Origin of the sequence: Paenibacillus sp. y28 (genome assembly GCF_037137075.1) — a bacterium.
Classification (GTDB): Bacteria; Bacillota; Bacilli; order Paenibacillales; family NBRC-103111; genus JBBBNV01.
This window is the reverse complement of the sequence record NZ_JBBBNV010000013.1, coordinates 78,745-134,935: the sequence shown is the minus strand read 5'-3', so window position 1 is coordinate 134,935 and position 56,191 is coordinate 78,745. Positions and strand designations below refer to the sequence as shown.

Sequence of the window (56,191 nt, the reverse complement as noted above, 5' to 3'; positions counted from 1 at the left end):
GCCCCCCGCTTCATTCTCTGAATCTAGCATACACCATAATTCGCCATTTTCAGAGCCCCAAGGGTGCGGAATGTGAGTTGATCGCTTCCAATACCTGCATTTTTTGGCCCATGGCACTGACAATAATAACCTTGGCTTCAGGATAAACCTTAATCAAATTTTTTAAAGCTTCAATTCCGTCCATCATCGGCATGCTAATATCCAGTGTGATGATATCCGGGGTATAGTAAATATAGTTTTGCAGGACCTCCCGCCCGTCGGCGGCTTCAGCCACGATTTCATGTCCGGCCCGTTCCAGAATGCTGCGGATGTTTTTTCTCATAACTCCCGAATCGTCAACGATCATAATTTTGGCCATCTGCATGTTTTCCTCCACCTGTTATTCGGCTTGCATCATCACAACACGGGCCAGCTCCGTCTTATCCATCATCGGGATGAAGAAGCAGCGGAACAAGCCCTGATCGGCTGTATATGTCTGTACTTCGTAGACGGCAGCCCGAATGCCCATGCTGCGGGATAAAATCATCAACGGATTGCCCAGAAATACGGTTTGATCCTCTCCCGCGTTCAGCGCATTGCCGGCGATGACATTGGAAACCTCTGCAACGACCTCCACCGCATATTGGGCGGCCTCCAAGTCACAGATGGGATCGACCATGAACCGTTTGGCCAACAGCCGGGCAAAAGCAGGATCAGCCGTAAACAGAAAGCCGCCCTGAACGCTGCCGCTGATTTGAATGAAGACGGTCACGTCCTCGAGCAGGAGAGCGTCGACGCCTGTCCGCTGGCTGGGAACAGAAACAAGCTGGTTAAAGCCTAGCTGGTGCAAATAACGCTCGGCCGTTTCCAGAATGGCAGCAAACAATGGCGTTCTCGCCGGATTGGATTCCATTATGCCGGTTCTCCTTTCATGGGGCGGCAGGCAGTGTAAATACGAAGGAGGTGCCTGTCCCCACCTGACTGCGAATTTCAATCGTTCCGCCGAGCTGTTCAACCTCGTCCTTCACGACCGACAGGCCGACGCCACGTCCGCCGATTTCCGTGACCTGCTGCGCGGTAGAGAGCCGATCCTGGAAAATAAGCAGCAGGGTCTCTTCATCCGTGAGATGCTCCGGGAGCCCCTGCTGGCCCGCTTTCCTGCGCAGCACCACAGGATCGATGCCCCGCCCGTCGTCGCCAAGGGTAATGCGAAGCGCATCACCGGTTTGCTCAATCCTAAAGGAGACCTGACCGTATTCATCCTTGCCGCTGGCAATTCGCTCATCAGGCGGTTCGATGCCGTGCACAATGACATTGCGTACGACATGAACGAAGGAGCGGGCGAATCCGTACAGCCGTTCCGGATCAACGGAAATGTCTCCGCCCTGAAGCTCCACCGGATGAAGCAGAATCCCGCTGCGGTCGGCCAGCTCGGACAAGTATTGCAGGTAAGGCTGGAACAGAGTGTATACCGGCCGATACCGCCAAGTACGGAATTCCTTCAGCCAGCCGAGCTCCTCGGGAGCCGTTGCTATCCGCTCCAGCTTGTGCTCAATGGCAAGCCATTGCTCCCGGCTCAGGCGAATGTCCTGATTTTGCAGCAGCTCGTCGCAGGCAGTGCCCAACACGGCACGGAGCAGGGCGGTGTCTTCCTCCAGCCATTGCCCGATTCGCTCTTCCTGCAGCAGGGCGGCGAGCCGGGCTGCGGTCAAGTCCGCCTCAGCCTCCAGCAGCCGCTGCAGCTTCGTTTCCAGCTCATGGAGCCGGGGGACAACGTGCACGAATTGCAGCAAGCCGAAGCTCCCCTTAAAGGTGTGAATCATGCGGCAAAGGATGACGGCCTTCTCCAGAGCAGAATGACCGGCGGCGAGAATCTCTCGGATCTCGGTTTGATGGAACGTTTCGAAATCCTTCGTAATCCGCATATATTCCTCAGGGTGCGTAATGGTTTGTACTACCATTTGCAGCATTCGTTGTTCTTCCTGCATGCGATGCTCCAGCCGGCGGGTCTCGGTATAATCGGTCAGCATTATCATGATTCGATCAGCTTGCTCTTCCGAAGGCTGGCCCGTCCAAGGAATACATTGATATTCCGCCTTAATAATACGGCCATGAAGGTGGAGTTCCTCCGGCAGCAGGGAGAACATCAATTCCTTTCTCATGGCGTCGCTTTCTTCATAGTAGCTTGTCAGGATAGAAAGCAGCAGCAGCTGGCCTTCCTCGTCCTCCGGGTACAAAAGCGGTCCAACCGGCAAGCCGCCAGGCTCGCAGCCGAGAAGCCGGACACATTCCACACTGTATTCTCCGCGGACAGTTAAATCAGGCCCGATGGACATGAAGCCTTGCCGGGCATGATCCAGCAGGTTCCGGATTTCTGCGGTGCGGCGTTCCACGGTTTGCTCCAGAGCCTGATTCCAGTGCATGATTTGCTGAATGGCATGGACGATTTCGGCTTCGGCCTGCAGCACATGCTTCGGTACCGTCTCTACGGTTTCCCCTGCAGCGACCCGTTGAAGCGAGGCGGTAAAATGGCGAAGCGGCATAATGATGCGCAGCCGGAGCAAATAAATGACCAGCAGCAGCAAGAATGCCATAATAACGGAAACGACGATAGTTAATTGGCTTAGATTGCTGGCGGCTTGGGTTGCCGACAATGAAGCGATCCGGGTGTGCATCAAGCCAATGACCTGGCCGTTCATATCCCGAAGCGGCGCGTCGACCTGGGAGAAGTAGACCTCGTTTTTGCGTTCCAGCACGAATTTTCCTGGCCCGTCTGCTTCCGGCGGCTTCAGGTCTTGGCCTATCCAATCGTCCTGCAGGCTGTCGCCGGATGCGAGAAGCTGTCCCGAATAAAGCTGCAGGGCAATGTCTGTTTGCAGGGTGTCCCGGATTTTCTGAACAATTTCTGCAGTCAGGAGTCTGCCCGTAATAAGCAGTCCGGCAGAGGGCTGCTGGCCCATCTCGTCGGTAACCTGGGAGACGGCGATTACGGCGAGGCCCCGGGACGTGTTCAGCAATCCTGTAAAAACACGCTCGTCCTTGGCCCGCTCAAGCAGGAGGGGGTAGCCGATTTGTCCGGTAAGCTCCGCCACATCGCCGGCCTGCACGATAACGTTGCCCGCCAGGTCCGTCTCGGCGGCGAAATCGATGTTAGGCACGATGCTGGGCATGTCCCCGATATTACTGCCCAGCCAGTCCATATCCCGGCTGATCAGGGCTTGACGATTCTGCTCCCAGTAACCGTTGGTTACCGTTACTCCCTGGATCGTGTCGCCCAGGTTCTCAATGGATTTATGTACGGCATGGCTGCTCAGCAGCGCCTTTTCCTTTTCAATCTCCTGTACGCTGGAGAAGCTGCTGATATTGATGTAAGCCAGCAAAGCGGCTAAGGGAAGTACGACAAGCAGCAGAATCCAAAGCAGCAGCTCCGAGGTGAAGCTGCGGTGTTTGCGGACACCAAGCATAGGGGCCCTCCGTCCAGATAAGTTCAAGAAGAGTTTAGTTCCATTATGTATGATTTGTATGCCGGTGTCACCCCATTTTGACGTGATTTTCGCCAAGGATCGACAAGCTCCAGTAAGGTCGGGACGGGCTTCAGGGGAAATCATCGAAAAGCAGGGGAAATACAATTGACAATAAATTCAACTCCCTGCTACAATACACTAAAACCTAGTATTCCGCTTGGATATAAAAAGGCGAGGCATTTGGAGACACAGCGACTGACACTTTTGGGGAGCAGCTGTGTTTTTCTGTATTTATTACACATGCAAAGTAGGGGGAGCCACATGGCAAAAGGCTATGATGTGATTGTTGCGGGGGGCGGCTCGTTTGGGATGAGCGCGGCATATTATTTGGCGAAGCAAGGGGCGAATGTTCTTGTTCTGGACGCTCACGATCCGCCGCACGACAAAGGCAGCCATCACGGACATACCCGGATTTTCCGCATGGCGTACACAATGGGTCCGGATTATGTCTCGCTGGCGATTCGATCCAGGCAGCTATGGGAGCAGCTGGAGCAGGAAGCGGGAGGCTTGGGGGAGCTTGTTGCGGATCAAGGGAAACGTCCGAGCCAGCCGGGCGCGGATAGAACGATATTCCGGCAAACCGGCGTCGTTAGTGTCGGGCCCGGCGGCTCGCGTTTTTTGCGATCGAAGGAGGAGAGCTGCCGTACCTTCGGTATACCGTATGAGCGATTGACTCCGTTCCAGCTCCGTCTGCGCTGGCCGGGATGGACCGTTCCCGAGGGCATGGAAGGGCTGTATGAGCCGGAAGCGGGCATCTTGTTCTCCGAGGCGGTTATCCGCGCTTACCGGTTGCTGGCACTGAAGCACGGGGCCGAGCTGCTCGTGAATACCCCGGTTCACGGCCTGCAGTACGGGCCGGATTCGGTGACGGTTCATACGTCCGGGTCCAGCTATACGGCGAGCCGGGTCCTGCTTAGTCCGGGCGTGCGCCTTCCTCAGCTGGTGCCGGAGCTGAATCTGCCAATCCGGACGCTGCGCAAGGCTATCGGCTGGTTCGAGGCCCCGGCTGAGCGTTATGAGGCGGGGGTATTCCCGGCTTTTATCGTGAATGAAGGCCATGATGTGGAGTATTACGGGATTCCCGCTGTGGACGGGCGCGGATTGAAGGTCGGCAGGCATGATCAAGGGCAGGTGCTGCTGCCGGATCAGACGGCGCTGCCGTTCGGGGTCTATCAGGAGGATGAGGCCCATTTGAAGGCCTTCCTGAGCACGTATATGCCGCAGGCAAAGGGCATTGTATCAGCCGGGGTTTGCAAATATGAGATGACGCCGGATGAAGGGTTCTTCATCGGGCGTCATCCTCATCAGCCGAAGGTATGGATCGCCGGCGGCGGTTCAGGGCACGGCTTTAAATTTGCCAGCGCGATTGGCGAAGCGTTGAGTCAGGCAATGCTGTTCGGCCGAAGCGAGAAATCCTTGGCAGCATTTTCAATTCCAAAGAGATAAGGACGTGCGGATTAGCCTGATTGACAAGCAGGTGAAGATAGCTGACAACATGCCGCTTCAAGCTGTATGGCAGGCGGAGCTTTTGGCAGCCGCAGAATAGAATCGGGAAGCACCGCGCGCTGCGCCACGGCACACGGTGCTTCGCTGCATGACGGCGTTTATTCGAACGCAGGAGTCACAGGAGGGATACGGGGATAGAAGGGGCGAAGAGCATGTCAGCATTCAACAGAAGCTTTGTTAAAACAGAGCTGCAGGAGAACCGGTATGAGCAGCTCAGCCGGGCGGCGGACCGGATTGCCGGTTATGCGGAGGAAGCCGACCGGCTGAGCCGCTTCTCCCATGCATCAATCGAAGTGCTGAGGGAGATTGGTTATCCGGCGTTCACCCTCCCCTGCGAGTACGAAGGGAAGGGAATCTCTCTCTATGAGTTTGTGCTCTATCAAGAACGGCTGGCCCAAGGGGATGCTTCCATTGCGCTTGGCATGGGCTGGCATTTGGGTATTTTGTTTGACCTGGCGCATAAGCGTCCTTGGCCGGAAACGAAATTCGCGGAGGTATGCCTGCAGTCGGCCAGAAACGGGGCGCTTCTGAACCGGGCTGCCTCGGAAAGTGCAACGGGAAGTCCTTCCCGTGGAGGAATGCCGCAGACGGTGGCGGTACAAGACGGCGGCGGCTATCGAATTCGCGGGCGAAAAACGTTTACGACGCTTGCGCCGGTGTTGGACTATTTTATTGTGACGGCGGTTCTGGAGGAAACAGGGGAGCACGCCGAGCTGCTTGTGGAACGGGAGACGGCAGGGGTAAGCATTGATCCAACCTGGAATATGGCGGGCATGCGCGGTACAGCAAGCCATGATTTGGTGCTGGACGATGCTTGGGTGCCTGCGGATAGTATCGTTGAAGTTCATACGGCGGAGAAGGGCAGACAAGCCAGTCCGTATCTGCTTCATATTCCGGCCTGCTACCTGGGGATAGGGCTGGCCGCAAGGCGTGAAGCGCTGCATTTTGCCGCCCGTTATCAGCCCAGTACGCTGGATAAGCCGATTTTGCATACTGAACAGGTGAAGCGGCTGTTGGGCCTGATAGAGCTGGAGCTCTGTGCAGCCCGTCATTTTATGTACTCGGTCGCGGAGCGCTGGGATCAGGGTGTAACCCGTCCGGAGAGCTTGGCGGCCGATCTCGCCGCGGTGAAATATGCGGCGGTGCGGGCAGCGGTATCGGCTGTAGATCAGGCGATGCAAATTGTGGGGGTCCACAGTCTGGCGATGTCGCATCCGCTGCAGCGTATGTACCGTGACGTCCGGTTCGGACTGCATAACCCGCCGATGAATGATACTACGCTGCGGCTGCTGGCGGACCGCGCTGCTGCGGAGGCGGAAGCGGAGGGGCCGGGAGAGGGGGCAAGGCTTCACCTCTCATGATTGTGCATGCGTGAAAGAGCTGCTTCTGTTCTGACGCTTGGCTGGACACTGGAGCCGGGCAAAGACGCGGCAAGCATATTTTGTTGCCGGCTGGGGCATGTTATTCGGGGTTGTATATGCCCGATAAACCATTAGGAGGAATCCCCATGATGCAGCCGATGACAGCCAAGGAGCTGGAGTACATCGCCGACTCTATGTCCAATGAGGATTTGCTGGTGAAGCAGTGCGCTGTTGCCGCCCAAACAAGCCAACATCCGATGATCCGCAACGCCTGCATGGACATGATGAACATCCATCAGCAGCACTATCAGCAGCTGATGCAGTGCCTGCACCAGCACGTCCCGGCAGCGCCGCAAATGCCCGGTGCTTCATCTTAGAGGAGAGGTGATGAATACAATGCAATCCATGTCCATGCAGCAAAACAGTATGCCAATGCAGCAGCCGAGTGCGCAGCTGGAGGAGCAAGATATTTTGTATACGGTTTTGTGCGATCTGAAACGCACGGCCCGCGAATACACCACCGCAGCCACGGAATCCAATTGTTCTGTGGTCCGTCAGGTGTTTCACCAGCTGCTGAACAGCACGCTGAACATGCAGGAGCATGTGTACCAGCTGATGAAGCAGCATCAGATGTATAACACGTCTTCTCCTGCACTCCGGCAGGAGCTGGATAAGCAGCTGCAGCACTACCGGCAAACAGAGCAGCAAACGATGCAGCTCCTGCAGAATAAGCTTCAGCTGGGCGGAAGCGGCGCAAGGGGCTTCCAGGGAACGGGAATGGGAATGCAGCAGCAGCCAAGTCCGGGCCAATCGATTTACGGACAGGTTCAACTGCCGATGCAGCCGATCATGCCGAACTATCCGCCGTCCGCATCCTTATCCCAAGGACAAGGACAGCGCGCAGGCGCACCGTCTCACATCTATATGTAAACCGGCGTTCAGGCAAGCTGCCGGACATCACAACACCCGCCATAATCTTAACGGTCAAACCGTTGAGAGTGACGGGTGTTTTTTACTTTTAGAGCGTGCGGGTAAAGTCTAGAATTACTTGTGCCAGCTCCTGCGGGGCTTCCATCATCCCCATGTGACCGGCACTTTCCAGGATGCTCTCCTTAATGTGGCCGCCCGAAACGGAGAATGCCTTCTCGACACTGACAATTTGATCGTGCCGCCCTGCCACAATCAGCACCGGCAGTGCCGTCTCACGAAGCACATGGCGCCGGTCCGGTCTTGCCCGCATGGCGTCCAGCGTATGAATCGCCGCCTGCGGGCTCGTGACATAACCGATTTCGTTCGCCGCGGCGACCTGCTCGGGCATGGTGTCCAGGTGCTGCGGAGCAAACAGCTTTCTGGTCAAATTGTTCACAAAAGGGACGATGCCGTCCTGACGTATAGCCTCCATCGATTTCAGCCGGTTTTGCTTGCCGGTCTCATCATCAGGCAGCGCTGTCGAATGCACCAGGCCGAAAGCCAGCAGCCGCTCGGGATACTGCTCGGCAAAGGCAAGCGCGATATAGCCTCCCAGTGAATGGCCGAGCAGCACCGCCTTGTCCACGCCAAGCTGATCCAGCAGGGAACGGATGTCCCCCGCCATCTTTTCGACCGAGCAGGGCTCCTCCGGTGTGCCGGAATGTCCATGTCCCCGCAGATCGGGAGCGATTACGCGGACGTTCTCCCCGAGCTGCGGAAGAACCTGCTCCCAGTATCCGCTGCTTCCGCAAAAGCCGTGCAGCAGCACGACGGGCAAGCCTTGTCCGTATTCCCGATAGGCCATGGTGAAGCCGTCTAAGGAGGCGTGGCGGATTTGCTGCGGGTTGCGATTTGCTTCATTCATAAGTTATCGGCCCCTTCTGATTTTAAAATCCATCCTAGTTTACGGTTATTGTACCACATTCAGTACGATTCAACCGTCCCAAAACTGCCGTTTTTTGCTGTTGAAATGGAAGCAGGACGGGGTCAATAGAACTTTGTTTCCATCTTTATCGATAAATCGATATTATGTTACAACCTAAACGGCCGGGCTTTTTGGGGGTTAAGGGCGCGACAGCATCCGGACCGATTGCCTCCTGATTCCCGGTTTCCGGCCAGCAGAGGAGAATCCGGTTTGGTTCGCAAGGGCTTTGTGATAAAATCAGGGTATGGGAACAGAACGGAGGCGTGGCGCTTGGTTGTGCGAAAGCTGGAATGGCTGGAGTTGGAGGATGGGAAGCGGGCTGCGGTCCACGTTTGGCTGCCTGGGCCGCAGCAGTCTGTGCATGCTGCGGTTCATATTTGCCACGGAATGGCGGAGCACGCGGGGCGCTATGAGCGTCTTGCCGTGGAGCTGGTCTCTCATGGCTGCGCCGTTGCCGCACAGGATCACCGGGGGCATGGACAAACCGCAGGTTCCCTGGACCAGCGGGGTGTTTTGCCGAGCCGGGGCGGCTGGGAGCAGCTGGTGCGGGATGCGCAGGCAGCTGCGGTCTGGACGGCGGGACTGGCTCCCGGCAAGCCTTTGTTTCTGCTGGGGCACAGCATGGGATCGTTTTTGGCCCGCCGTGTTGCGCAGGTTGGCCTGCCGCAGCCGGGGCTCCGGTTATCCGGTCTGATTGCAAGCGGCACAGCCGGGAACCCGGGCCCGATGGCTGCAATCGGACGCCTTCTGGCTCGTTCGGCGGCTTCACTTCATCGTCCGGATACGCCGAGTCCGCTAATGGACCGGCTAATTTTCGGCGGCTACAACCGCCGTTTCCGTCCGGTCCGCACAAGCTATGACTGGCTGAGCAGGGATACACAGGAGGTTGGCCGCTATTTGGCCGATCCCTGGTGCGGAGGGATTTTCCCGGCGCGGTTTTATGCGGAGCTGCTGTACGGCATCCGGCAGGTGAACCGCCCGGCGGAGCTGCGCCGCACGCCTCCGGAATTGCCGGTGCTGCTCCTGTCCGGCAGCGAGGACCCGCTGGCCCGGCTCGGACGAGGCATTGCTGCTGTCCAGCGCGCCTATGCCGGGGCGGGTGCTGCCGATGTGCAGCTGAAGCTGTATCCTGGCGGGCGGCATGAGCCTCTGAACGAAGTGAACCGGGATGAGGTTGTACGGGATATCCTTGTATGGCTGGAGCAGCATGGACTTCCAAGGTCTGAATGTTACCACTAAAAAATAAAAATCCCATTTTTTAGTCATTTCTGAGATTGACTATGATTTGTTTTCATGGTTATAATTATTTTGAATTCAAACTAAAATGCGGTGAATCTATTATTCAGTAGCGAGGTAGTTGCATATGGATCAGCTTCCGAACCATCATTGGAGCCAAGAACAAGAACTGACCATGAAACTGTTTATCGTCTTGTCCCGGGCGTATAAGGCCCTGATGGAGCATTCCCAGCGCGATGTCCAGCGGCATGGCCTGAACGACACCGAGTTCGCTGTTTTGGAGCTTTTGTATCATAAAGGCCCGCATCCGCTGCAGCAAATCGGCGACAAGATTTTACTGGCAAGCGGCAGCGTAACCTATGTCATCGATCAGCTGTCCAAAAAAGGATTTTTGCGCCGCAGGCCCTGCGAGAAAGACCGTCGCGTCATTTATGCCGAGCTGGAAGAGAAGGGGCGGCTTTTGCTGGACGATATTTTTCCGGCTCACGTGGAAGCGCTGTTATCTGCAACGGCGTCCCTGACCATAGAAGAAAAGGCCCAAGCCGCCGAGCTGATGAAAAAGCTCGGACTTGGCGCACGAAGCCGGCTGAACGCTTAAGCCAGGCGCTTGAATGCCGAACTTCCCCGTTACAAGGAGCTATGGCCTGCAACGCGGAAGTGCTGGATGCCTTTGCTCATGAACCATTTAACTGGAGGAGAATATCTGATGGCGTTTCTTCCTGCTGAATTACAAGGACAGCCTTCATCTATGCCTGAAGCTGAAACGGAAGGGATGCGGGGAGCATCCGGTGCTCGGCAGGGGACTGTCGGTGACCTGATCTGCCATCCGGTTAAAGCTATGCGCGGCCAGGCTGTCCAGGCCTCTTATATCGGCCCGCACGGGCTGTATGGGGACCGCAGCCACTGGCTGACGGATGATACCCGGCCGGGTGAGCCGCTTTCGGCTGACATCTTTCCGGGCATCCTTGGCTACCAGGCTCACTTTGACTGGGAGCGCACGAATTCGGCGGCCGGTCATGCCCTGTCGGAAGCGGAGGCCTTTCCTCCGCTGGCCGTGACTGCGCCGGACGGAGCCTGTTTTGCCTGGGGAGAACCGGAGCTGGCCGGGCATATCGGGCAGGCATCGGGGCGCGCGGTTACTCCGGCTTCAGCCGCTCCTCAAGAGCCCGGCAACAACTGGGAGGATCATCTGCTAATCACCACAGCGTCCTCCTTGCAGGCGCTGGCCGGTATGCTCGGCTGGCCTTCGCTTGATCACCGGCGATTCCGGGCCAATGTGGTGCTGGCTAATGAGGAGGCGGAGCCTTTTATCGAAGAAGCCTGGATTGGCCGCATACTTCAGCTTGGAGACGCTTTGGTGCGTATCAATAAGCCCTGTGGACGATGCATGTACGTGAACATCGACCCGGACCGGCTTACTCTGCATCCTGAGGTCCTGAAAGCGGTTGTCCGCCAGTGCCGTAACAACTTCGGTGTTTACGCTTCGGTTATTCGCCCGGGTGCTGTCCGCGTGGGAGACCCGGTTATTTTGTACGGCGCTGGTGATTCCGCAGAAGCTTCGTGTTGAAATATAACGGTCATGTGCAACAAGATAACCCGTTCGCGGTTCTTCATACCGCGGCGCCAGACAGAACAAAGCGGCCGAAACCGGCCGCTTTGTTCTGTCAATCGGGTCCGTTGCTGGCTGATCCTGTGGCGATCACCGTCATGTGAGGCCATACTGCGCGCCGGAAGCTGCGCGTGGTTTCGAATTGGCTAACCTTTCACAAGAACCAGGCGGCCGGAAGCTGTAAACTCTGCGCTTCCCGCCTGCACACAGCTCCCGTCCCGCGGTGGGGAGAAGGCATGATGGCGTCAACCACATGCCACAGCCGTTCCCTAATCGTTTTGGGTCCCGCTGTCCGGGCTAGTTTGCTTCCCGCCGCTGCTCGTATAATGTCCCCAGGTTTCCAGCAGCCCGTCATCCAGGGTGTAGGCCGGCTCCCACAGGAGGTCGCGTCCTGCGGCCCGGTTATCCAGACAGCAGTGAATAATATCGCCGGGCCGTGCCGGCTCGTGAACCGGATTGTACGGCTTCCCTGTCAGCTCGCACATGGTGCGCAGCAGCGAGAGAATGCTCACCGGCTGTCCGCAGCCTACATTGTAGATGCCGCGGCTGCCGCGCTCCAGTGCAGCCATATTGGCGCTCACCACATCCTTCACATAGATGAAATCCCGGGTGTTCCGCCCATCGCCATAAATGACCGGCGGCTGCCCGCGGAGCAGCCTGGCCAAAAAAATCGACACCACGCCCCCCTCGCTTTTGGCATCCTGACGAATCCCATACACATTCGCATAACGCAAGATGGTATAGTCCAGCCCATACAAGGACGAGAACGCTTCCAAATAATGCTCCGGCGTATGCTTGGAAATTCCATAGAAGGAAAGAGGCTGAACGGAGTGCGCCTCACTCAGCAGCAGCTGTTCCGACATGCCGTATACGGCGGCGGAGGATGCATATACAATCTTTCGTACGCCATGCTTGCGGCAGAGCTCGAATAGCGAAAGAGAGCCAAGAATGTTCACCTGTGCATCCCATAGCGGTCGCTGCAGCGAGGTCTGCACATCGATTTGGGCCGCATGATGGATGACGATCTCCGGCTGGAACGCAGCAAACAGCTCGGTTAAATGTGTGTCCAGTATGTCCATATGCCAAAATAAAGCCTGCGGATGCAGGAACGCGCGGTTTCCGGTTGACAAATTATCGACGACGGCTACGCGATGGCCTTCCCCGATTAAACGGTCAACGATATGGGAACAAATAAAACCGGCCCCCCCGGTAACCAGGATGTTCATTTCAGGATTCCTCCAGACGTGATGAGGGATTTTGGGAGCGCTGTCCGGCCGCTCGGAATGATGCTTTTATTGTATCAAAGTTTGACCTGCGGAGAAATGGAATTAAAGCGTTTTCTGGGAAATCAATACAGAAATGGGGTGGGTGTTGTTGCGTGGAGAGCAACTCGGCATCTGCGAGCTGTGCGGAAGGGATTCGGTCACAACGACGGAGCACCATCTGGTCCCCCGGGAAAAAGGAGGCGCACAGGCCCCGACCGCGAGGCTGTGCGTTGCATGCCATAAGCAAATTCATGCGTTGTTTACCAATGATCAGCTGGTTGCCGGGCTGTACACCCTCGAGCTGCTGAAGGCGAACCCTGCGGTGGCCAGGTATTTGAAATGGATTCGCAAGCAGCCGCCGAGCGTTGTCCCGCGATTGCGCAAGTCTCGGGAAGTGCGGGGATGGACGTAGAAGCCGTTAAGGAAATGAAATAACTGAAATCGAAGCTTTGTACAATGGGAAAGCGGCATGAGCGTTAGGATGTCGCTACTTGCCAAGCCTGAGCAGCCACACATACACGACGTGTATCCAGTAAAGCTGATGGTTCTGCATATTTATTCAAAAGGACTGAATATAGCTTGTGTCATAGGCTGTGAAAAAATGGCCGCGGCATCCAGCGCTCGGAATGCTGGCGAACGGTGCTCCAGTAACGGCGGGACGGTGTGCCGGCTCGATCGGCCTCTACCAGCCGCCCTTTTTTTATTAATCCGTTATCATCCATCCTCTGAAAAAAAGCCCCCTCGAAAGGCGGCGCCTGAACACGGCTTCATTGCCGCCCGGCTGCCCTGGCTAATGCCAAGCGAATGCTTCCAACGGCGATCGTAATGCTTCCCTGTAGAAGCGGGAAAAGCCGGGCCGCTTCAAAGCGGGGCCGGATGTGCCGGTCAGAGCAGGGTGAGCCACAGTCCGAGCAGCGTAACGAGCAGGGTTGGCACCGTTAGCAGTATACCGGCCCTGCAGTAAGCGCCCCAGGTGATGCGGACCCCTTTGCGGGAAAGCACGTGCAGCCAGATGAGGGTCGCCAGGGAGCCGATAGGCGTCATCTTCGGGCCGAGGTCGCAGCCGATGACATGGGCGTAGATAAGCGCCTCCCGCAGGCTGCCGTTTAGCCCGGTGCTGTCAATGGCAAGGGCTCCGATGAGAACGGAGGGCAGATTGTTCATGACGGACGACAGCAGCGCCGACAGCAGGCCCATGCCGAAGACGGCGGCGGGCAGGCCGTGCGCGGCCAAGGCTTGAATCCAGCCGCCGAGCAGCTCCGTCAAGCCGGCGTTGCGCAGCCCGTAGACGACGACATACATACCAATGGAGAAAATAATGATGGTCCAGGGCGCCTCCCGGACAGCCTTGCCGGCATCGATAGCTTTGCTGCGGTATGCGGCGGTCAGGAACAGCAGGGCGGCGCAGCCCGCAATCAGACTGACCGGCATGTCCAGCCATTCGCCCAGGGCGTACCCGAGCACAAGCAGCAGCAGAATGCCCCACGCCAGCTGAAAAAGCCCGGGATGCTTAATGGCTTCCGCCGGTTTTTTGAGCCGGCTCACATCGTAACCGCCGCGCACAGCCTTGCGGTACAGCACATAAAGCATCCCCATGCTGGCGGCCAGCGAGAACAAATAGGGCACCAGCATGCGCGCCGCATATTCCCCGAATCCGATGCCGAAGAAATCGGCGGTTACAATATTGACGAGGTTGCTGATAATGAACGGGATTGACGCGGTATCGGCAATAAATCCGCTGGCGATGACATAAGCAAGCACCGCCCGATCCGAAAAATGCAAGGCCCGTACCTGAGCAAGCACAATCGGGGTGAGGATGAGCGCTGCCCCGTCGTTGTTGAATAGCGCGCTGACGACAGCGCCGAGGGCAATGGACCAGAGAAACAGCCGTTTCCCGCTGCCTCCGGCGAGACGGGCCATGTGCAGCGCCGCCCATTCGAAAAAGCCGATCTCATCGAGCAGCAGCGAAATTATGACCGCCGCGATAAAAGCGAGAGTCGCGTTCCACACCATGCCGGTGACCGTGCCGACATCCTGCAGGGACACCACGCCGCAGCCAAGCGCAGCAAGCGCGCCTCCGGCGGCAAACCAGCCGATTCCGAGTCCTTTCGGTCGCCAAATAACAAGGGACAGCGTACAAATAAATAAAACCGCAGATAACAAAATCATATCCTGCCTGCTTTCCAGATAATGACCAATGATCATCCATATAGGAATAAGATAAACTATAAGTACTATATAATCTCAGGCAATTTTCTGTAAAGTCAAACATGTATAAAAATGCAAATAAACATTCGATAAGTCCATTTTATTGGTGGAATGGCACATGCTATTATGATTAATTATATCGATAGATACAAGGGTGCCATTCGACATCGAAATTGTATTAACGGATGATGTTAAATTTGTTAAATGTGGAGGAAATCTCATGGGTAGCACTACAGGGTTTATGGAATTTAAGCGTCAACTGCCGACAGACCGTCATCCGCTCGAACGGATCAAGGACTGGAAGGAGTTCCACCTTCACTTAACGGAAGAACAATTGAAAACACAAGGCTCCCGCTGCATGGATTGCGGAATTCCTTATTGTAATTCAGGTGTAATGCTGAGCGGCTCCACTTCCGGCTGTCCGATTCACAACCTGATTCCGGAATGGAACGATCTGGTGTATCGCGGCCTTTGGAAGGAAGCGCTGCAGCGCTTGCTCAAGACAAACAATTTCCCTGAGTTCACGGGCCGTATTTGTCCTGCGCCTTGTGAAGGAGCCTGTACGGTAGGGATTAGCGACGAGCCGGTGGCGATTAAAACAATCGAGCAGGCTATCGTCGATAAAGGCTTTGAAGAAGGCTGGATTGTTCCGGAAGCGCCGAAGCATCGAACCGGCAAGAAGGTAGCCGTTATCGGCTCCGGTCCGGCCGGTATGGCAGCAGCGGCTCAATTGAACAAAGCGGGCCATCTGGTTACTGTGTTCGAGCGCGCAGACCGGATCGGCGGCTTGCTGACATATGGGATTCCTTCCATGAAGCTGGAGAAGAACGTGGTGGAGCGCCGCGTGAAGCTGATGGAGCAGGAAGGCATTACCTTCGTAACCAACACCGAGATCGGGAAAAATTACGAATCCGAGCGCCTGCTGAAAGAATTCGATGCCGTCGTGCTGTGCACGGGATCGACTCGCCCGCGCGAAGTAGGGATTCCGGGAAGCGACCTCAAGGGCATCCATTTTGCAATGGATTACTTGACTGGCACGATCAAAAGCCAGCTCGATTCCAACTTTGCAGACGGCAATTTCATTGACACCGCAGGCAAAGATGTAATCGTCGTCGGCGGTGGCGACACGGGGACGGACTGCGTAGCAACGGCCCTCCGCCAAAGCTGCAACAGTGTCACGCAGTTCCATACGCACCCGAAAGGTCCGGATGCGCGGGAGTGGAACGACAATCCATGGCCGGAGTTCCCGAAGGTATACCAGCTTGACTACGCTCAAGAAGAAGCAAAAGCGCTGTACGGCAACGATCCGCGCCAGTTTGCCTGCCTGACGAAGAAGTTCGTTGGTGATGAGAACGGCAACGTCAAAGAGCTGCATACCATTGACATGCAGTGGGTACGCGACGAGAATGGCTCGATTGTCCGTCAGCCGATTGAGGGCAGCGAGCGGGTATGGAAAGCGGATGCTGTATTTGTCGCTATCGGCTTTACTGGTCCGGAGCAGGGCTTGCTGCAGCAGCTTGGCGTCGAGACGGATAAACGCTCTAACGTCAAAGCCGAATACGGCAAATATGCAACGAATGTTCCGGGTATTTTTGCAGCGGGCGATAACCGCCGCGGACAAAGCCTGGTGGTATGGGCCATCAATGAAGGCCGCGAGGCTGCGCGTGAAGTGGACCGTTACCTGATGGGTACCAGCAATCTGCCTTGATTGTAGGCAATTGAATATATCAGCTTCAACCCCGGTTATCCTTTGAGATGGCCGGGATTTTTGTGCAGAACGCGGTCCTACGCTGCCGGACCTCCTTTTTTTCAGGAATTTTTCAGCGTATAATAAGGTTCTATTCAGCATGCATTCACATGAATTTCAGCTTTGTTCAGTAAAATGAGCTTCATAGAACAAGTCAAGAGGTAAATATCGACATTCCAGGAGGGACTCCCGGTCAGCCGGGCTTGGCTTAGATGAGGGAATAATTCGAGTAGAATGGGGGCGGTATAATGAGGTTGACGATTGGGAAAAAGCTGAGTGCGGGGTTTGTATCCGTATTGATTATGCTGGTGGCGATGGGTGTGGTTTCTGTCTACAAGATGACGGAGATGGGGGAGCAGGCCCAAAAGGTACAGACCGTATGGATGCCGCGGGCGATGCTGCTCGGTGATATCAAAGCCGGCCTGATTAATATCGAACGCCTTGCACTCAAGGCGGCCGTGACATCCAATGTGCAGGAGAAGGAAACGATTGAAACGGCAATTAATACAGCTATTGAGGAATTGAAAGCAAAACAGGAGCAATTCGCCGAGCTCATTACCGAAGAGGAAGAGCAGCAGCAGTACGCCCAACTGCTGGAGCTGGAAGGCCAGCTGGCTGCCGGGACGGATCAGCTTCTGGCGGTGGATCAGAACGCAGATTTGAAAAGCATCAGCACGATTGCTCAGAAGGTTCAAGCGCCAACGGCCAGTGCCCTGGAAATATTGAACGGCCTGCATGAAGCAAGCGGAATACACATGGGAACGGCAATGGACATCACGATGCAGCTGTACGAATCGGGTAAAAGCTTTATCAATCGCATTACGGTGGCTGCGGCTGTCATTGCACTGTCCGTCGCTTTTATTATTGCCCGAATTATTTCCCGGCCGATCGCGCTGATGGACAAGGCGGCCAGGCAAATTGCAGGCGGGGATTTAACGGTGAAGGAAATTCAGATTGGCAATAAGGATGAGATTGGCAGCTTGGCGGCCTCCTTTAATGAAATGACCCAACGTCTTCGCAGTCTTATTCGTCAGGTCGATGCAAGCGCGGAGCATGTTGCGGCTTCGGCGGAGGAATTGACAGCGGGGACGGAGCAGGTGAGCCGCGCGTCGGAACAGATTGCGATGACGATCGAGCAGGTGGCCTCCGGGGCCGAGCTGCAAGCCCGGACCATGACCGACAATGCCATCGCGCTGAATCAAATATCCATCGGCGGCCAGCAGATTGCTTCTAATGTGGAAAGTGTCGCGCTTGCTGTCAGCCATGCGTCCACAGCAGCGGCGGAAGGCAATGATACGATTCAGGCGACCGTGCGGCAGATGAATGCCATGAATGAGACGGTGAACGGACTCGCCCAGGCTGTACAGGGGCTTGGCGAACGCTCCAGGGGCATCGGGCAAATTGTCGATGTCATTACAGGCATTGCTTCCCAAACGAAGCTGCTTGCCTTGAACGCCTCCATCGAAGCCGCTAGGGTCGGCGAGCATGGCGCCGGATTCGTCGTTGTCGCGACGGAGGTGCGCAAGCTGGCGGAGCAGTCCTCGCAATCGGCGGAGCAAATCGCGCAGCTGATCGCCGCAATTCAGGCGGAGACGACTCAAACGGTACAGCTGATGAGGGCCGGAACGAAGGAGGTGGCCGAAGGCATCCGTTCGGTCCATCAGGCGGGAGAGGCCTTTGGGCGTATACGGGAGTCTGTTGGCGAAGTAGTGGCCCAAATCCAGGAGGTGTCTGCGGCTTCGCAGCAAATGGGGGCCAGCACCGAACAGATGGCGCATTCCATGAATACCGTCTCGGCTACGGCAAGAAGCGCCTCGGCAGGCATGCAGAATGTGTCAACATCCGTGGAGGAGCAGCTGGCATCCATGCAGGAAATTTCCGCATCCGCCGCGACACTGTCCAAGATGTCCGAGGATTTGCGGTCGGTGATCGGAGCCTTCAAGCTGTAGAAGGAAAGTAACGCAGAAGCCAGTACATATCGGAATACATAGGAAGCGTATAAAGGTACCGGCGCTCCTGCATACTCAAACAAAGCCAAAGAGGCTTCCTCAACCATAGTCACGGGTTGGGAAGCTTTTTTGCTTTGATGTACGGGAACATTGCACGTGAGGCCCAATATATGTCAAACTATAGTAGTTGTACCGGTCGCCCGATTCAATTTTCTTGCAGCTGGGGCCGGTTCAGGAGACGGCTTATCCATCGCGATGGGCCGTGATTTATACCATGATTTTACTCATCGCCGCGTTCGAACAGCATTAAACGGTCGTTTTCGCACACACGCCGCTTCTCGGAAATGGGCGGCAAGGCTGTTATGCTGTGAAGAAGCTGCGGCATCAGTCGTATCGGGGGTCAGGAACCAAATGAATACGTATCAACTGGCTTACTTGGGGATGAAGGCGATATCTGTGTATCTGGCCATTCAAGCCCTGGACAAGGCGGGCCGTCTGCTGGAGCTATTCTCCTATTCCGCCCAGTACGGGGGATTTTATTGGAATTCGCTCTGCAGGACGGTTCTGACGTCAATCGGGCCCTTTCTTATTTTTACCGCGGCCGGGCTTCTGATCTGGGTGTACACAGACCGGATTGCCAAGCGCATTGCGCCGAAGGAGGCCGACGCTTCCTGGCAGATCAAGGGGCAAGATTTGCTGCGTACAGGCATCGCACTCCTCGGACTTTGCTCGCTGGTATATGCGGTTAACACGTTATTTTGGGTTGGCCGTGATTGGATTGGATATGGGCTTGGCTTTTCCGCCTCCAACCGGGAGCTGATTGGCATTGCTCTCGATGCCTTATTTGCCGGCGGGCGTATGGTGCTCAGTTTTCTGCTGGTGATCAAAGCGGGCTGGATTACAAGCCGGATATACCGTGCGTGGAAATTATAATGCGGCTGCAGCTGTTCCCAAATGTTCTCGGCAAACGGCAGCGGGCGTGTCCCGGACCAGCCGGACAGCTCCCTTACGGCAATATGTCCAGCTTTTTCATCCGATACACAACAATAGGGTACAAAACGTCTTAAAACCGAACCTCTATCAGGAAGGTGAAGATAGCTCTTTTTGGTTCCGGGGTGGCGGCAGGCTCTTCGGGAGCCTTTATCGAGGTGTTCTATACGCTGCGGGGCATTGAAATGAACGGGAAGCTGCAGGAGTTTCCTGAGAAGCCCTTCATTTATAACGGCACGGTGTTTGTGCCTGTTCGAGCGGTGGCGGAGCTGCTGGAGAAGAAGGTGGTTTGGGACGAAAACTACCGGACCATTACGATCCAATGCGGGGACAACATCCAGCCGTATATCCAAAGCCGGGAGATTTGCCTCATGAACCGCAATGTCATCCTGCCGGAAGATGTGACGGTTCAGGGGGAGTATGTCGGACCCGGGCCATCAGGCTTGCTGCTCGAACGGGGAAAGGAACGGATTTTAATCCATCAGCGGTCAGGGCTGGTCCTCAATAAGACAGAGCACGCGGACCAAGCGTTTTCTTTTCTGCTCTCTTATATTATTGAAGATGTTCCCGAATAATGAAATGGCGAAGCTGCCAAGCCCGGGATACCCGGGGGAGGCGGCTTTTTGTATTTTTGTGTTTTTCACTGCTTCGTGGTACACCGAACGCGCTTGAGAGATTTTTGAGAGAAGCTGCTGTTACAATAAGTACAGCTTGAGCGGCTGCGGGCGGCGTTTGATGATCCCTCGTATTTCTGAAAAAAGACCGATAAATACTAAGGGGCCTGCGATGGGGAGATGGCGGCTGCTGTCCGGTCCAGCTTTCATCGCAAGCCGAGATTGAGCTTACAAGACGGTCTGTAAGCTTAGGGTTGTTACTGCCTCCATCTATGACTCCGCTTCTTTGTATTGCAAGTTTATTGGCCTGCCGGCTGCATGATCCCGCTCCCGCTCTGTCCGAGATGAGTCCGAGTGAATTGCAGCTGGCGCATAAAAGAAGGGCCGCACATAAAATGATTGTCCCCGGTACGTAAGCCGAGCTGCCGCTCCCCCGTAAAGTCGTGTGCTTTACGGTTTTTTTTTACCCGAAATGCACGGATATGGAATAATTCAGTAAGCTTCCGAGGGATGGCAGACCCGTTTCAATGAGAAAATGGTGCAGAACCCGAGGATTTGATCATATGTTAAGACTTTTTCAGAACGGAGGTGATACAATGTCGGTAGAACTTCTCTTGGAGAGGGGACGCGCGATTTTGTCAGCTATAAAGCCCCGAGCATTCATTTTGGTCGGAATGATTATCGTGATCCTGTTGACCGTATTTGTCGTTACGTATGCCCAGACGATTCCGAACCGGACGGCGCCGCTGGCCAGACAAGGATTGCTTGATTTAACGAATTGGGATTTTTCCAAGCATGGGGTAGTGCCCTTGGACGGGGAGTGGGAATTCTATGCGGGCCGTCTTCTGGAGCCGGACGATTTCAAGCTTCCGTCCGCTCCGAAGCCTGCTTTTTTGGCGGTGCCGGGATTGTGGAAGGGGCCAGCGCAAAGCGGTATGTCCAACCAGGGCGTTGGGACATACCGGCTTCGGGTGAAGCTCCCTTTCTCGGACGAGGTGCTGGGCATGAAGGTCAAGAGCATCCGGATGTCCCACTTGATTTATATCAACGGAAAAGTAACGGGCTCCAGCGGCCGGCCAGCGGCTGTGAAGGCTGATCATGAGCCGGGGAATACCCCCTACAGCACTTATTTTCATACAGCGGGCCAGGAAGTGGAGATTATACTGCAGACCGCCAATTATGTCTACCCTAGCGGCGGCGTGGTTAACTCGATCCTGTTTGGCAAGCAGCGTGACATCACGAAGCTGAACAGCATTCAGATGGGCTCTGATATTGCAATTGCGTTCATCGTAGCCATGTTTGGGGTCTACCACCTGAGCTTCTATTTCCTCGGGCGCAGAGACAAGACGTATATTTACAGCGGCCTGTACCTTCTGACCATTATGGTCAGGCAGCTCTTATACGGAGAGAAGCTGATGATGCAGCTGCCGGGGATGCCTTTTGAGGTCAGCTACAAGCTGCTGGATTTGAGCGATTTCATAGGTGCTGCGTTTATCTTTTTGCTTGTGTGCTCGATTGACACGCGTCTCATCACCAAGCGTAATCTGATCTTGCTCATGGTGCCGATTGTGCTCTATGTTGCAGCGGTAATCGTACTTCCTTACCTGCTGCACAGCGAGCTCAAGCCGTTCTTTCTTGTCTATATTCAATTGGTTTCGCTCTATTTGCTGGGGAAAATGCTGGTGCTGTACAGCCGTAATGAGTCCGGGTCTGCGAACCGCAAGGAACTGATTGTGTTTATAGGCGGCGTGATTTCGCTGACGGTGTTTTTCGTCAATGAAGTGCTCTATGTCATGAATGCGGTGCCGACCGATTTAGCAGGGAAGCTCGGGATTGTCGGTTTTATTTTGTGCGTTAATATGCTTCTTGCCGTCAGATTTGCCCATGCTTTCGAGAAGACGGAGGATTTGTCGCACCAGCTGCAGCGATCCAATCAGCTGAAGGATGAGTTTCTCAGCTATACGTCTCATGAGCTTAAAACCCCGCTGCATGGCATCATGAATATTACATCCGATTTGCTGGATAACGAGGAGCGTAATTTGACGGCGAGGCAGGAGCAGAATCTGTGGCTGATTAAGGACACCTCCATGAAGCTGTCGATGCTGATTCACGACTTGATTGACGTTACCCGGCTGAAGCACGGGGAGCTTCGGTTGAAGCCGGGCCTGGTGGATGTGCGCGTCGCCGTGCAGATTGTATTTGATGTGCTGCAATTTGAGCTGCTCGGCAAAAATCTGCGGCTTGAGAACCGCATTGAATCCGGTGTGTGGGTCAGCGCTGATGAGAACCGGCTGAGACAGGTGCTCTACAACCTCATTCACAATGCGATCAAGCATACACATGCAGGGAAAATTACAGTCAGCTTGCGAGAGACGGACGGGATGGCGGAAATTTTCGTCGAGGATACGGGAACGGGCATACCCTCGAATAAGCATGAGGCCATTTTTAATTATTTTGAGCAGGCTCATGATATACTGCCGCAGGAAGGCTACACCGGAATGGGCATCGGGCTGTACCTCAGCCGCAAGCTGATTGAGCAGATGGGCGGAATCATCTTGGTAGACTGGTCGGAGACCGGGCGGGGGACCCGGATGAAGTTCACCCTGCCGGTTGTCCGCCAGCCTCTGGCGTTCGGCGAAGCGGCGGCCGCATCCGCAGAGAATCAGCGTGGAGCATCCGGGTCTGCCGAACTGCAGGATATATTGGATAATCAGGGAAGCGCGATTCTCATCGTGGACGATGAGGCCTCCAATATCCATGTGCTGCTGCACATTTTGAAACGGCACCAGTATAACGTTATTACGGCCTTTTCCGCCCATGAGGCGATGGACAAGCTGAGAAGCTACCCGCAGATCGATCTCGTTATTCTGGATGTGATGATGCCGGTCACCTCTGGGCTTGATTTGTGCCGGAAGCTGCGGGAGCGCTATTCCATTCTGGATTTGCCGGTTTTGTTTGCGACGGCCAAGGATACGCCGCAGGATATTGCGGCCGGCTTCCGGGCGGGGGCCAATGATTATGTAACCAAGCCGTTCGACGCCGACACCTTAGTGGCGAGAATCCAGACGCTCATTGCGATGAAGACATCGATTCAAGAGGCAATTCGCAATGAACAGGCATTTTACCAGGCACAAATTAAACCCCATTTTTTGTATAACGCATTAAGCAGCGTCATTGCCTTTTGCTATAAGGACGGGAAAAAGGCGGCCTATTTGCTCGGTATGCTCAGCCAGTATTTGCGCTATATTCTGGATATGGATCGATCGAGGCTTTCGGTGCCCTTGTCCCGTGAGTTAGAGCTTATCGAGGCTTATGTAGAAATCGAGAAGGCGCGCTATGGCGGCCGGTTCCGGTTCGAATGCCATATGGAGGGCATGCTTCGCCATTGGAACATCCCGACGCTGTGTATCCAGCCGTTTGTGGAGAATGCCATCCGGCACGGGCTGTTTGAGAAGGAAGAGGGGGGGGTTGTAAGGCTGAGCTTGATCCAGAAGGACAAGCAGCTTGAAGTCATCGTGGAGGATAATGGCACCGGTATTTCGGCGGAACGCCTGTCCCGCTTGTCTTCCGGGGAAGGGCTGGACGGAGGAATCGGCATTCGCAACATCCGCCAGCGTCTGGATTCTATCCCCGGCTCCACCTTCAAGATACAATCGGAAATTGGCGCTGGGGTCAAAGTTACGATGATGTTGCCGGCCCTGAATGAATCGGGGGCCGGCCGGCGCGGGCAAAGCTGGAACTAGTAAGGGGGAGCAGAATGTTTGGTGCTGTTATTGTTGAGGATGAGCCGCTTGTCCTGGAATTAATGCAATTCGTTATTGAGGAGGACCCGCATTTTACATGCTTGGGCGCCTTCACAAATCCGCACGAGGCGCTTACGAAGCTGCCCGGTCTGAAGCCGGATGTGGTGTTTGTCGATATCGAGATGCCGAAGATGAACGGCCTGGAGCTGGCTCGGCAATTAAATGAACAGCTGGACGAAATCAAGATTGTATTTACGACGGCCTACAAGCAGTATGCGCTGGAGGCGTTTGAGGTCTATGCGTTTGATTACATCTTGAAGCCGGTCACGCCGATGGTGATTGACCGGATTGCGAAGCGGCTGATGAAGGGGCGGCTGCCTGCCCTGCCCGAGCCTGAGCTGCCGGCCTCCATACAATGCTTTGGCGGCTTTGAGGTGCGGGATGGGTCGGGACAGCTGGTACGGTGGCCGACACGCAAAACAGAAGAGCTGTTTGCCTATCTCCTGTGCAACCCCGGTCAGGAAATCGGCAAATGGCACCTCATCGATTTCATGTGGCCCAACAGCAGGGATGATCGGGCTGTCCACAATTTGCACAATACGATATACCGGCTGAAAAAAATATTGAAAGCCCATGAAATCGGAATGGATATACATAAAATCAACGAAGGCTACCTGCTGGATACAGGACAGCTGCAATATGATGTTTTGGCTTTTCAGCGACTCGGACTTCCCCCCGGCGGGATGGAGCCCGTTCCGGAGCAAGGGGAGCGGCTCTGTGCCATGTACAAGGGTCCCCTGCTGGAAGGAAGGGACTATACCTGGAAGACTGCGCTGGAGGAATGGTACGCCAAGCAATATGCATTGCTTGTACGCAGCCTGGCCGATCGGGATATGGCGGAGATGGCATGGGAGAGGGCGGAGCGGCGTCTGGATGAATTTCTTTCTATTTATCCGCTGCATGAGGAAGTGAATCAGCTGCTGATGGATATTTACGCCCGGCGCGGCTTGTTGGAGAAGCTGAGGCTGCATTTTGAACGCTTTGAGGCCGCTTATCGCAAGGATCTTGGGCTGGAACTGCCGGAGAAGCTGCGCGAGCGCATGCTGTGGGCTTTGGACAGCCGATAAACCGGAGCGCACGGCGGACACAGGAAAAAACCTACTGGAAAACCGGACAACAGCGGGCGCTGCTCTGCTGTTGTTTCTTGTTGTCGGAACCCCGTTCCGTCGGACGGTAAAAGGCGTCACCCTTCGACGGAATTCGATAGCATCTGTCCCTGTTTACTTGTAAAATAGAGGAAAGTCGGCGGCAGGAAAGGATGGATCGCGGTGGAGAAGCTCCATATCGCCGAGAAGAAGGCGCTTTATTACGGCTGTATCGGATTATGTTTGATTTATACCCTGATCATGATGAAATTGCTCTTTTTCCGGGGGAGCGGCTACAGGTGGGAGACCTATAACTACAATCTCATCCCGTTCAAAACCATCCTGAATGACATCCGGCACATGCATGCGGGTCAGATTGAAATGGGGTTCAAAAATTTGGCCGGCAACCTTGTGCTGTTCCTTCCGATGGGGGTGTTTGCGCCCTTATTAGGACGAAGATGGCGGCGGTTCGGGCCGTTTGCCGGCTTTTCTCTGGCTGTTCTGGTCAGTATTGAGCTGATCCAGCTCTGCACCCGCGTTGGAACTCTGGATGTCGACGATGTCATGTTGAATTTTATAGGAGCTTTGCTTGGTTTTGTGACCTTACCGCGTTTGATACGTATAAAGAATAGAGGGGGTTGACGAGGCAGGATACTTATTTTACTCAAAGGATGCATAGGCCTTGAGTGCAGCTGGCCGAAGGCTGTACAGCCGGAAGCTAACCTGCTGCATGGCTACAAAGCTGCATTGCAGAGCTGGGGTGCCGGATGGATACAATAACACATACGCTGTTTGGATTAACGCTTTATGGGGCGTGCAACAAGACCGGGATGACCGCCCGGGAGAAGAGAGCCCTGCTGCTGACAACCGTTGCCGGATCGCAAATTCCGGACATGGATGTCATCTCGCAATGGTGGGACACGATGGGGCGCTATCAGATGTGGCATCGCGGACTGACACATTCTGTGTTTCTGGTCCCGGTCTGGGCGGCCCTGCTTGCGCTGCTGACCCGCGTGCTGTATGGGGTCCGCGGCTGGAAATGGTTCTGGATACCGTGTCTTGCGGTATTCATTCATGACACGAGCGATTTGTTTAACGCCTGGGGGACGGGCTATTTCGAGCCGTTCTCGTCGAAGCGGGTTGCCTTTGGCACGATTCCGATTGTGGACGTCGTGTTCTGGGTTCTGATGCTGGGCGGCTTTCTGCTGGCGAGATTCAGGCCGAACACCTGGCAGCCGCACCGGATATACCGCGGGGTGTGGATTGCAATGCTGCTCCACGTGTCGGTTCAGTCCGGACAGGGATACCTTCTCTATGAACAGGCGAGCGAGCATTACGATCAAGTAGCGCTGTCGGCGGGATTCGTCCCCGGGCAATTTAGCGTGATTGGCAAAAAGGACGGCGTCGTTACGATAAGCGAATCGGTCCTGCTTCGCGAGCCGAGGCTTGTGGTAGAAGTGGAATCCCAGGAGGGCGCTGATATGGATCGGCTGTTCGCGCTGAATCCGAAGGCGCAAACCTTGTATGAATGGTCCCCGTTCGTGGTCAAGGTCGACGAGACGGAACGGCTCGGGATATATGATCCGAGACTGTACCGCAACGGGCAGTTCTTTTTATCGGAATATGCGAATAAATAGTCCGTCTGGAATCGAAGGGGAATCCTGATGAAAAAGTGGGGCGCAATCGTTCTGACGCTGCTTACTGTGGCGGTGCTTGTTATTGTTGTATGCCCGCTGCAGTATACGCAGAGCAAGCCGGTGTTTTACGGGATTACGGGACTTGCTCTGCTGCTGGGCGGATTGTCCATCGTGCTTGTCGTGCGGTACTGCAGGCGGAAGGTCAGGAGCTTTATCGTCGCGGCGCTGCTGGGGGTCGGGATGGTCCTCGCAGTGAAAGAGGCGGCCGATCAGCAGCAGGCTTATGCACTGCAAGCGGCGCTGCAGCCGTACCTGCCGGGCGCCCCGATTGAGATTACAGGTCAGGGGCGCAATTTGAATGGGGCGAAGCCGGTTCAGCCTGCCGGGCCCGACGGGAATCCGGACAATCGGGAGCCCCTGCAGGGGGTGTTTGTGCCTCCGCTTCCTCACTATTACTCAGAGGCCGTGCTTATACAGCCGCATCCCGGGGCAGGGGAGACGATCAGCTACCGCTTCCGGTTCAGGGGAAGCTATATGCTGGACGGTCATGACGTTTCCGAGAAATGGTGCGCCCTTCCGGGATTGTGCGATTATTTGTATCACGGAGCGGCAGAGGTGGATGCCGTCACAGGTGAAGTGGTGGGGTTAGCGATTGTATATCGTGCAGGGAAATAAGCACGACGATGTGTGCTGACCTTCACTTCCGAGTCATATCTCGGGCCGGCGGCTGCAGGCTGGAGGGCGGCAGTAAGCTTCTGGCAGTCGGAGCAAGGCCGCATCATTTTATTGGCAAGGTCAGGGGGAGCTGCAGTGGAGCGGATTTGGGAGATGGGCAGCGTGATGAACGTTGGTTCTCCGTATGCCTTCTGCCGGGCAGTTCTTCAGGCAGTATAGGATGAATTCGGCCGGCAGTACAGGGCCAAAGACATACAACACAACGTAAAGGAGGAGCAATGAAACAGATACAAGCTTGCGTGCTGGCGATGGTCATGGTGCTGCTGCTCAGCGCTTGCGACGGCCGTGGCGATTACTACCGTCACAGTCTGACGCAAACGGTGGACAGCATCAAGCAGCAGGACATTGCGGTTCAGGAAATGAAAAAAGGGTTGTTTTACAGTGAGTATGCGAAGGAACAAGCGGCTTACGAGGTAAAGGACAGCCAGAATATCATTGTCATCTATACCTTTGACAAGAGGCGAGGCCAGCAAAAGGACTCGGGACTTATTCATAATTATTATAATGAGCATTACGGATCATCGGCCATGTCGTATCATAAAGAGAACATAATCGTCGTATTTGTAAAAAAGGATACGCAGTTATTTGAGGTTGAGAACCGGCTGTCACGGGCGATTGGAGAGCTGTAAAAGCACGCCGATTGCAAAAAAAATAGGAAAAGAGGGATTCGTTATGCAGGCAGGATTCGGAATCAGGCTAGGCGCTGCTTTGCTCGATGGGATTATTGTGGGGGTTCCGCTGACGATCATCGCGCTAATCATAACGGGAATCTCTGGAGAGCAGGAATACTTCACTAATTTTTTATCGTTGTTGTATTCCTTGCTGCTGCCGGTAATTTGGAATGGGTACACATGCGGGAAACGGATTTGTAAAATACGTATTGTCAAGCTGGACGGGACGCCGCCGAGTTTGGTAACGATGCTGATGCGCACGATCGTGTCGGGGCTTGTTTACGGCCTTACGCTCGGCATTGCAGTTATTGTCAGCGGCATCATGGTTATCGTTCGGGAAGACAAACGATCGCTGCATGACCTCATCGCCGGGACACAGGTCGTTTACGCTTCCTGACGTGAATAGTTCGCTCCGTTAAAATTTCACGTTACCCGCTTGACCAAATTGACCACAAAAACCGGATTCCCTCCGCAGACGCAGCGGGAATCCGGTTTTTGTATGGAACGGCTACTGCGCTGCTCGGCTCCCGGCTTGCAGGGGTCTATAGTGACAGCGGCCTGCCGAGGGGCGGCTAGGATTGCGGTTGCGCTAAGAGTAACTCCTGAATCGTACTGCGCGCGGTGTTTGGCTGCATGACGGCGGTCGGTCGACCACATGCGCGATATGAAGACCGTCAACGGGAAGCTACCAGCCGACGGCCGCCCCGTCGCCGCGGGGATCGACCCCGCCCTTCAGGAAGCCTTCGTCATCGATTTGAATGGCCTGGGCGTGCCCCATAGCATCATCGAAATCCTGAACGACCCGGACGAGATGGCCCGCTTCGGCAAGCTGCTCGGCAACGGCGGAGTCTATGCGACCCTCCAGCTTCAGCTCCAGGCTTTCATCGCCCCAGGTGCGGCCCCACACCCAGCGCGGCAGGCTGATAGATGCCTGCGGGTCCATACCGTAGTCAATCATGCGGGTTAGAATCGCAGTCTGGGTCTGCGGCTGGCCCTCTCCGCCCTGGGTGCCGTACAGAATGCGCGGCCGGCCATCCTTGCAGGCTAAAGCCGGCATCAAGGTGTGGAAGGTCCGTTTGTTCGGCTTAAGACAATTCACATGCTTCGGATCGAGGGAGAAGAACGATCCCCGATTTTGCAGCAAAATTCCGGTATCGCCGGCCACGACGGCTGAGCCGAACTCGAAATACAGGCTTTGAATGAAGGATACGCTGTTTCCTTCTTCATCTACGACGGCCGCATAAGCGGTATCGCTTCCGACGGAGGGGCTGTTCAGCGGCTTGGCCTGCTTCATATCGATTTCCTGCATCAGTTGAATGGCGTAAGGCTTGCTGAGCAGCCGGTCCAGCGGAATCGGGGAGAAGGCCGGATCGGTTAAATATTGATTCCGGTCACGGAAGCCAAGCTTCAGCGACTCGATCAGCAGATGATAATATTCGTAGGAGCCATGCGGAATGCGGCTTACATCGAATTGCTCCAAAATATTCAGCGTCATGAGTGCTGTGAAGCCTTGAGAATTCGGCGGAGCCTGATAAACCGTATAACCCCGATAGGTTGTTGAGATCGGCTCCACCCAGTCTCCGCGATGCTCCGCAAAATCCTCTTCCGTCAAAATGCCGCCGTTTTCCTGTAAAAAGGAAACGATACTTTGGGCGATGCGGCCGTTGTAAAATCCGTCCCGGCCCTCCTCGGCCAAGTCCTGCAGCGTTGCGGCAAGCTGCTTCTGATAAAACCGTTCGCCTGTTCGGGGGGCGGACCCGCCGGGCGCGTAAATAGCCGCCGTTACGGGCAGGCTGCGGAGAACGTCCAACGTTTTCACCGTGTTCTCATGCTGATCCCGTGTGACCGGATACCCGTGCAGCGCATAGGAGATAGCGGGTTGAAGCACCTCCTTGAAGGTGAGACGCCCATACTCGTTCAGCATAGCCGCCCAGCCGTCCACCATGCCGGGCACGGTAATCGCGCTGCGGAAGCCCCGGTAAGGGATGGCCGCTTCTCCTGCATACAGCTCGCGGCGGGCATGGCGGGAGGACCGTCCGCTTCCGTTATAAGCGCGGACCCGGCGGTCGCCGGAGCTGTAGGTCAGCCAGAATGAGTCGCCGCCAAGGCTGGTCATGTGGGGATAAACGACAGCCAGGCAGGCGCTCACCGCAACGGCCGCATCAAAGGCGTTGCCGCCCTGCTGCAACATTTGGCTGCCGGCCATCGAGGCCAAATGGTGTGGGCTGACGACCATCGTTTTTGTACCGATGACGGATTTAAGCATAGGAATACCTCCCCCGAAATGATGCAGGCTCTCACTTTTTACAGGTAGAATAAGGAATTTGAAGTAATGTAATATAACATAAAATACGAATTTATGACCTGAAATACGATTTTGTTCATTAATTTTATTTCTATTTGTCAATTAAACTTACATAAATAAGTTATCATGCTTCGATCGGAAACGTCAATAGAAGATAATCAAAACGAAAATAAAAAGGGTGTTTCATATTTCGAAACGAACAAATAGATGTGTTTTTTGTTTACAAAAATAAGAATTTATTATAATCTAATTTTAAATGATGCGGCTATTGTTGTGGAATAATTTATGTTAGATTTTTTGTCATCGGCAGGAGGAGGGGGAAGGATGGCGGCATATAAGGAGCTGGTCATCGGCATGGTACGGACAGGGATTCTGGGTTACGGAGGAGGGCCGTCCGTTATTCCTCTTATCCGGTATGAGGCGGTTACCAGATACAAGTGGATTGATGATGAGGAGTTCGGGGAAATTTTGGCCATCGCCAATGCGCTTCCCGGTCCGATTGCCACCAAGATGGCGGCTTATCTCGGCTACCGCCTGCGGGGCTGGCTGGGGGCTGCGGTCGGCGTGTTTGCCCATATTTTACCGACAAGCCTGGCGGTGGTGGGGCTGCTGGGGGTTTTGTATTCACTCCAAAATTCCATCTACATCCAGGGGATGATTGCCGGTGTCCGCCCGGTTATCGTTGTGATGCTCGGCATGATGGCATATGAGTTTGCTCTGAAAGCGTGGAAAGGGCTGGGGAAGGGCTTTGCAGCAGCCTGTGGCCTGATTGCATTTCTGCTACTGTCTGTTGTTGAGCTTCACGCCGGGATTGTCGTCGCTCTGTTTCTTGCTTACGGCGCGTTTCATTTGAAATGGTTTAAGTCATCGGGAGGGCAGGCGAAAGGGACAGGAGTGCAGCGCAGCCAAGAAGGACGGAAAGAGGTGGCGCAATGAGCTGGCTCCAGATGCTATGGGGATTTTTCGTCGCCAATGTGCTTGGCTATGGCGGGGGGCCAGCCTCCATTCCGCTTATGCAGGAGGAGGTCGTCAACCATTACAGCTGGCTGACCAATGAGCAGTTCGCGGATTTGCTGGCGGTCAGCAATGCTTTGCCGGGTCCTATCGCTACCAAAATCGCCGCTTTTGTCGGTTACCAGCAGCTCGGCTGGGCCGGATTTGTGCTGGCTACCTTGGCAACGATCGTGCCCTCGGCGGTCGCTTTGATCTGGCTGCTGAAGCTGATGAACCGGTACCGGCACTCCCCGGTCGTTAAGGGGATGACGCTGCTGGTCCAGCCTGTAATTGCAGTGATGATGATTGTATTGACCTTGAACATGTCACAGGTGTCCTTTGCGGGGATCGGTGTGTGGCAGTCCATTGGCATTGCTGCTGCTGCTCTGCTGCTGATGACGAAGCTGAAAATCCACCCGGCGATTGTTATTGTGCTTGCCTTTGTATACGGCGGGGTGGTGCTGTCGCATACCTCGATATAAGGGATACCTGCCGGAGGCGATGTCGTTAAGAAGCGAACGGGAGGCTTAGTCCGCGATTCCGCTGGCTGATTTCCCGGCGCATGGAAGCTCTTGCTTTGAAGCTCATATCGGTAAAAAAATAAAACCTCCGGCTCCACGGAAGTGGAATCGTGCTCTCCGATGCTGCAATATGGGACGTATGCCCTTATTGACCGGAGAGTAACAAGCCGGAGGTTTTTTTCGCATTCATCGGCGGTTGGCTTCATCGGCCCCTGATTCGGAATAGTTGATAGCGGCCGGCTGCCCGTGGAGCCTGCTATTCTTCGTTTGCGGCAGCGGTTAGGCCGCTTTTTTGCGCAGATGAAGAAGGGTATTGACTGCAACCACAACGAGCACCACGAGCTGGGGAATGGTTGTTTCCCAGCTCGGATAAATGCCGAGTGACGGTGCGCTCGGAAGCTGGTCCGCATTGTGCGCGGGCAGCTGTCCGGTGACCTGCAGGGCGTGAATGCTGACGCCGACGAACTTGAACGCCATGTAGTAGAGCAGCAGACCGGCCACAAGGAACAATGGCCGCACCGGGATACGCGAGCTGAGCTTCATCATGGCGATGCCGATAACGGCAAGGACCACGCTTGCTCCGGCGATACCAAGCAGTAAGTCGGACGGCTTGATCGTGGCAGCCATCCCGAAATAAAACATAATCGTCTCCGCGCCTTCGCGGATGACAGCCAAAAATGCGGTAAAGCCAAGGGACCACAGCGTGCCTTTGGCCAGGGACGCGCCGATTGTCTGCTGGACGTAACGGTTCCAGGACTGCAGATTCGATTTGCTGTGCAGCCAGGCTCCAATCGTAATCATGAATAGAACGGCAATTAATCCCGTCATTCCCTCAATCGTCTCACGCGAGCTGCCGGTAGACAGATTGGACAGCACCATGCTGAGGATAACGGCAAGGATAGCGGAAGCGGCGAGACCGGCCCCGGCGCCCGACCAGATCCATTTTCGTTTGTCCGCATTGCCCGAACGGCTCAGGAAAGCGAGAAGAGAAACGATAATGAGGATGGCCTCCAGTCCTTCGCGGAATAAGATGAGCCCCGCATCCCAGGCAGTATAGGCCGATGCCTCGGCATAAGGCTCCAGCTCGGCCAGCATCTGATCAAGAAGGACGGCCGCTTTGTCCCAATCGGGCGGTGTAGACAGGATGAGCGTCGGAATGGACACCATCTTGGTCTCAATGCTGCTGTACGTATTCGGCGAGCGGGTTGCTACGGCACCCTCAACCGCAGGCCAGGCGGCGATGAAGGTATCCATCTTCCCGGCCGCTGCGACGGCCTGCTTGCTGCGGATGTCCGCCTGCACGTCAGCCAGAAGCTGCAGCAGGGAAGCGATGGAGGCCTCGCTGGAAGCGGCGCCTGTTCCTGCGGCGTCCGTCTCTGCCTTGCCGGAGACATAATCTTCAACGGCTTGAATCAGCTCGTTCAGCTTGGCCTTGCTTTTGACGGCATCCGGCGGTTCCGTATTCAGGGCGATTCGCGCCCCGCTAATCTTGACTTCCATAGTTCCGTAAATTTGGGCGTTCTCCGCCCGGATGAGATTCTCGGCTTTATACCAGCCGTTTACGAAGCTGTTGTAGGCCTGCCTGGCCTGGAGCGGATCTCCTGAGTCTACGGCCGCCAGGCTTTTGTTCAAGAGAGGGAGCAGCGCTTCGATTTGCTTGTGCGCTTTTTCTTTCGGCTCGCCTTTGTCCTCTTTGGCCGTCACGTAGCGATCTGCGGCTTTGGCTAATCGCGAGATGGCTGCTTTGGCCGAATCGGGAGCGCCGGGCGCATTTCGCAGGGCCGAATCGGCATCGGATAGCGCTGCGCTCAGAGCTGCAGCTTCGGCGGAGCTTTCACTATTGGAGCCCCATACCTCCTTCATGCTGCTTAGCGCCAGCGCGGCCTCCTCCCAGTTCCCGCCGCCGCTGCTGATGAGGGCATCGCTGGAGAGAGCGATGAGCTGCTTCAGCTGCTCGGGCTGCAGCTCTGCGGCATAGGCCCGCAGCGAACCCGAGCAGGTCACCAGCAGCAGGCACAGGCTGAAGATGAGCATTGTACGTTTCAAGCTGTTCCCTCCACCCTTCGTCTAAAATAACGTGTCCCCGATGTAGCCGCCTTCCCTTGCTCCGGGCAGACAGGCATATAAGCCGCTGCCCACGTGGGTAATGTATTCGTTCAGCCGATCCGCTGCCGCCAGCTTCTGCTGCATCGGGACAAACTGCTTGCGCGGGTCGCGGTTAAAGCAAATAAACAGCAGTCCGGCATCCAGCTGTCCGGTTTTCATATCCATGCCGCTGGAATAGGAATAGCCCCGGCGCAAAATTTTAACCTTGCCGTCCAGATGCGCCAGCGCCACATGGGAATTGGCCGCAATGACGGGATTGCCCTTCCCGTCCGTCCGGTTCAGATCCAGCTCCTCGAATTCGCCGGCCTTGCCAATCGGCGCGCCGGAATGCCGCTGCCGTCCGAAGGTGACTTCCTGCTCGTCAAGAGAGGAGCGGTCCCACACTTCAATCCGCATCCGGATTCGGCGCATGATCATATAGCTGCCGCCCGCCATCCAGGCCGGACCGTCGGCGGATTGAGCCCACACAATCTCATCGGCCGCCTCCGGGGCGCTGACATTCGGATTGCCGGTGCCGTCCTTAAAGCCCATCAGATTGCGCGGCGTGGAGCCGGACGGATCGGCTGCTCCGGTGCGCTGGAAGCCGTCCTGCAGCCAGCGCAGCACGGCCTTGCCGCGGGCGATTCGGGCCAGATTGCGGAGCGCGTGGAAGGCGACCTGCGGATCGTTGGCGCATACCTGAACGACGACATCCCCGCCTGACCATTCCTTGCGGATTTCATCGCTGTTAAATCGGGGCAGCTCGATCAGCGCCTCCGGCCGTTTGCTCGCCAGGCCGTAGCGTTCGTCAAAAAAGGAAGCGCCCAGGCCGAACGTAATTGTCGTCTTCATGGGCGCGAGGCCCGCGCTTTCCCCGGTATCGGCCGGAGGAAGGTGCGGATTCGGGATCTCCTCATCCACGCCACGGCCCTGGCATAACCGTGCTGCAGCGGAGGTCCAGCTTTGAAACAGCTTCCGCACATCCTCCAGCGAAGCCGAAGTTAAATCAAAAGCACCCATGCAGATGAAATCCTGCATAGGTGTGATAATCCCCGATTGGTGCTTGCCGTAGAACGGAATGACGCCGTCTGCGGGCGAAGCTGCAGTCTGTATCTCGGCAGCGGTGCTGTTATGGACGAGCCTGTTCAACCCGCTTGCGCCGCTGACGCCAAGGAGCAGGCCGATGCCGCCTGCACCCGCCAGCTTCAGGGCGTCACGCCGTGTTATTTTTTTAGAGGCGGTGTCTCCGGGACGTTTTGTTTCCATGTGGCTACCCCCCGATGACGGTTCCCATTTTGGACAGCGGCTCGGCCAGAGCGTCAAGCGCCTGACTCAGCTTCTTCGTCTGCGCTTCCTTCAGCTCGGTGTACAGCACATATTCCTTGTCTTTGCGGTACGGAGCGAGAGCTTGATCCAGATCGCTGAAGCGGGTCTCGATTTCCTTGGCCAGCGCAGCGTCTTTTTTCTGGACGGAGGCTTTCAATACTTTGAAGATTTCATTTGCGCCCTCTACGTTCGCCGCGAAATCATACAGATCCGTGTGAGAATAACGTTCTTCTTCTCCGGTCACTTTGCTGGTCGACACTTCATTCAGCAGCTCAACCGCCCCGGTGACCAGCAGCTTGGCATCGATTTCTACGCTCTCGACCTTCACGCGCAGCTGCTTCACGTCCTGGAGCAGCTGGTCGGCCACCTGCTCTTGGCCGGTCACGGATTTGGTTTCCCACAGTGCTTTCTCCAGCTTGTGGTAGCCGCGCCATTCGTTGTCCGGCACATCGCCTTCGCGGGCGTCAATCCAAGGGTCGAAATCGCCCAGTGACTCGGCGATCGGTTCAATGCGCTCAAAATAAGCGCGGGCCGGAGCATACTGCTTTTTGGCGGATTCAATGTCCCCGGCTTTGACCGCCTTGGTAAAGCTTTCCGTCGCCTTGACCAGCTCATCGGTTTGTCCGATGACCCATTTGCGGTATTGGTCGATGGAAGCCTGCAGATTTGGCTCGGCAGGAGCCGAACCGGCAGCGGCGGCTGGCGATGCGACCGGCGACGCGGCGGGAGAAGTCTCCGTTTTTTTCTCTTGCTGGCCGGCGGCCGGGTTTTGGCTTGTCCCGGAATTGCCGCAAGCCGCCAGCAGCAGGGAGGAGCCAAGAACGACAGTAGTCAGGGGCGTGCCCCATTTTTTCAACATGATATGCATCTCCTTGAGTAGGTAATGACACCTGATATGATAATTGATAATAAATCTCATTATCGATAGACATTAATTTACGCCTTTCCAAGGGGACTTGCAATACCTCCTGTGCAAAAAAATAAGCTGGAAACGGATGGCCGTCTGCAAAAAGACATATAACTTTCATAAATTAGTAAGCCTATGAAGACACTGAAATCCTTTTTAGAAGGAGGTCTGACAGGCCTCTCACGGCTTTCGGCTATCGTACGAGAGAGATGCAGGACGGCTCATGTTCATACGGGTGGAACGGAAAGGAAGAGAGGGGGAGCGGAGGGGAGAGAAACGAAGGGGAACGAAGATAAACAAAGATAAAATAAGATAAACGAAGATGAACGAAGATGAACGAAGAGAGGGGGACGCGCGGATACAAGGGGAACTCGGGAGACGGCCCTCCCTCGAAATCAATAAAAGCCCGGCAGAGGACGGACGCGGCTGTACTGCCAACGCCCATACTGCTGCCAGGCCAATTATGATAGCGTATACATTTCGAGGGAGTCCGCCTCTAACCTGCGGCAAAGCCCAGAGCTAGTGCAGGGCCTCCAGGCCGTGCCGGTCATAGAACTGGGGCCCTTTGGCCCAGACGCAGGCCAGATGCATCAGCAGCTCGGCTGTCATACGTTCCCGGATGGCGGCATGCCGATCATCCTCGTACACATTGTGCCACTCCTTCGGGTCTTCCTTGAGAAAATACAGCTCACCGCGCAGCTGATCCACACGCCCAATGGCGTCCCCGATCGCGCCTGGAATGTATAGAATCAGCTTCCAGTCCTTCTTCCTCCACATGAGCGCGGGGGCCGAATGGGCGATGCCGCCTTTGCCGTGGAATTCGCAGAAGGTTCCCAGCCGCTGCGGCTCCCCGAGCAAGTCCAATCCAGGAAGCTGCGGATTTCGCGGCAGCCCGGCCGCTTCAGACAGCGTGGGCACCAGGTCGACCAGCTCTGCAGGACGGTCGTCGGTTGAACCGCGCTTTGATTCAGGGATGTACGAGCCGGAGAGAATCATTGGCACCCGAACACTGCTGTCGTACAGGCAGTATTTGCTGAAGCGGTAACGCCGCTCGCCAAGCATCTCCCCGTGGTCGGACACAAATACAATCAGCGTATTGTCCAGACGTCCCTGCGTCTCTAGCTTGTCCAGCACCCGGCCGAAGTAATGATCCAGCCACGAGCAATTGGCCCAGTATCGCAGGGTGGTTCGTCTCCGCTCCAGCGGAGTCATCTGCTCCCATACCTCGCGTTTGTCCAAATACGCTTTCCGGCTGTAGTCGTTGATTTCGTCCGAGGCCGACAAATGAGTGTTTGTTTCATCGGTCCACGGCGGCTCCGGGAAATCCGGAATAGCGTTGATATCGTACCAATCCTCGAACTCCTGCGGCACATTGAAGCCGGCATGAGGCTTCAGGAAGGACAAATACAGGAACAGCGGCCTGTCGGGATCAATTCCATCGTCAACGAATTTCAGGCACTGCTCCGCAACCCAGCCGTCACGGTGATGCTGCATCGGCACCTGACTGGTGCAGCCGATGTAGCCGTCGGCGTTTTCTTCCCCGCTGCCGAAATGCCGGGTCTCCTCCGAATAGGCGCGAAGCCCTTCAGGCTCTACATCGCCCATCATGACAGCGTTCTGCTCATAATGCCCGCTGTCCCGGGCGAGACCGACGGCCCGGACCTCAAAGCCGCGTGTCGGCGGGTCCTGGTTCATAAAGCCGTGGTTCCAGTGTGTCTTGCCGAATCCGGCGGTTTGATAACCGGCCTTGCGCATCAGCTCCGGCAGCGGATCGGCGGGCAGCCGGCTCTCATCGTACAGGCCGCCGTGGTTGGTGCGTACGCCGAGCTGAGACGGATAGTACCCGAGCATCATCGAGCTGCGGCTCGGCACGCACATCGGAGCCTGGCAAACGGCCTGGCTGTATACAATGCCTTGATCAGCGAGCCTGTCCAGCGTCGGCGTTTTAATGTGCGAATTATAACGGCCGATACAATCCCAGCGCTGCTGGTCCGTCATGAAAAAAATAATATTCGGTTTGTTTTCGGTGCTCATCTGCTTCAAATCAGCTCCTTTCTTCCTTCTCATCATATCCCGTTTTACCCTTTAATGGAACCGACCATAGCCCCCTTGGCAAAATGCTTCTGGAGAAACGGGTACACGATGAGAATCGGAACGGTGGCGATCATCACGGCGGCCATTTTCAGCATTTCCGTCGGCGGGGGCTGCGCATAGTCGCCTGAAGCCTCCAAGTCGGTGCTTGCAGCGTTGATGAGCATGCTTTGCAGCAGCACCTGAATCGGCCATTTCGAGGAATCGTTCAAATACAGCAGCGCGTTGAAAAACTGATTCCAAAAGCCCACCGCATAGAACAGCCCGAACGCCGCCAGCGCCGGCAGCGACAGAGGGAGGACGATTTGGAACCAGGTCCGGATGTCGTTGCTGCCGTCCATCGCCGCCGACTCATCCAGCTCGGCCGGGATGCTGTCGAAGAAGCCCTTCATCAGGATGACGATCCAGCCGCTGGCCAGCGCCGGAATAATCAAGGCCCAGATGCTTCCGATGAGGCCGATTTGCCGTACCAGCATATAGTGCGGGATAATACCCGGGCTGAACAAAATCGTCAGCAGGATCATCAGCATCAGCACTCGCCGCCCCAGCAGCCGCCGGCGGGAGAGCGCATAGGCGAGCGATGCCGATACGGTCAGGCTGCAGGCGGTGCCTACCACAGCGAGGAAGACACTGTTCCCGATCGAGCGCATGAAGGCCTTGGTGGACAGCAAATAGTCGTAAGAGGCCCAGCTCCACTGCTTCGGGAACAGCACCCATTTATTTTGGAGATACTCGGCCGGGTCGGTGAAGGAGACGACCAGCACATAGTAAACCGGAAAGCAGGTGACGACGGCCATCAGGCCGAGCAGCGTATAGTTTAAGGCTTGAAATAAGCGGTCGCCCGCACTTCGGTTTTTCATTTGGTGTTCACCCCGGATGTCCTAAAATCCATGTCCTGAAAAAAGCATTCGGTCAAAATACGCCCTCCTGGCCGAATTTCTTCGCCAGCCGGTTGGCCAGCACAACTAAAATGAGGCCGATCATCGACTTGAACAGGCCGACAGCTGTGCTGTAGCTGAACTGGCCTTGCTGAATGCCTGTGCGGTACCATACGTGTCGAACACTTCGGCCACCTGGGACACCGCCCCGTTGTACATCAGGAAAATTTGCTCAAAGCCGACATCCATGATGTCCCCTAGCCGCAAAATCAGCAAAATCACGATGACGCTGCGGATGGAGGGGAGCGTGACGTGCCACATTTGGCGGAAGCGTCCGGCCCCGTCCATGCGCGCCGCCTCATAAATTTGCGTGTCCACCCCGGCGATGGCCGCCAGGAAGACGATGGTCCCCCAGCCGGCCTCCTTCCAGACCGACTGCAGGGTCACCAGAATCCAGAAAACGTCCGGATTGGTCAAGAAATCAAACCGCGGCCGGCCGGCCGCCTCCAGCAAATGGTTGATGAGGCCTTCCCCTTTGGCAAGCAGCATAAACGTTAGTCCCGCAATGATGACCCAGGATAAGAAATGGGGCATATAAATGACGGACTGAATGAACCGCTTGTAGAACACATGCTGCACCTCGTTGAGCAGCAGGGACACGAGAATCGGCAGCGGGAAAAAGAAAGCCAGATTCAGTACATTAATCGCCAGTGTGTTGCGGAACAGCAGCCAGAAATCGGAGGTCGAGAAAAATCGCGTGAAGTGGTCCAGCCCGACCCAGGGACTATTCGTGATGCCGCCGAACGGGGAATAGTTTTGAAAGGCGATGACTACGCCCCACATCGGCACATATTTGAAAAGAATAAAGTATACAACGCCGGGTAAAGCGAGCAAGTACAAGTATTTATCCCTTCGGAGCTGAAGGGCGGCCTTCCGAAGCAGGGGCCGGCCCTTCCTATATTTCACCGGCTGCTCATGCTGGAGCCGAAGGGGGCTGATCTGTTCCATGGACAAGCTCCTTTCTTATTTGCCGGCCCGTTTCAAGTACGCCTGTGTCATTTCTTCCTGCATCTTGATGACATCGGGGTCTGTTTGCGTTTTGGCAACGAATTCATCCCAAGCCGTAACCGGCTCGCGGCCGATAATAATTTTGGATTTCAAATCCTGAATTTTTTTCTCCAGATCCGGCAATATTTTTTGCGCCGTTGGCGAGCTGAGGCCGACCGCAATGTCCGGCACGTTGATTTTGGCCCGTTCGGCATCGATTTTTTTGCGCTGCTCGCCGGCCTCCTTGAGCTCCGCTGTAGCCGGCGCCGGATCGAGAGCCGGATCGATGGAATTGACAATCTGATTAAAGTCGGAGCTGTTGTCGGCGTTCAGCTTCTCCGGGAGGGTGACTTTGACGCCGTCTACGACTTGATGATGCACACCCTCGAAGCCGAAGCGCTGGATGGCGGATACCTCCGGCTTCAGCCACGTGTCGATCAGCTGCAAAATTTGTTTCATTTTTGCCTCCGGCACGCTTTTCGGAATGGCCAGCAGCCCGTTGAACCCGGATGCCTTTGGCACATAGCCGTTGATGGAGACGAGCGGATAGAAGTCCGATTCCTTGGCGGTCGGGACGATCTTTTTCAAATCGGTCATATAGACGCGGCTGCCGGTGCCCGTTTTGTCGACGATGATTCCGGCCTTGTTGTTTTTGAATAGATCACGGACCTGGGTCAGCTTCAAGGAGAGCACGTCTTCCGGCATCAGCTTTTCCTTATAGGCTCTGGCGTTAAATTCCAGCGCTTTGCGGACCTCCGGCAGAAAGGCGGTATAGACGAGCTTGTTGCCCTCCAGCTTCCAGGAGCCGTTTACGCCGGTGAAGCTGCTTTCAATCGTGCCGAGCAGCGGGCCGACCCCGCCCCAGCCCGTCTCTCCGCCCGGAATGTAGGCGGCCAGGGCCGTGGTATCGTTTTTGCCGTTGCCGTCAGGGTCCCGATCCGTGAAGGCCTTCATGACCTCGTACAGCTCATCGGTCGTGGTCGGCACCTTCAAGCCGAGGTTATCGAGCCAATCCTTACGGATAATAAAGAACGCTTCATCGTTCTCGTCCCGTCCGCGCGGAATGCCGTAATTGCGGCCGTCCTCCATTTTGGTCAGCTCCCAGGCGATGTTGGGGATGCCGTTTTGCAGATTCGGATAATCCTTCACATACGGGGTGATATCCCAGAAGGCGCCCTGTGCGACCATCGAGCGGAACGTGCTCGTGAACGGGTTGTTAATCATCGTCAAATCCGGGATTTGCCCGGAGGCGAGAGTAATATTGAGCTTTTCATTGTAAGCGTTGTTGGACACCCACTGAATTTTCATTTTGGAATTCGTCGCTTTTTCAATGGCGGCTTTAATGGGATTATCGTCGGTGGCGGGCGTTGCCGCCGGGGTGACGGTCATAATGCTGAGCTCCAGCGGTGCATGGTCCGCTGCTGTGGCGCCGGCGTTCCCGGCTGCCTGCTCCGCTGTTTTGCCGCCGCAAGCGGACAGCAGAACGGCCAGGGTCAGCAGGGCGGCTCCGGTTTGGGTCCAGGTCCGGCGGCTGCGCGCGGCCCGGGTGTGGAATGGTTTCGTCATGGTTACTCTCCTTCTCTCTCCATTGAATCTCTTTTTAAATTTCTTTATGAAATGCGGCGGGATCTTCTCAGCTTGCGGAAGCCCCCCGGCGTCATACCGGTTAAACGGGAAAACAAACGGGTGAAAAAAGACGGATCGCTGAAGCCGACGGCAGCAGCAATCGATTCAATGCTGCGGTCCGATTCGCCGAGCAGGTGCTTAGCCCGTTCGATTCGAATGTGGTGCAGCTTGGCGGTAATGCTTGTGCCGGTTTCCTGCTTGAATACCCGGTGTAGATGGCGGGGGCTGATATTGAACTGCTGGGTTAGACCGTCCGCTGTAATTTTCTGCTGAAAATTGGTTTCCAGATACAGGCATATTCTCCGGACCAAAAGCTCGTGGTTGCCGGGGGATATGCCGGGGGCCCGCAAAGGCGGATCAGGCTGCAGCGCGTAGCGGGAAAATAGGACGAGCAGTTCCATCAAACGCTGGCCGGTCACCATGTTGAAGCCCGGCGCCCTATTTTTCACCTCATATATCATGTTCTCCAGAATTGACAGCACCGCTGTGGACTGCTGTGACCCCAGCGGCAGCTTGCGGGGCAAGAGCGGCAGCGATTCGTAGAAGGGGGCCACATAAGGCAGCGACAGCAGGCCGTCCGGATATTCGGGCAGCAGCTGGCGGACAAATTCCGGCAAAAACAAGCAGTTAATAATTTCCAGATCGGCGGATTTCATGTCCGGATACGAATGGCGCTCTCCTGGGAGAATGAAGTAAACATCACCCGCGCCGATTTGATAGACCTCGTTATTAATCGTATGGCGGCCTTCCCCGTGGACCACATAAACCAGCTCGATGTAATCATGCTCATGCTCTGGAATGTAGTTATGCTGGCCGTGTGACGAACGCTGTACCCAAATCGAGTACCCTTCTTTGCGATAATGTGCAAATGTTTTCAAGACCACGTTGAAGACACCTCCTTATGCGGTTCCATCCGAATGAATATTGCAGTATTCCATACCCGCTCATTCAGATGGAATGCGCTATTTAAATAATACCAAGTATAACGCTAGAAATTGTTTGATATAATACTAAATCATTTTATGGCGAAATGGCATGTTCGATTATGCCAAATACATGACGGATAGCGACATGATTTCCCGCTGGAAATCGTGGTGCGCAAGAGAAGTGATTTCCCCTGTTCGACAACTTTCACAACATGCTTGGGGTAAACTGGTACCATAAGGACAGGAGGGATGCCGCTTGTTTTTATTACGTGATCGATGATGAGCTTCGTCTGGAGCTGCTGGAGCTGAAGCACGTCCAGCCGCTTTATGAGCTGGTTGATACGAACCGCAAGCACCTGCGCGCCTGGCTGCCGTGGGTGGATGAAACGACGCGCCCGGAGCATACGAAGGCCTTCGTGCGGCAATCTCTGGCCCGGTTTGGAGATAACAACGGGTTCGATTGCGCCATTGTGGAGCGGGGCCGGCTTGTCGGGTGTATCGGGCTGCATGAGGTGGATTGGCCGCCATATGGAACAGCGAGCGGGGGGCTTGTCAGATGGCCGCAGGTCCTGGAGCGCCTGCGGCACCGCATGTTATCGCGGCCCTGCATACCGCTGCGCGAGTGAGGTTGACCTTCACGCTGCGTTAAGGCTTATGATAAGGCCATCCCAAGTCTGAGAAAGAGAGGATGAAGTGTATGCCTAATCATGAGACCATCTATGCCGAGCATGCGGCCGAGTATGATTTGTTGATTTCGAAGCAGCCGAAGCTGGGAGAGGTGATTGCCTCCATTCGCCCGTGGGAAGGGCTGGATGTCGTGGATCTTGGCGCAGGAACGGGAAGACTGTCTGCGATGCTTGCGGCCAAGGCCCGATCGCTGGTGGCGCTGGACGCATCGCCGGCCATGCTGGAGGTATTGAAAAGCAGAGTGGCACAGGAGCTGTCTTCCGGCCCGAACGCCTCCGGGCTTAAGAACTGGCGGACGGAGCTGTCCGGCCATCTCCGGCTGCCTCTGCCTGACAGCTCGGCGGATTTGATCGTGAGCGGCTGGAGCCTGTGCTACAGCTGCGGCGCTCAGGTGCCGGACTGGGAGAATAATCTGGCGCAGGCGATGACGGAGCTGGAGCGGGCGCTTCGCCCTGGCGGAACCGTCATTTTATTCGAAAATATGGGCAGCGGCAGTGAAACTCCGGCTCCCCCTGATTTTTTGCTTCCGTACTTTGCGCTGCTGGAGGAGCGATACGGATTTTCCCGCCGCATCATTCGGACCGATTACCGGTTTGACTCTGTGGAGGAGGCGGAGGTGCTGACCGCTTTTTTCTTCGGCAGGTGGCTTGCAGAACGGGTACGGGCTAACAACTGGTCCGTTGTTCCCGAATGCGCCGGCGTGTGGTGGCGTACGCGGCCGGTATAGGTAGAGAAGACCGAATAATCCGAGCATGTAACAGAAGCAGGACAGACAAAACAGACAAACAGAATGGCGGTCGCACCCAACACTTGCCGTCAAAGACAAGCATAATTCGTCAAATAATGGATTTAATTGTAAAATAAAACTCATTATGTGTGATTTTGATCATATTCTGAAGTGATGATTATTGTTGTTATTGATGGCGGGACGTAACATGAATAGCGTATTCAAGCGGAGGAGGTCGTTGAATAACGGGCTCTTTTTTGCTGGATGGAACTATCCTGATCGCGGCTTATGATTTGATATTCCGGCCTGCCGGCGGAGGCTCGCCTCAGTAGAGTGGCGGGGCTGTTGAATGACCGGAGGAGCAGCCGTAATCGGCTGGCCCCGCAAGCCGCACAGCGGCAGTTCGGCGGACACGATCGGAGGAGGGATGCGGGCAAGAATCGACTTTGATGCGATAAGTATGTGTTCAATCCACAATGAATGAATAACACAATAACCGGGAGGGAAATCGATGAAACGCTGGAAAGCAGGAAGAACGGCCGTATGGTTTACCATGCTGGCTGTCATGATGTGTATCGCCATGGTTTGGAGCACGGCCAGCGCGGCGACTTTGTTAAATGATGATTTCAATGATGGCAATGCCGACGGCTGGACTGCAACAAGCGGCACGTGGTCTGTCGTTCAGGACAGCGGCTCCTATGTGTATTATCAGTCCGGAACAAGTGAAGGGCGCACTTCCGCCGGCAGCCAATCGTGGACGAACTACAGTGTCGAGGCCAAGGTCAAGGTTGACGACTGGAACGGCTCGAACCGGGCTTATGTGGCGGGGAGATACCAGGACGGCAATAACTTCTACGCCGCCTCGCTCTATAACAGCAGTGGCGGGACGCTGGAAATCCGCAAGAAAGTAGGCGGCTCGACGACGACGCTGGCAAGCAAAACGAACGTTGGATTAGCCGCGGGCACCTGGTATACGGTGAAGCTGGAGCTGTCCGGTTCGACAATTAACATGTATGTCAACGGCAATCTGGAGCTGACGGCGACCGACAACAGCCTGAGCTCCGGCGCAGTGGGGCTGATTGCATTCAAAACGGTGGCCAAATTCGACGATATTGTCGTGTCGGACACAGCCGCTGCGACGCCAACACCAACACCGACCGCCACGCCAACGGCAACACCAACGGCAACGCCAACGGCAACACCAACGGCAACACCAACGGCAACACCAACGGCAACACCGACCAGCACGCCGTCCGGTTCTTTGGCCGAGTACAATTTGGCTGGCTTTGCCTATGGCAACACCGGCGGGGGAATTGTGTCTGAAACGAACACTACGCTGTATAAAAAGGTGTACAACGCAACCGAGCTCGGTCTCGCGCTCAAAAAAGGCTCAGGGATCAAAGTCATTGAAATTATGAATGACTTGAATCTGGGCTGGAACGAGATTCCGGCCGCGGCCCAGGTATCGCCGTTTGCCGCTCATAATGCGGCGCTTACGCACCCGGTGCTCAAGACGACGGGAGTAAGTAAAATTACGATCGACGGCTTCGACGGCTTGACGATTTTCTCAGCCAACGGCTCGACCATTAAGCATGCGGCGTTTACCTTCAAGCGGAGCAGCAACATCATTATCCGCAATCTGAAGTTCGATGAGCTGTGGGAGTGGGATGAATCGACCAAGGGCGACTATGACAAAAACGACTGGGATTACATCACCCTGGAGCAAAGCAACAAGGTTTGGATTGATCACTGCACCTTCGGCAAAGCGTATGACGGGCTGGTCGATTCCAAGAAAGGCACCACGGGCGTGACGATTTCCTGGTCCACCTTCAAAGGGGACGACGGCAGCTCCAATAGCTGGGTTACCCAGCAGATCAATGCAATGGAGGCCGATCTGTCGGCTTACCCGATGTACGCTTACCTGCGCAGCAGCGCCGTTGGACTGAGCAAGGCGGACATTATTGCGATTGCCGGCGCCCAGAAAAAAGGCCACTTGGTCGGGGCCACGGAGTTTGCCTCCGATAATGCGGACCTGGAGGTGACGCTGCACCATAACTACTACTACAACATTCAGGATCGGCTTCCTCGCCTGAGGGGCGGCAATGCGCACGTGTATAATATTGTCATGGATAGTGCAGGCGCGTGGGCGGCCAAGAAAAAAATTACAACCGCGATGGCCTCCGCAATTTCATCCAAGGGTTATCATTTTGATATTACGAGCAACGGGGCAATCTCCACTGAGGGCGGCGCCGTGCTGCTGGAGAAGTCCGATTTGATTGATGTATACTATCCGCTCCGCAACAATCAGGCGAATGCAAGCAATGCCAGCTATACGGGCAAAATCCGGGCGTTCGACACGATGTACTCGCTGGACGGCTCCTCCTTCCGCGGAAGCAGCGATACATCGGGCAGTCCGCTGGCCCCTGTACCGGCATCGGTTATCGCCTTCTCCTGGAATGGCTTTACTACACTGCCTTACAGCTACACGGCAGATGACCCGTCCGGGCTGAAGGCGCGGCTGACCGCCTCAAACGGCGCGGGCGCGGGAACCCTGAACTGGAGCAAGGATAACTGGCTGAAAACGAGCTATTAATTTCAAAAGCCGCGCACACGCCGCTTTCTTGCTTCGGTGTGCGAGTCGGCGATGCTTACGGGCGGTCGGCAGCGGCCGCTTGGCACGCCCAACGGGCGCAGCGCTTCACGTCTTTCTGGACGGAAGCGCTGCGCCCGTTTTTTCGTGGATAATAAAGCTTTTGCTCCATTTCCATTGAATTTTCAAGTTGAATGTAAAGAAGCTCTCCCCGACGGTTCGGGACGCAGGCGATTCGAATTTGGCTTGCCGGCGTTATTTTTTGCTACAATAAGAAATGAAAGGCTGTAACAGACGGTGATTACATTAGGGGAGGGGAATGCAAATTGAAGGATAGCACAGGGAAAATATCCGTTATTATCCCGACCTATAACCGCCCAGCGGCGTTGTGCGAGGCGCTGGAATCGCTGGCGCGGCAAACGTACCGGAATTTCGAGGCCATTGTGGTGAATGATGCCGGACAATCCGTTGATTTCGTGCGTGAATTATATGGCGACTTAACCATTACGGTGCTGAATCAAGAGCGGAATAGGAAGCATGTCCATGCCCGCAACCGCGGGATCACGCACGCTTCCGGGGAGTACATCATGTTTTTGGATGATGACGATATGATTTTGCCCGATCATATGGAGCGGATGGCGGCGGAGCTGCAGGCGTGCGATTTTGTATATTCGGATGCGGAAATTTTCGATTACCGGGTAGAAGGACGGACGCGGGTGCCGACCGCGCGCAAAATCTTCGCTTACCGCTTCGATATGGAGCTCATGGTGAAATTCAATACGTTCATTTCCACCGGATGCCTGTACCGCAAATCGATACACGATGAGATGGGTCTGCTGGACACGGAAATGTATGCTTATTGGGATTGGGACTGGATTCTGCGCGTGGCGGACCGTTACCGGGTGAAGCGGGTGGCGGCGGCGAGCGCGCTATATGCGTTTGTGATGGGCGATGCAGCGCCCCAGGCCGGTGCGAACGAATCGCAGCAGCATTCGTGGATGCGGCCGCACCTGGACAAGCTGTGCGCCAAGCACGGTCTCGGAGAGCTGCCGACCGCCAATTTTTTTGTCCTGCTGGAGGAGCCGTACGTACAGTCCCGTCAGGCGGAGACGCGTGTGCTGTGGGACGGTCAGCCGATCGTAAGCCGTTATGCACAGAACGACGCGTAAGCCGTTATATCCAGGCGGAGGACATGCTTGCTTTAAGCGCCTTTTCACCGATAGCATGATCAATGGAAGCGGTGATGGCTGTCGTCCGGGAGTGACGCTCGGCAAGAAACAGGGTAAACCGTGTTCACGTTAGCAAATGGACGGCGAGTTCCACCGGCCGCCGTCCTGCAGCGAAGCACCGTGTGCCGGGAGCTGTGCGCGGTGTGACATCTGCGGGCGCAGGACGTCCCTGACCAAGTGGGCCATGTGCTCCACGCTTCCGGCGCAGGCGCGGTGTGAGCGCTGATTGGTGTCACTCCGCCGGGTAAGCTTCAGCCCTGTTGCTGAACGGGAGCCTATGGTTCCGGCTGTAACAGGGCGCGCCCATAGACGATATGAAACGTTTTGCAAAAAATAACGATTTCCCGGTTTACGTTTAAGTCCAAGCCTGCGGGCAGCTTATAATTTTGATCGCCCTGTATCCCCTTCAATCTCCCCAAAGCAATGCCGGAGTCCGGCCCGGCTCCGGGCTTAGTTAAATATACATACAGTGCCGGACCGCGGGTTGTGGCGAAATGCTCGAAGCGGAGGTAACGGATACCGTTAGAGGCTAAGGTGCGCGCGGTTCCGCTGGTCCGGTGGTGCCGGTCGCCGTCCATGAAAGAAGCTGTATACAGCAGACGATTTACTGTTATCTCCATCATCCGGTGCTCATCGTCCAGACGGCGGGACTTGAGCAGGCCTGATGCTTCGGGCGAGGGCTGGCGAACTTTAATGTTTCTTGGGTCCTCCGGCAGCAGCGGATCGCGTGCGTGCCTGGCAAGCGGGGCGGTTAGCCATACCCCGATCAGCAGCAGGAGCGGCGGTGTACCATAGCATCCTCCAGCGTTTCATCATGATCCTCCTTTGGTTCATCCCGTTTTTGCAGAACGGGCTTTTTATGGTGGCCGCAGTACCCGGATAGGAGTAAGATGCCGAAGCGAATGGAAAAGTATGCATAAGCGCCTTCTATTTCCAGGAACCCGGGCAGGCGCCGGAGCCATGTTAAACAGGCATGAAAACGGTTATTGCCGCTGAGCGGGTTTCGTGATATATTCGCTTGAGAAATCTGGCAGAAGGGTGAGCGACACGAATGCAGTGGGAGGTCTTGAGCTTTATCGGCACGATTGCGTTTGCGGCGAGCGGCGCGATTGTGGCGATGGAGGAGGAGTATGATTTGCTGGGGGTGCTTGTCCTCGGCTTTGTAACGGCGTTTGGCGGTGGAGTGGTACGTAATTTGCTGATTGGAATTCCTGTTGTGACCTTATGGGAGCAGGGGACGTATTTCAAGGTGGCGCTGGTGTGGATTTTGTTTCTGTTCCTGCTGCCGCATAAGTGGATAAGCCGCTGGAAGTCGTGCGAGGTGTTTTTTGACGCCATCGGTTTGGCGGCGTTCGCCATTCAAGGAGCGCTGTATGCCTCCGAGATGGGGCGTCCGATTAGCGCGGTGATAGTAGCGGCAGTTATGACAGGAATCGGCGGGGGCATTATCCGTGATGTGCTGGCCGGGCGCAAGCCGCTTGTGCTGCGCCGGGAGATCTATGCGGTCTGGGCGATGCTGGCTGCTGTTATCGTGCACTACGGCTGGCCGAAGGATGCCATGAGCATGTCGGTGCTCGTTATGATCATTGTGGCGCTAAGGATGTGCTCGATTTACTTCGGATGGCGGCTGCCATACCGTTCCTTGAAGCCGGGCAGCTAGCTGTGCTTCAAGGCGAGGGATGCCGGGCGCGTCTGCGCCGTGTTATCTCCAGGCGGGCGTACGCCTGCAGAGCAGGAAGGTGAACACGGGGGAAGCTTTTGTTTAAGGTGATTACGCTACACAGAAGTGCCTTACACATGAAGCTGTATGTTTTAAAACTCAAATCCGCAAGCAAAAGGACCTCTACACCACTTCCAGGTGGGATGAGGTCCTTTTTTTGGAGCCGTTTCGAATTTCCGTCAGCTGTTCCCCGGTTCTGTGCGGCTTTGCGGTTGCGTATCCTCGGCATGCCAAGGATTTAAATGAACGAGCACCTCTGCTACGTCCTCGACCTCCTGCTGAATGGCGGTTTTGATTTGGCGGCTGGCATCGTGGCCCTCCTGAATGGTCAACTGATGCGGGAGGCTTACCCGCACATCGACCATGAGATAATGACCGAGCTCACGGGCCCGGATGCGGTCGATGCGCTTCACGTCGGGATGCGCGCGTACAATATGCTCCAGCCGTGCGATCATTTCGGGAGAAGCATTTTTCTCCATAAGGATGCCGACTGCTTCCCGTCCCATCTGGTAGGCGAGCTTCATCACAAAGTACGAAACGATAATTCCTGCCGCTGGATCGCCGTAGGCGGCGAACGGCAGGTCGAACCGGTCGCCAAGCAAGGCGGCGCCGATGCCGATGACTGCGGCAATGGAAGCATATACATCGGCCAGATGATCATAGGCGGTGGCGATGAGGCTTTTGCTTTTATGCTGCTTGCCGAGGCGGATACAGTACACATACAGGCCCTGCTTCCAGAGGAGCGAGAGGAGAGCGGCGGCCAGTGCGATGAAGCTGGCTTCAACAGCGGGCATAAACAGCGCTTCAATCGACTTGTACACCATGAGCAGCGCCGCCAGCGCCAAAATCACGGCCACAATGCCGGAAGCCACGACCTCCGCTTTGCCGTGACCGTACGGATGATCCTCATCCGCCGGCTTCTTGGATACCATCGAAGAGCTCAATGCGGCGAAGCTGGCGATGACATCCCCGGCGTTATGAATTCCGTCTGCGAGCAGCACCTGGCTATGGAAAACAAGACCAATTCCGATTTTGGCGGCGGTCAGGATCAAGTTGCTGATGAGGCTAATCCAGATGGCAAGGAGGGTTGGTGACTTGTGCTGTACCACACGATGGCTCCCCTTTCTTTTCCAGGTTGACTCCACTCACCAGTATGCCCCGAACGGTGGTATTTGAAAGCCTGCGGCACCATCAAATGAGGACATGTACCCGAAAGAAGCGGCAGCCAGCAGCGGAAGGCGTCTTTTGTTGCTGCCGCCGGAATCCGGGTATGCTCCGGGTTCAGGCTGATTTTCAACTGATTTCGAAGCAGACTGCACGCATCAATGTAACATCCTGTTATTGTATTCCAATCCGCAAAGGATGCTTCCAGCCGCTTCTGGCCGATTGCTGCAAAAACAAAACCAGACCCTCCGTTAGTCTCCCTATCTAGCGGTTGTCTGGTTTTTTCTCATCCTGTTCATCTTCAAGAAACCACAGCGGGTCCTCACAGTCGACGTCCCCGTTATAGTTAATAAAAATCTCGTCGCCGGCTTTAATGTCGGTATACGCATAGAAGTCGACCGTGTGCTTGTCGAAGCTGATGTCGTAGGTTGCATTAGGCTGATAGGAATGGTTAAACAGGCTGCCATAGCCCAGCAGGATGGCCGTGTGGTTCACGCCATACTCAAATACATAGTCCGACAGAAGCGTCTGTTCAATAAATGGATGCTCTTCATTCGGATACGGGATAACGGGAGCTTCATGGATGAGCTCGCCTTTTGAAATATCCCGTGTTGCAAATACTCCCCGATTGAACTCCCCTTTGCTAATTTCGGAAGTTTTGATCTCGATCATGCTTGTCACCTGCGCGTTCTTTAGTCTAATAAAGCACCTTGATCGAGTTATTATAACCGATTATGGAGTTAACAGCAATATACAGAGTACAAGTGCGTGACAAGTGCAGCTGTTTTCCGCCGTCATACGACCGTACAATACGGGCCGGGAGTCAGGGAGCCGGGAGGCTCTCGCGACTCGCAGCACCTGTCCTGCCGCCAGCCAGGTTCCATGCTTTGCCGAAAAAGAAAATCAAGCCTGCGGCTCCCGTCCGTGATCGGGAATTGCAGGCTGTTTAGGTTACCCCTTCACGGCGCCGAGCATGACGCCTTTGACGAAGTATTTTTGAATGAACGGATAGACGAGAATGACCGGCAGGGCGACCAGGAAGATTGAAGCGGTTCGAACAGACAAGCTGGAGGTTTCATTCAGCACGCCCATATCCCCGAGCACCGCCGCCATCTCCAGCTGCACCACCATATCGCGCAGGAAAATCTGCAGCACGTGCAGCTTCGGTGAATGAATATAAACGACGGCATCCATGTACGTATTCCAGTGATGCACCGCAATGAACAATCCGATGGTGGCGATAGAGGCCGTCGATAAGGGCAAATAAATCCGGTAAAAAATCGTCAAATCGCCCGCACCGTCAATTTTGGCGGATTCCTCCATGCTGGACGGCACGTTCTCGAAAAATGATTTCAGCAAAATTACGTTCCAGGTGCTGATGGCCGAAGGGATTACCAGCGCCCAAATCGTATCGATTAAGCCGGTGCCTTTGACGATAAGATACGTGGGAATAATCCCGCCATTAAACAGCATGGTGATAATAATATACAGCATGAACAGCTTTTGCCCGGGCAGATAGCGCTTGGACAGAACGTAGGCGAAGCTGAGCTGCAGCGCCAGATTCAGCGCGGTCCCCAGAAGTGTCCGGTGCACGGTATTGACGAAGGCGGTCAGGAACCGGTTGTTGTCGAGAATAATTTGGTAGGCGGTCAAATCGAAGCCCTTGGGCCACAGCAGCAGCTCGCCTTCCTTGATTAGATCCGGGTCGCTGACGGAGGTCAGAATGACATAATAGAACGGCATAAACGTAATGACCGCAAACAAAAGAAGCACTGTGCCAATCACTGCATTGCCGGGGGAAAAAGCTCTAAGCATCGTTTACGCTCTCCTTTCTGCTGTGGGCTACCATAGGGCGTTATCGCTGTAACGGCGGGCCAGCCGGTTCGCGCTCCAGATCAGCACGAAGCCGATGACGGACTGGAACAGGCCGATCGCTGTAGTGAGACTGAACCTGGCGTCCTGCAGCCCGATCCGGTAAATATAGGTGCTCAGCACATCGCCCACATCATACACCGAAGGATTGTACATCACATAAATTTGCTCGAAGCCGTAGTCGAGCATCGTTCCGATTTTGAGAATAAGCAGCAAAATAATCGTGTTGCGGATGCCCGGCAGCGTGACATAGATCAGCTTCTGCCAGCGTGTCGCCCCGTCGATAGTCGCGGCCTCGTACTGCTCCGGGTCGATGCTGGACAGTGCAGCCAAATAAATGATCGCTCCCCAGCCGCTTTCCTTGATGATAAGCGAGATAATGACGATGGGACGGAAGTAGTCTGACATCACCATGAAGTGGATCGGGTCCAGGCCCAAGGCCATACGGATCTGATTGACGATGCCGTCGTTCGGGGAGAGCAGCTGAAGGACGATACCGCCGAAAACGACCCAGGACAAAAAATGCGGAAAATAGACGATCGTTTGGATGGATCGTTTGAACAGCATGCTTTTTATTTCGTTGAGCAGCAGGGCCAGTATAATGGGAGCCGGAAACGAAAACAGCAGCTCGTACACATTCATCAGCAGCGTATTCATCACAATCCGGTAAAAATCCGGGTAGGAGAACAAAAACTCGAAATGCTTCAGGCCGACCCAGGGGCTGCCCCAAATGCCTTTGGCAAAGTTGAAATTTTTGAAAGCGATAATGAGTCCGTACATCGGCAAGTATTTGTAAATGAAGTACCAGATGAACCCTGGCAGCATCAGCAGATACAAGGCTTTGTACTTCCGCAGTGCATGCCAGAATGCAGACAGCGGATGCGCTTTTTTGGCCGCGGCAGCTTGTGTGTGGACAGACATGGGCGCTTTCATGATCTTCTTCTCCCCCTTGGCTTTCGGAAGTGCGGCGAATGATCCGCTGCATGGGGCCGGTACGGGCATGAGTCCGTTGTCCCGGCTTCAGGCCGATTCCCTTCCAGGCTTGGCCTTATTATAGGGGCAGGAGAACGCCGCAGCCTATGTTTACTTTATTGGGGAATGTACATTTTTTTGGATCGCGGCATGAACAGTTTTTACGGCGCTGCAGGCAGCCCTGTGCGGCGCGGATTTTGGCGGATGCTCTACCGGGGAAGCTTCATTTTTATACAGGATTCGACAAGAGGCAACCCAATGCTGTGTTATAATGGAGTTAGAGACAGATTTAAACAAAAGGGGCTGCAAAATTGAAACCGAATTGGGCTATACATCATCTGAAGGATCGCTTGGTCCTGCTGCTGTCGCTGCTGTTTTTGATTACCTCGGTAGCAACGGTCTTCATGTATGATCGCAGTGTACGCTCGCAATACCGCATGGAACGGACGTATTATTTTCAGAAAAACCACGAAAAGGCGTATTCCTCCATTGTTCTGTTTACCAATCAATTGCAAGCGCTTTACAGGCAGATTTTGCTAAATAAAAATGTGCTGGAATGGCTGAATCACCCGAGTGAGCTTGCCTCGGAGATGTACCGCCTCAGCCAGATTCAAACGACATTTATCGACTATATCAACAGTCATTCCGGAATCGCTTCGCTGTATCTGCATAACAAGCAGAACAATATGGTGCTGTCCACAAGGTTTATGCTGTCCGATTTGCCCCAGTTCAGCCATAAGCGCGTATTTGAGCAGGCGGAGAAAACCGGGGATTCCCCGCAGCAATGGCACTGGCTGCCGCTGGGGCAGGAGATGGGAAATGCCCGGATTATTTCCATGTCGGCCGGCATTCCGGCCAAAAACCGCTGGGGCACCGTCGCGATTAATATTCATGAAGCGTATATGGCGAAGACCATCATGGAAGGCAGCCCCTACTTGATTTGGCTGGACGCGGATAACCAGGTGCTGCTGAGCACCAATGAGACCGTCCGGCAATTTTATGAGCAGCATGCGGATTATATTTGGGGGGCGAAGCAGTCGGCATTATTTTACAAGGGCTTCCTGATCCTTTCGTCCGTGTCGGATACCGGCGGCTGGAAGCTGCTGACGATTATGCCGGAGAGTGAGCTGATGCAGGGGCAGGCGGAGAAAAGCACCTACAAATATGTGCTTGTTGTTGTGTGTCTGGCGCTGGCGGCATTGCTGACCTGGTATTTCCGCTACATCCGCCGGGAACAGGACAAGCTGAAGGATGTCAAAATCCAGCGGAATCTGGATGATTTCCGCAAAGGGCTTATGACGGATTTGCTGAACGGGAAGCAGGTTCCGGCCGATTTGGAGGAGAAGGCGGCGGAATACGGGATGAATCTGACCGGCAGCGGCTACCAGGTCATTGTTTTTCAGCTCGATGACTACTATAACTATCTGCTGACCAAGACGAGCAATGAACGATTTTTTATGAACAAAATTATATTTAACTCGATTAAATGGACCTTTGCGCTGCAGTTTAATGCTTATATGATGACGACACAGCCGGAGAAAGTAACGGTGCTGATCTGTTATGACGAGCCGGGCGATGCGCCGCAGCGGAAGCTGTCGGAGACGATCCGCTATATTCAGGACGACATTAAGGACAACTCCGGGCTGACGGTCTGCGTCGGAGTCAGCGAGCTCTGCACGGAGCTGGCCCAGGTGCATTTGTGCTATTCCCATGCGATGCGGGCTGTCGATTACAAGTCGATTTACGGCAAGCACGCGGTCATCCATTACGAGCAGCTTTCCTTTTCCAATGCGTCCGCCCCGCAGCATCAGCTTTCCCCCGGCCTGGAGGACATCGCTCACTATTTGAAGGAGGGCCGGCTGGATCTGATTGAAGCTCGTCTGGAGACGATTCTGGGGGAGCTTACCGCAAGCGGGCAGTTTACGCTGGACTGGATTCACGCTTTGTTCGCCAACATCATGTCCGTGATTATGAAATTTGTCATCGAACAGCGGATCGATCTGGCCCAGTATACGGAGGAAGATGTGTTCATCTCGTTATACAGCTATGAATTTCTGGAGGAGAAGAAGGCGTATGTTCTGAAGGTTTGCGCGATCATTATCGGTGTCATGCAGTCGAAGCCGGAGGAAACCAGCTCCACGGCCGCTCTGATTATGGATTACATTGACAAGCATTATGATCAGCCAATTTCCCTGAATATACTGGCCGGCAAATTATCGATGAGTCCTTCCTATTTAAGTGTTGTCATCAAAAATCAGATTGGCATCGGATTTGTCGAGTACATTAGCAAGCTGCGGATTCAAAAGGCGGTGAAGCTGCTGGAAAATGAACGCTTGACCATCATGCAGATTGCCGAGCAGTGCGGCTACGATACGGTTCATACCTTTATCCGGCAGTTTAAGAAGGTGCATCAGGTCCCCCCGAATGAGTTTCGGACCCGGAGACGATCTGAAAAAATGTAAACAAGAAATATACACCCTTCTATCTAAAAAACTGTACATAGTCCAAACATTTATTCATTGCGATTTGGTACAGAGGGACTAAAATAGGAATTATCCATTCCTGATTCCAATGAATGGAAACCAGACGTTTCATAGGGGAGGGTGTCTACATGGTTCAAAAAAAGAAAACAAAGCTTTCGCTCACCGCCTTGATGACAGCTGCCGTTATTGCAGCGAGCGGCTGCGCCGGCGGAAGTGAGAAAGCGCCCAG

Annotated in this window: 47 protein-coding genes and 1 pseudogene (1 of these 48 cut by a window edge); 28 read left to right on the top strand and 20 right to left on the bottom strand. The window is 55.1% G+C overall.

Going from position 1 to position 56,191, the window contains the following annotated elements; genetic code table 11:
* Positions 1-49 precede the first annotated feature (49 nt).
* The 3 genes from WBG83_RS12690 to WBG83_RS12680 are packed head-to-tail and all read right to left on the bottom strand — an operon-like array spanning position 50 to position 3,443.
* Positions 50-364 (bottom strand): response regulator, encoded by a 315-nt coding sequence (locus WBG83_RS12690; protein WP_336745428.1) that lies wholly within the window; start codon positions 362-364, stop codon positions 50-52.
* Between the two features lie 15 nt (positions 365-379).
* The gene (locus WBG83_RS12685) at positions 380-892 is read right to left on the bottom strand and encodes a chemotaxis protein CheX (protein ID WP_336745426.1); all 513 of its coding nucleotides are present in this window, start codon (positions 890-892) and stop codon (positions 380-382) included.
* A gap of 16 nt (positions 893-908) precedes the next feature.
* Positions 909-3,443: an ATP-binding protein gene (locus WBG83_RS12680; protein ID WP_336745425.1), complete on the bottom strand. Its 2,535-nt coding sequence runs from the start codon at positions 3,441-3,443 to the stop codon at positions 909-911.
* Positions 3,444-3,764: 321 nt separating this feature from the next.
* On the opposite strand from WBG83_RS12680, the gene solA reads away from it, so the two are divergent.
* The 4 genes from solA to WBG83_RS12660 all read left to right on the top strand — a co-directional run bounded on the left by solA (position 3,765) and on the right by WBG83_RS12660 (position 7,300).
* Positions 3,765-4,949 (top strand): N-methyl-L-tryptophan oxidase, encoded by a 1,185-nt coding sequence (gene solA, locus WBG83_RS12675; protein ID WP_336745424.1) that lies wholly within the window; start codon positions 3,765-3,767, stop codon positions 4,947-4,949.
* A 212-nt stretch (positions 4,950-5,161) separates the two neighbouring features.
* The gene (locus WBG83_RS12670) at positions 5,162-6,370 is read left to right on the top strand and encodes an acyl-CoA dehydrogenase family protein (protein ID WP_336745423.1); all 1,209 of its coding nucleotides are present in this window, start codon (positions 5,162-5,164) and stop codon (positions 6,368-6,370) included.
* Between the two features lie 146 nt (positions 6,371-6,516).
* Positions 6,517-6,747 (top strand): hypothetical protein, encoded by a 231-nt coding sequence (locus tag WBG83_RS12665; RefSeq protein WP_336745422.1) that lies wholly within the window; start codon positions 6,517-6,519, stop codon positions 6,745-6,747.
* Between the two features lie 10 nt (positions 6,748-6,757).
* Complete coding sequence (locus tag WBG83_RS12660; RefSeq protein WP_336745421.1) at positions 6,758-7,300, top strand: spore coat protein; 543 nt, start codon at positions 6,758-6,760, stop codon at positions 7,298-7,300.
* 88 nt (positions 7,301-7,388) lie between these two features.
* On the opposite strand, the gene WBG83_RS12655 is transcribed toward WBG83_RS12660, so the two are convergent.
* On the bottom strand, positions 7,389-8,204 hold the full coding sequence (locus WBG83_RS12655; protein WP_336745420.1) for an alpha/beta fold hydrolase: 816 nt from the start codon (positions 8,202-8,204) through the stop codon (positions 7,389-7,391).
* Between the two features lie 336 nt (positions 8,205-8,540).
* On the opposite strand from WBG83_RS12655, the gene WBG83_RS12650 reads away from it, so the two are divergent.
* The 3 genes from WBG83_RS12650 to WBG83_RS12640 all read left to right on the top strand — a co-directional run bounded on the left by WBG83_RS12650 (position 8,541) and on the right by WBG83_RS12640 (position 11,067).
* Complete coding sequence (locus WBG83_RS12650; protein WP_336745438.1) at positions 8,541-9,503, top strand: lysophospholipase; 963 nt, start codon at positions 8,541-8,543, stop codon at positions 9,501-9,503.
* Positions 9,504-9,627: 124 nt separating this feature from the next.
* Positions 9,628-10,098 (top strand): MarR family winged helix-turn-helix transcriptional regulator, encoded by a 471-nt coding sequence (locus WBG83_RS12645; protein ID WP_336745419.1) that lies wholly within the window; start codon positions 9,628-9,630, stop codon positions 10,096-10,098.
* A gap of 78 nt (positions 10,099-10,176) precedes the next feature.
* Complete coding sequence (locus tag WBG83_RS12640) at positions 10,177-11,067, top strand: MOSC domain-containing protein (RefSeq protein WP_336745418.1); 891 nt, start codon at positions 10,177-10,179, stop codon at positions 11,065-11,067.
* Between the two features lie 311 nt (positions 11,068-11,378).
* Here WBG83_RS12640 and WBG83_RS12635 read toward each other — a convergent pair whose 3' ends face one another.
* Entirely contained in the window at positions 11,379-12,335 is a 957-nt protein-coding gene (locus tag WBG83_RS12635; RefSeq protein ID WP_336745416.1) for an NAD-dependent epimerase/dehydratase family protein, read from the bottom strand.
* Positions 12,336-12,483: 148 nt separating this feature from the next.
* Here WBG83_RS12635 and WBG83_RS12630 point away from each other — a divergent pair, with 148 nt between their 5' ends.
* Positions 12,484-12,786 (top strand): HNH endonuclease, encoded by a 303-nt coding sequence (locus tag WBG83_RS12630; RefSeq protein WP_442955834.1) that lies wholly within the window; start codon positions 12,484-12,486, stop codon positions 12,784-12,786.
* Positions 12,787-13,259: 473 nt separating this feature from the next.
* Here the strand turns inward: WBG83_RS12630 and WBG83_RS12625 are convergent, their stop codons facing one another.
* Entirely contained in the window at positions 13,260-14,543 is a 1,284-nt protein-coding gene (locus WBG83_RS12625; RefSeq protein WP_336745414.1) for an arsenic transporter, read from the bottom strand.
* Positions 14,544-14,802: 259 nt separating this feature from the next.
* Between WBG83_RS12625 and WBG83_RS12620 the strand changes: the two genes are divergently transcribed.
* The 11 genes from WBG83_RS12620 (at position 14,803) to WBG83_RS12570 (ending at position 28,210) form a co-directional block, all read left to right on the top strand.
* The gene (locus WBG83_RS12620) at positions 14,803-16,290 is read left to right on the top strand and encodes a glutamate synthase subunit beta (protein ID WP_336745413.1); all 1,488 of its coding nucleotides are present in this window, start codon (positions 14,803-14,805) and stop codon (positions 16,288-16,290) included.
* Between the two features lie 287 nt (positions 16,291-16,577).
* A complete protein-coding gene (locus WBG83_RS12615) occupies positions 16,578-18,278 on the top strand; it encodes a methyl-accepting chemotaxis protein (protein WP_336745412.1) in 1,701 nt (566 codons plus the stop codon).
* A gap of 411 nt (positions 18,279-18,689) precedes the next feature.
* A complete protein-coding gene (locus tag WBG83_RS12610) occupies positions 18,690-19,211 on the top strand; it encodes a hypothetical protein (protein ID WP_336745411.1) in 522 nt (173 codons plus the stop codon).
* 155 nt (positions 19,212-19,366) lie between these two features.
* On the top strand, positions 19,367-19,843 hold the full coding sequence (locus WBG83_RS12605; protein ID WP_336745410.1) for a stalk domain-containing protein: 477 nt from the start codon (positions 19,367-19,369) through the stop codon (positions 19,841-19,843).
* A gap of 635 nt (positions 19,844-20,478) precedes the next feature.
* Complete coding sequence (locus WBG83_RS12600; RefSeq protein ID WP_336745409.1) at positions 20,479-23,625, top strand: ATP-binding protein; 3,147 nt, start codon at positions 20,479-20,481, stop codon at positions 23,623-23,625.
* A 14-nt stretch (positions 23,626-23,639) separates the two neighbouring features.
* Positions 23,640-24,752 (top strand): response regulator, encoded by a 1,113-nt coding sequence (locus tag WBG83_RS12595; protein WP_336745407.1) that lies wholly within the window; start codon positions 23,640-23,642, stop codon positions 24,750-24,752.
* A 201-nt stretch (positions 24,753-24,953) separates the two neighbouring features.
* Positions 24,954-25,412, top strand: coding sequence for a VanZ family protein (locus tag WBG83_RS12590; RefSeq protein WP_336745406.1), 459 nt, complete (start codon positions 24,954-24,956; stop codon positions 25,410-25,412).
* 125 nt (positions 25,413-25,537) lie between these two features.
* Positions 25,538-26,407 (top strand): metal-dependent hydrolase, encoded by an 870-nt coding sequence (locus WBG83_RS12585; protein WP_336745405.1) that lies wholly within the window; start codon positions 25,538-25,540, stop codon positions 26,405-26,407.
* A gap of 27 nt (positions 26,408-26,434) precedes the next feature.
* Entirely contained in the window at positions 26,435-27,082 is a 648-nt protein-coding gene (locus WBG83_RS12580) for a hypothetical protein (protein ID WP_336745403.1), read from the top strand.
* 278 nt (positions 27,083-27,360) lie between these two features.
* The gene (locus WBG83_RS12575; RefSeq protein WP_336745402.1) at positions 27,361-27,771 is read left to right on the top strand and encodes a hypothetical protein; all 411 of its coding nucleotides are present in this window, start codon (positions 27,361-27,363) and stop codon (positions 27,769-27,771) included.
* Positions 27,772-27,814: 43 nt separating this feature from the next.
* Positions 27,815-28,210: an RDD family protein gene (locus WBG83_RS12570; RefSeq protein WP_336745401.1), complete on the top strand. Its 396-nt coding sequence runs from the start codon at positions 27,815-27,817 to the stop codon at positions 28,208-28,210.
* A gap of 288 nt (positions 28,211-28,498) precedes the next feature.
* Here WBG83_RS12570 and ggt read toward each other — a convergent pair whose 3' ends face one another.
* A complete protein-coding gene (ggt, locus tag WBG83_RS12565; RefSeq protein WP_336745400.1) occupies positions 28,499-30,079 on the bottom strand; it encodes a gamma-glutamyltransferase in 1,581 nt (526 codons plus the stop codon).
* Positions 30,080-30,442: 363 nt separating this feature from the next.
* Here ggt and WBG83_RS12560 point away from each other — a divergent pair, with 363 nt between their 5' ends.
* Both WBG83_RS12560 and WBG83_RS12555 read left to right on the top strand, forming a co-directional pair.
* Positions 30,443-31,054 carry a chromate transporter gene (locus WBG83_RS12560; protein WP_336745399.1) on the top strand — a complete coding sequence of 204 codons (612 nt, stop codon included), beginning with the start codon at positions 30,443-30,445 and terminating at the stop codon, positions 31,052-31,054.
* Complete coding sequence (locus tag WBG83_RS12555) at positions 31,051-31,593, top strand: chromate transporter (RefSeq protein WP_336745398.1); 543 nt, start codon at positions 31,051-31,053, stop codon at positions 31,591-31,593. Before WBG83_RS12560 ends, WBG83_RS12555 begins: the two co-directional genes overlap by 4 nt.
* 318 nt (positions 31,594-31,911) lie before the next feature.
* Here WBG83_RS12555 and WBG83_RS12550 read toward each other — a convergent pair whose 3' ends face one another.
* The 8 genes and pseudogenes from WBG83_RS12550 to WBG83_RS12515 form a co-directional block, all read right to left on the bottom strand.
* Complete coding sequence (locus WBG83_RS12550; RefSeq protein ID WP_336745397.1) at positions 31,912-33,678, bottom strand: FTR1 family iron permease; 1,767 nt, start codon at positions 33,676-33,678, stop codon at positions 31,912-31,914.
* Between the two features lie 21 nt (positions 33,679-33,699).
* Positions 33,700-34,983, bottom strand: a complete 1,284-nt coding sequence (efeB, locus tag WBG83_RS12545) for an iron uptake transporter deferrochelatase/peroxidase subunit (protein ID WP_336745396.1) — start codon at positions 34,981-34,983, stop codon at positions 33,700-33,702.
* Between the two features lie 4 nt (positions 34,984-34,987).
* Positions 34,988-35,902, bottom strand: coding sequence for an iron uptake system protein EfeO (gene efeO, locus WBG83_RS12540; RefSeq protein ID WP_336745395.1), 915 nt, complete (start codon positions 35,900-35,902; stop codon positions 34,988-34,990).
* Between the two features lie 567 nt (positions 35,903-36,469).
* Positions 36,470-38,020 (bottom strand): sulfatase family protein, encoded by a 1,551-nt coding sequence (locus WBG83_RS12535; protein WP_336745394.1) that lies wholly within the window; start codon positions 38,018-38,020, stop codon positions 36,470-36,472.
* 8 nt (positions 38,021-38,028) lie between these two features.
* A complete protein-coding gene (locus tag WBG83_RS12530; protein ID WP_336745392.1) occupies positions 38,029-38,901 on the bottom strand; it encodes a carbohydrate ABC transporter permease in 873 nt (290 codons plus the stop codon).
* 52 nt (positions 38,902-38,953) lie between these two features.
* Positions 38,954-39,927, bottom strand: a pseudogene (locus WBG83_RS12525) (ABC transporter permease).
* Between the two features lie 15 nt (positions 39,928-39,942).
* Complete coding sequence (locus WBG83_RS12520) at positions 39,943-41,532, bottom strand: extracellular solute-binding protein (RefSeq protein WP_336745391.1); 1,590 nt, start codon at positions 41,530-41,532, stop codon at positions 39,943-39,945.
* Positions 41,533-41,576: 44 nt separating this feature from the next.
* On the bottom strand, positions 41,577-42,476 hold the full coding sequence (locus WBG83_RS12515) for an AraC family transcriptional regulator (protein ID WP_336745390.1): 900 nt from the start codon (positions 42,474-42,476) through the stop codon (positions 41,577-41,579).
* 254 nt (positions 42,477-42,730) lie between these two features.
* On the opposite strand from WBG83_RS12515, the gene WBG83_RS12510 reads away from it, so the two are divergent.
* From WBG83_RS12510 to WBG83_RS12495, 4 genes are all read left to right on the top strand, one after another.
* A complete protein-coding gene (locus WBG83_RS12510; RefSeq protein WP_336745389.1) occupies positions 42,731-43,144 on the top strand; it encodes a GNAT family N-acetyltransferase in 414 nt (137 codons plus the stop codon).
* A gap of 71 nt (positions 43,145-43,215) precedes the next feature.
* On the top strand, positions 43,216-43,932 hold the full coding sequence (locus WBG83_RS12505; RefSeq protein WP_336745388.1) for a class I SAM-dependent methyltransferase: 717 nt from the start codon (positions 43,216-43,218) through the stop codon (positions 43,930-43,932).
* A gap of 553 nt (positions 43,933-44,485) precedes the next feature.
* Positions 44,486-46,525, top strand: coding sequence for a pectate lyase family protein (locus WBG83_RS12500; RefSeq protein WP_336745437.1), 2,040 nt, complete (start codon positions 44,486-44,488; stop codon positions 46,523-46,525).
* A gap of 323 nt (positions 46,526-46,848) precedes the next feature.
* Positions 46,849-47,691 carry a glycosyltransferase family 2 protein gene (locus tag WBG83_RS12495; RefSeq protein ID WP_336745387.1) on the top strand — a complete coding sequence of 281 codons (843 nt, stop codon included), beginning with the start codon at positions 46,849-46,851 and terminating at the stop codon, positions 47,689-47,691.
* A 335-nt stretch (positions 47,692-48,026) separates the two neighbouring features.
* Here the strand turns inward: WBG83_RS12495 and WBG83_RS12490 are convergent, their stop codons facing one another.
* Positions 48,027-48,374, bottom strand: coding sequence for a DM13 domain-containing protein (locus WBG83_RS12490; protein ID WP_336745386.1), 348 nt, complete (start codon positions 48,372-48,374; stop codon positions 48,027-48,029).
* 428 nt (positions 48,375-48,802) lie between these two features.
* On the opposite strand from WBG83_RS12490, the gene WBG83_RS12485 reads away from it, so the two are divergent.
* Complete coding sequence (locus tag WBG83_RS12485) at positions 48,803-49,411, top strand: trimeric intracellular cation channel family protein (protein ID WP_336745385.1); 609 nt, start codon at positions 48,803-48,805, stop codon at positions 49,409-49,411.
* A 239-nt stretch (positions 49,412-49,650) separates the two neighbouring features.
* Here the strand turns inward: WBG83_RS12485 and WBG83_RS12480 are convergent, their stop codons facing one another.
* The 4 genes from WBG83_RS12480 to WBG83_RS12465 form a co-directional block, all read right to left on the bottom strand.
* Positions 49,651-50,580 carry a cation diffusion facilitator family transporter gene (locus WBG83_RS12480; protein ID WP_336745384.1) on the bottom strand — a complete coding sequence of 310 codons (930 nt, stop codon included), beginning with the start codon at positions 50,578-50,580 and terminating at the stop codon, positions 49,651-49,653.
* 319 nt (positions 50,581-50,899) lie between these two features.
* Positions 50,900-51,307, bottom strand: coding sequence for an SET domain-containing protein (locus WBG83_RS12475; RefSeq protein WP_336745383.1), 408 nt, complete (start codon positions 51,305-51,307; stop codon positions 50,900-50,902).
* Between the two features lie 279 nt (positions 51,308-51,586).
* Complete coding sequence (locus WBG83_RS12470) at positions 51,587-52,450, bottom strand: carbohydrate ABC transporter permease (protein WP_336745382.1); 864 nt, start codon at positions 52,448-52,450, stop codon at positions 51,587-51,589.
* A 27-nt stretch (positions 52,451-52,477) separates the two neighbouring features.
* Positions 52,478-53,440 carry an ABC transporter permease gene (locus tag WBG83_RS12465; protein WP_336745381.1) on the bottom strand — a complete coding sequence of 321 codons (963 nt, stop codon included), beginning with the start codon at positions 53,438-53,440 and terminating at the stop codon, positions 52,478-52,480.
* 350 nt (positions 53,441-53,790) lie between these two features.
* On the opposite strand from WBG83_RS12465, the gene WBG83_RS12460 reads away from it, so the two are divergent.
* Positions 53,791-55,941, top strand: a complete 2,151-nt coding sequence (locus tag WBG83_RS12460) for a helix-turn-helix domain-containing protein (RefSeq protein ID WP_336745380.1) — start codon at positions 53,791-53,793, stop codon at positions 55,939-55,941.
* A 149-nt stretch (positions 55,942-56,090) separates the two neighbouring features.
* Positions 56,091-56,191 carry the 5' portion of an extracellular solute-binding protein gene (locus WBG83_RS12455; protein ID WP_336745379.1) on the top strand. Its footprint extends 1,411 nt past the window's final position, so only the first 101 of its 1,512 coding nucleotides appear in the window; the start codon lies at positions 56,091-56,093; the stop codon falls past the right edge of the window.

Coding starts and splice junctions, on each gene's coding strand:
- WBG83_RS12595 (WP_336745407.1), top strand. CDS start 23,640: ATGTTTGGTGCTGTTATTGTTGAGGATGAGCCGCTTGTCCTGGAATTA.
- WBG83_RS12665 (WP_336745422.1), top strand. CDS start 6,517: ATGATGCAGCCGATGACAGCCAAGGAGCTGGAGTACATCGCCGACTCT.
- WBG83_RS12535 (WP_336745394.1), bottom strand. CDS start 38,020: ATGATGAGAAGGAAGAAAGGAGCTGATTTGAAGCAGATGAGCACCGAA.
- solA (WP_336745424.1), top strand. CDS start 3,765: ATGGCAAAAGGCTATGATGTGATTGTTGCGGGGGGCGGCTCGTTTGGG.
- WBG83_RS12475 (WP_336745383.1), bottom strand. CDS start 51,307: ATGATCGAGATCAAAACTTCCGAAATTAGCAAAGGGGAGTTCAATCGG.
- WBG83_RS12620 (WP_336745413.1), top strand. CDS start 14,803: ATGGGTAGCACTACAGGGTTTATGGAATTTAAGCGTCAACTGCCGACA.
- WBG83_RS12490 (WP_336745386.1), bottom strand. CDS start 48,374: ATGATGGAGATAACAGTAAATCGTCTGCTGTATACAGCTTCTTTCATG.
- WBG83_RS12655 (WP_336745420.1), bottom strand. CDS start 8,204: ATGAATGAAGCAAATCGCAACCCGCAGCAAATCCGCCACGCCTCCTTA.
- WBG83_RS12610 (WP_336745411.1), top strand. CDS start 18,690: ATGAATACGTATCAACTGGCTTACTTGGGGATGAAGGCGATATCTGTG.
- WBG83_RS12485 (WP_336745385.1), top strand. CDS start 48,803: ATGCAGTGGGAGGTCTTGAGCTTTATCGGCACGATTGCGTTTGCGGCG.
- WBG83_RS12635 (WP_336745416.1), bottom strand. CDS start 12,335: ATGAACATCCTGGTTACCGGGGGGGCCGGTTTTATTTGTTCCCATATC.
- efeO (WP_336745395.1), bottom strand. CDS start 35,902: ATGTTGAAAAAATGGGGCACGCCCCTGACTACTGTCGTTCTTGGCTCC.
- WBG83_RS12465 (WP_336745381.1), bottom strand. CDS start 53,440: ATGAAAGCGCCCATGTCTGTCCACACACAAGCTGCCGCGGCCAAAAAA.
- WBG83_RS12645 (WP_336745419.1), top strand. CDS start 9,628: ATGGATCAGCTTCCGAACCATCATTGGAGCCAAGAACAAGAACTGACC.
- WBG83_RS12600 (WP_336745409.1), top strand. CDS start 20,479: ATGTCGGTAGAACTTCTCTTGGAGAGGGGACGCGCGATTTTGTCAGCT.
- efeB (WP_336745396.1), bottom strand. CDS start 34,983: ATGGAAACAAAACGTCCCGGAGACACCGCCTCTAAAAAAATAACACGG.
- WBG83_RS12500 (WP_336745437.1), top strand. CDS start 44,486: ATGCTGGCTGTCATGATGTGTATCGCCATGGTTTGGAGCACGGCCAGC.
- WBG83_RS12575 (WP_336745402.1), top strand. CDS start 27,361: ATGAAACAGATACAAGCTTGCGTGCTGGCGATGGTCATGGTGCTGCTG.
- WBG83_RS12660 (WP_336745421.1), top strand. CDS start 6,758: ATGAATACAATGCAATCCATGTCCATGCAGCAAAACAGTATGCCAATG.
- WBG83_RS12510 (WP_336745389.1), top strand. CDS start 42,731: ATGCTTGGGGTAAACTGGTACCATAAGGACAGGAGGGATGCCGCTTGT.
- WBG83_RS12570 (WP_336745401.1), top strand. CDS start 27,815: ATGCAGGCAGGATTCGGAATCAGGCTAGGCGCTGCTTTGCTCGATGGG.
- WBG83_RS12580 (WP_336745403.1), top strand. CDS start 26,435: ATGAAAAAGTGGGGCGCAATCGTTCTGACGCTGCTTACTGTGGCGGTG.
- WBG83_RS12530 (WP_336745392.1), bottom strand. CDS start 38,901: ATGAAAAACCGAAGTGCGGGCGACCGCTTATTTCAAGCCTTAAACTAT.
- WBG83_RS12685 (WP_336745426.1), bottom strand. CDS start 892: ATGGAATCCAATCCGGCGAGAACGCCATTGTTTGCTGCCATTCTGGAA.
- WBG83_RS12680 (WP_336745425.1), bottom strand. CDS start 3,443: ATGCTTGGTGTCCGCAAACACCGCAGCTTCACCTCGGAGCTGCTGCTT.
- WBG83_RS12690 (WP_336745428.1), bottom strand. CDS start 364: ATGCAGATGGCCAAAATTATGATCGTTGACGATTCGGGAGTTATGAGA.
- WBG83_RS12505 (WP_336745388.1), top strand. CDS start 43,216: ATGCCTAATCATGAGACCATCTATGCCGAGCATGCGGCCGAGTATGAT.
- WBG83_RS12615 (WP_336745412.1), top strand. CDS start 16,578: ATGAGGTTGACGATTGGGAAAAAGCTGAGTGCGGGGTTTGTATCCGTA.
- WBG83_RS12555 (WP_336745398.1), top strand. CDS start 31,051: ATGAGCTGGCTCCAGATGCTATGGGGATTTTTCGTCGCCAATGTGCTT.
- ggt (WP_336745400.1), bottom strand. CDS start 30,079: ATGCTTAAATCCGTCATCGGTACAAAAACGATGGTCGTCAGCCCACAC.
- WBG83_RS12625 (WP_336745414.1), bottom strand. CDS start 14,543: ATGATTTTGTTATCTGCGGTTTTATTTATTTGTACGCTGTCCCTTGTT.
- WBG83_RS12520 (WP_336745391.1), bottom strand. CDS start 41,532: ATGACGAAACCATTCCACACCCGGGCCGCGCGCAGCCGCCGGACCTGG.
- WBG83_RS12560 (WP_336745399.1), top strand. CDS start 30,443: ATGGCGGCATATAAGGAGCTGGTCATCGGCATGGTACGGACAGGGATT.
- WBG83_RS12585 (WP_336745405.1), top strand. CDS start 25,538: ATGGATACAATAACACATACGCTGTTTGGATTAACGCTTTATGGGGCG.
- WBG83_RS12470 (WP_336745382.1), bottom strand. CDS start 52,450: ATGCTTAGAGCTTTTTCCCCCGGCAATGCAGTGATTGGCACAGTGCTT.
- WBG83_RS12640 (WP_336745418.1), top strand. CDS start 10,177: ATGAACCATTTAACTGGAGGAGAATATCTGATGGCGTTTCTTCCTGCT.
- WBG83_RS12670 (WP_336745423.1), top strand. CDS start 5,162: ATGTCAGCATTCAACAGAAGCTTTGTTAAAACAGAGCTGCAGGAGAAC.